The sequence below is a fragment of the Candidatus Seongchinamella marina genome (assembly GCF_026262685.1).
GTDB lineage: Bacteria > Pseudomonadota > Gammaproteobacteria > Pseudomonadales > Halieaceae > Halioglobus > Halioglobus marinus.
In genome coordinates, this window is sequence record NZ_SHNP01000005.1 from 230687 (window position 1) to 284831 (window position 54145).

At 53.9% G+C, this 54145-nt stretch carries 68 protein-coding genes (2 of these 68 cut by a window edge); 55 read left to right on the forward strand and 13 right to left on the reverse strand.

Annotated features, from left to right (window positions below):
• A protein-coding gene (locus EYC87_RS14735; protein WP_279253543.1) for a hypothetical protein crosses the window boundary here: on the forward strand, positions 1-414 show its 3' portion. 264 nt of this gene lie to the left of the window's left edge; only the last 414 of its 678 coding nucleotides appear in the window; its start codon lies beyond the left edge, outside the window; the stop codon is at positions 412-414.
• Here EYC87_RS14735 and EYC87_RS14740 read toward each other — a convergent pair.
• The 7 genes from EYC87_RS14740 to EYC87_RS14770 form a co-directional block, all read right to left on the reverse strand.
• A complete protein-coding gene (locus EYC87_RS14740; protein WP_279253544.1) occupies positions 411-665 on the reverse strand; it encodes a DUF2164 domain-containing protein in 255 nt (84 codons plus the stop codon). The two genes, EYC87_RS14735 and EYC87_RS14740, sit on opposite strands and share 4 nt — an antisense overlap.
• Before the next feature lie 25 nt (positions 666-690).
• Complete coding sequence (locus EYC87_RS14745) at positions 691-1359, reverse strand: VOC family protein (RefSeq protein ID WP_279253545.1); 669 nt, start codon at positions 1357-1359, stop codon at positions 691-693.
• A 162-nt stretch (positions 1360-1521) separates the two neighbouring features.
• Positions 1522-1710: a hypothetical protein gene (locus tag EYC87_RS14750; RefSeq protein ID WP_007230787.1), complete on the reverse strand. Its 189-nt coding sequence runs from the start codon at positions 1708-1710 to the stop codon at positions 1522-1524.
• A gap of 124 nt (positions 1711-1834) precedes the next feature.
• Positions 1835-3112: a ribonucleotide-diphosphate reductase subunit beta gene (locus EYC87_RS14755; RefSeq protein ID WP_279253546.1), complete on the reverse strand. Its 1278-nt coding sequence runs from the start codon at positions 3110-3112 to the stop codon at positions 1835-1837.
• A gap of 59 nt (positions 3113-3171) precedes the next feature.
• A complete protein-coding gene (locus EYC87_RS14760; protein ID WP_279253547.1) occupies positions 3172-6048 on the reverse strand; it encodes a ribonucleoside-diphosphate reductase subunit alpha in 2877 nt (958 codons plus the stop codon).
• 602 nt (positions 6049-6650) lie between these two features.
• Positions 6651-7565, reverse strand: coding sequence for an ornithine carbamoyltransferase (argF, locus tag EYC87_RS14765; RefSeq protein WP_279253548.1), 915 nt, complete (start codon positions 7563-7565; stop codon positions 6651-6653).
• Positions 7566-7599: 34 nt separating this feature from the next.
• Positions 7600-8763, reverse strand: coding sequence for an aspartate aminotransferase family protein (locus EYC87_RS14770; RefSeq protein WP_279253549.1), 1164 nt, complete (start codon positions 8761-8763; stop codon positions 7600-7602).
• A gap of 180 nt (positions 8764-8943) precedes the next feature.
• On the opposite strand from EYC87_RS14770, the gene grxD reads away from it, so the two are divergent.
• Positions 8944-9273 carry a Grx4 family monothiol glutaredoxin gene (gene grxD / locus EYC87_RS14775; protein ID WP_007230768.1) on the forward strand — a complete coding sequence of 110 codons (330 nt, stop codon included), beginning with the start codon at positions 8944-8946 and terminating at the stop codon, positions 9271-9273.
• Positions 9274-9288: 15 nt separating this feature from the next.
• Here grxD and EYC87_RS14780 read toward each other — a convergent pair whose 3' ends face one another.
• Entirely contained in the window at positions 9289-9495 is a 207-nt protein-coding gene (locus tag EYC87_RS14780; protein ID WP_007230757.1) for a bacterioferritin-associated ferredoxin, read from the reverse strand.
• A 239-nt stretch (positions 9496-9734) separates the two neighbouring features.
• Here EYC87_RS14780 and EYC87_RS14785 point away from each other — a divergent pair, with 239 nt between their 5' ends.
• The 13 genes from EYC87_RS14785 (at position 9735) to EYC87_RS14845 (ending at position 21977) form a co-directional block, all read left to right on the forward strand.
• Positions 9735-10337 (forward strand): peroxiredoxin, encoded by a 603-nt coding sequence (locus EYC87_RS14785; protein ID WP_007230769.1) that lies wholly within the window; start codon positions 9735-9737, stop codon positions 10335-10337.
• Positions 10338-10432: 95 nt separating this feature from the next.
• Positions 10433-11689, forward strand: coding sequence for a glutamate-5-semialdehyde dehydrogenase (locus EYC87_RS14790; RefSeq protein WP_279253550.1), 1257 nt, complete (start codon positions 10433-10435; stop codon positions 11687-11689).
• On the forward strand, positions 11686-12333 hold the full coding sequence (nadD, locus tag EYC87_RS14795; protein ID WP_279253551.1) for a nicotinate-nucleotide adenylyltransferase: 648 nt from the start codon (positions 11686-11688) through the stop codon (positions 12331-12333). Before EYC87_RS14790 ends, nadD begins: the two co-directional genes overlap by 4 nt.
• A 33-nt stretch (positions 12334-12366) precedes the next feature.
• Positions 12367-12708, forward strand: a complete 342-nt coding sequence (rsfS, locus tag EYC87_RS14800) for a ribosome silencing factor (RefSeq protein ID WP_279253552.1) — start codon at positions 12367-12369, stop codon at positions 12706-12708.
• Positions 12708-13178: a 23S rRNA (pseudouridine(1915)-N(3))-methyltransferase RlmH gene (rlmH, locus tag EYC87_RS14805; RefSeq protein WP_279253553.1), complete on the forward strand. Its 471-nt coding sequence runs from the start codon at positions 12708-12710 to the stop codon at positions 13176-13178. The genes rsfS and rlmH overlap by 1 nt, the downstream gene beginning before the upstream one ends.
• Positions 13179-13213: 35 nt before the next feature.
• A complete protein-coding gene (mrdA, locus tag EYC87_RS14810) occupies positions 13214-15070 on the forward strand; it encodes a penicillin-binding protein 2 (protein ID WP_279253554.1) in 1857 nt (618 codons plus the stop codon).
• Entirely contained in the window at positions 15070-16212 is a 1143-nt protein-coding gene (rodA, locus tag EYC87_RS14815) for a rod shape-determining protein RodA (protein WP_007230767.1), read from the forward strand. Before mrdA ends, rodA begins: the two co-directional genes overlap by 1 nt.
• A 33-nt stretch (positions 16213-16245) precedes the next feature.
• The gene (gene mltB, locus EYC87_RS14820; protein ID WP_279253555.1) at positions 16246-17244 is read left to right on the forward strand and encodes a lytic murein transglycosylase B; all 999 of its coding nucleotides are present in this window, start codon (positions 16246-16248) and stop codon (positions 17242-17244) included.
• Complete coding sequence (locus tag EYC87_RS14825; RefSeq protein ID WP_279253556.1) at positions 17244-18080, forward strand: septal ring lytic transglycosylase RlpA family protein; 837 nt, start codon at positions 17244-17246, stop codon at positions 18078-18080. The genes mltB and EYC87_RS14825 overlap by 1 nt, the downstream gene beginning before the upstream one ends.
• A 109-nt stretch (positions 18081-18189) precedes the next feature.
• A complete protein-coding gene (locus tag EYC87_RS14830; RefSeq protein WP_279253557.1) occupies positions 18190-19353 on the forward strand; it encodes a D-alanyl-D-alanine carboxypeptidase family protein in 1164 nt (387 codons plus the stop codon).
• A 14-nt stretch (positions 19354-19367) separates the two neighbouring features.
• The gene (locus EYC87_RS14835) at positions 19368-19637 is read left to right on the forward strand and encodes an HP0495 family protein (RefSeq protein WP_007230785.1); all 270 of its coding nucleotides are present in this window, start codon (positions 19368-19370) and stop codon (positions 19635-19637) included.
• On the forward strand, positions 19637-20248 hold the full coding sequence (gene lipB / locus EYC87_RS14840; protein ID WP_279253558.1) for a lipoyl(octanoyl) transferase LipB: 612 nt from the start codon (positions 19637-19639) through the stop codon (positions 20246-20248). Before EYC87_RS14835 ends, lipB begins: the two co-directional genes overlap by 1 nt.
• Before the next feature lie 151 nt (positions 20249-20399).
• Positions 20400-21977 (forward strand): peptide chain release factor 3, encoded by a 1578-nt coding sequence (locus EYC87_RS14845; RefSeq protein WP_279253559.1) that lies wholly within the window; start codon positions 20400-20402, stop codon positions 21975-21977.
• Positions 21978-21984: 7 nt separating this feature from the next.
• Here the strand turns inward: EYC87_RS14845 and EYC87_RS14850 are convergent, their stop codons facing one another.
• Positions 21985-22350, reverse strand: coding sequence for an NINE protein (locus EYC87_RS14850; protein WP_007230765.1), 366 nt, complete (start codon positions 22348-22350; stop codon positions 21985-21987).
• Positions 22351-22550: 200 nt separating this feature from the next.
• Here EYC87_RS14850 and EYC87_RS14855 point away from each other — a divergent pair, with 200 nt between their 5' ends.
• The 31 genes from EYC87_RS14855 (at position 22551) to EYC87_RS15005 (ending at position 38270) form a co-directional block, all read left to right on the forward strand.
• Positions 22551-22790 carry an HP1242/YdcH family protein gene (locus EYC87_RS14855; protein WP_007230766.1) on the forward strand — a complete coding sequence of 80 codons (240 nt, stop codon included), beginning with the start codon at positions 22551-22553 and terminating at the stop codon, positions 22788-22790.
• Between the two features lie 8 nt (positions 22791-22798).
• On the forward strand, positions 22799-23113 hold the full coding sequence (locus EYC87_RS14860; RefSeq protein WP_279253560.1) for a TraR/DksA family transcriptional regulator: 315 nt from the start codon (positions 22799-22801) through the stop codon (positions 23111-23113).
• A 439-nt stretch (positions 23114-23552) separates the two neighbouring features.
• Positions 23553-23864, forward strand: a complete 312-nt coding sequence (rpsJ, locus tag EYC87_RS14865) for a 30S ribosomal protein S10 (protein ID WP_117955610.1) — start codon at positions 23553-23555, stop codon at positions 23862-23864.
• 119 nt (positions 23865-23983) lie between these two features.
• Complete coding sequence (gene rplC, locus EYC87_RS14870) at positions 23984-24619, forward strand: 50S ribosomal protein L3 (protein ID WP_007230683.1); 636 nt, start codon at positions 23984-23986, stop codon at positions 24617-24619.
• An 18-nt stretch (positions 24620-24637) separates the two neighbouring features.
• Positions 24638-25255: a 50S ribosomal protein L4 gene (gene rplD / locus EYC87_RS14875; RefSeq protein WP_007230687.1), complete on the forward strand. Its 618-nt coding sequence runs from the start codon at positions 24638-24640 to the stop codon at positions 25253-25255.
• The gene (gene rplW, locus EYC87_RS14880; RefSeq protein WP_007230688.1) at positions 25252-25548 is read left to right on the forward strand and encodes a 50S ribosomal protein L23; all 297 of its coding nucleotides are present in this window, start codon (positions 25252-25254) and stop codon (positions 25546-25548) included. Before rplD ends, rplW begins: the two co-directional genes overlap by 4 nt.
• 14 nt (positions 25549-25562) lie before the next feature.
• Complete coding sequence (gene rplB / locus EYC87_RS14885; protein WP_007230696.1) at positions 25563-26390, forward strand: 50S ribosomal protein L2; 828 nt, start codon at positions 25563-25565, stop codon at positions 26388-26390.
• A gap of 33 nt (positions 26391-26423) precedes the next feature.
• Positions 26424-26699 carry a 30S ribosomal protein S19 gene (rpsS, locus tag EYC87_RS14890; RefSeq protein WP_007230719.1) on the forward strand — a complete coding sequence of 92 codons (276 nt, stop codon included), beginning with the start codon at positions 26424-26426 and terminating at the stop codon, positions 26697-26699.
• Between the two features lie 24 nt (positions 26700-26723).
• Positions 26724-27062: a 50S ribosomal protein L22 gene (gene rplV, locus EYC87_RS14895; protein ID WP_007230677.1), complete on the forward strand. Its 339-nt coding sequence runs from the start codon at positions 26724-26726 to the stop codon at positions 27060-27062.
• A gap of 12 nt (positions 27063-27074) precedes the next feature.
• On the forward strand, positions 27075-27746 hold the full coding sequence (gene rpsC / locus EYC87_RS14900; protein ID WP_007230679.1) for a 30S ribosomal protein S3: 672 nt from the start codon (positions 27075-27077) through the stop codon (positions 27744-27746).
• Positions 27747-27757: 11 nt separating this feature from the next.
• Complete coding sequence (gene rplP, locus EYC87_RS14905) at positions 27758-28171, forward strand: 50S ribosomal protein L16 (RefSeq protein ID WP_007230671.1); 414 nt, start codon at positions 27758-27760, stop codon at positions 28169-28171.
• Positions 28171-28362, forward strand: coding sequence for a 50S ribosomal protein L29 (rpmC, locus tag EYC87_RS14910; protein WP_007230718.1), 192 nt, complete (start codon positions 28171-28173; stop codon positions 28360-28362). Before rplP ends, rpmC begins: the two co-directional genes overlap by 1 nt.
• A gap of 2 nt (positions 28363-28364) precedes the next feature.
• Positions 28365-28631, forward strand: coding sequence for a 30S ribosomal protein S17 (gene rpsQ, locus EYC87_RS14915; RefSeq protein ID WP_279253561.1), 267 nt, complete (start codon positions 28365-28367; stop codon positions 28629-28631).
• A gap of 58 nt (positions 28632-28689) precedes the next feature.
• Positions 28690-29058 (forward strand): 50S ribosomal protein L14, encoded by a 369-nt coding sequence (gene rplN, locus EYC87_RS14920; RefSeq protein ID WP_040542677.1) that lies wholly within the window; start codon positions 28690-28692, stop codon positions 29056-29058.
• Between the two features lie 20 nt (positions 29059-29078).
• The gene (gene rplX, locus EYC87_RS14925; protein WP_007230675.1) at positions 29079-29390 is read left to right on the forward strand and encodes a 50S ribosomal protein L24; all 312 of its coding nucleotides are present in this window, start codon (positions 29079-29081) and stop codon (positions 29388-29390) included.
• 26 nt (positions 29391-29416) lie between these two features.
• Positions 29417-29956 carry a 50S ribosomal protein L5 gene (rplE, locus tag EYC87_RS14930; protein WP_279253562.1) on the forward strand — a complete coding sequence of 180 codons (540 nt, stop codon included), beginning with the start codon at positions 29417-29419 and terminating at the stop codon, positions 29954-29956.
• A gap of 12 nt (positions 29957-29968) precedes the next feature.
• Entirely contained in the window at positions 29969-30274 is a 306-nt protein-coding gene (gene rpsN / locus EYC87_RS14935; RefSeq protein ID WP_279253563.1) for a 30S ribosomal protein S14, read from the forward strand.
• A gap of 15 nt (positions 30275-30289) precedes the next feature.
• The gene (rpsH, locus tag EYC87_RS14940; RefSeq protein WP_279253564.1) at positions 30290-30685 is read left to right on the forward strand and encodes a 30S ribosomal protein S8; all 396 of its coding nucleotides are present in this window, start codon (positions 30290-30292) and stop codon (positions 30683-30685) included.
• 26 nt (positions 30686-30711) lie between these two features.
• Positions 30712-31239 (forward strand): 50S ribosomal protein L6, encoded by a 528-nt coding sequence (rplF, locus tag EYC87_RS14945; protein ID WP_279253565.1) that lies wholly within the window; start codon positions 30712-30714, stop codon positions 31237-31239.
• A gap of 10 nt (positions 31240-31249) precedes the next feature.
• Positions 31250-31600 (forward strand): 50S ribosomal protein L18, encoded by a 351-nt coding sequence (gene rplR, locus EYC87_RS14950; protein WP_279253566.1) that lies wholly within the window; start codon positions 31250-31252, stop codon positions 31598-31600.
• A gap of 11 nt (positions 31601-31611) precedes the next feature.
• Positions 31612-32127 carry a 30S ribosomal protein S5 gene (rpsE, locus tag EYC87_RS14955; RefSeq protein ID WP_007230692.1) on the forward strand — a complete coding sequence of 172 codons (516 nt, stop codon included), beginning with the start codon at positions 31612-31614 and terminating at the stop codon, positions 32125-32127.
• Positions 32128-32144: 17 nt separating this feature from the next.
• On the forward strand, positions 32145-32327 hold the full coding sequence (gene rpmD / locus EYC87_RS14960; protein WP_007230699.1) for a 50S ribosomal protein L30: 183 nt from the start codon (positions 32145-32147) through the stop codon (positions 32325-32327).
• A gap of 15 nt (positions 32328-32342) precedes the next feature.
• The gene (gene rplO, locus EYC87_RS14965) at positions 32343-32777 is read left to right on the forward strand and encodes a 50S ribosomal protein L15 (RefSeq protein WP_040542703.1); all 435 of its coding nucleotides are present in this window, start codon (positions 32343-32345) and stop codon (positions 32775-32777) included.
• Positions 32778-34106 (forward strand): preprotein translocase subunit SecY, encoded by a 1329-nt coding sequence (gene secY, locus EYC87_RS14970; protein ID WP_007230678.1) that lies wholly within the window; start codon positions 32778-32780, stop codon positions 34104-34106.
• Between the two features lie 30 nt (positions 34107-34136).
• Positions 34137-34253 carry a 50S ribosomal protein L36 gene (rpmJ, locus tag EYC87_RS14975; RefSeq protein ID WP_066055334.1) on the forward strand — a complete coding sequence of 39 codons (117 nt, stop codon included), beginning with the start codon at positions 34137-34139 and terminating at the stop codon, positions 34251-34253.
• A gap of 149 nt (positions 34254-34402) precedes the next feature.
• The gene (rpsM, locus tag EYC87_RS14980; RefSeq protein ID WP_007230682.1) at positions 34403-34759 is read left to right on the forward strand and encodes a 30S ribosomal protein S13; all 357 of its coding nucleotides are present in this window, start codon (positions 34403-34405) and stop codon (positions 34757-34759) included.
• An 86-nt stretch (positions 34760-34845) separates the two neighbouring features.
• Positions 34846-35238, forward strand: coding sequence for a 30S ribosomal protein S11 (gene rpsK, locus EYC87_RS14985; protein ID WP_040542686.1), 393 nt, complete (start codon positions 34846-34848; stop codon positions 35236-35238).
• A 21-nt stretch (positions 35239-35259) separates the two neighbouring features.
• Positions 35260-35880 carry a 30S ribosomal protein S4 gene (gene rpsD, locus EYC87_RS14990; protein ID WP_007230670.1) on the forward strand — a complete coding sequence of 207 codons (621 nt, stop codon included), beginning with the start codon at positions 35260-35262 and terminating at the stop codon, positions 35878-35880.
• 36 nt (positions 35881-35916) lie between these two features.
• Positions 35917-36921, forward strand: coding sequence for a DNA-directed RNA polymerase subunit alpha (locus EYC87_RS14995; protein ID WP_007230702.1), 1005 nt, complete (start codon positions 35917-35919; stop codon positions 36919-36921).
• A 59-nt stretch (positions 36922-36980) separates the two neighbouring features.
• Complete coding sequence (gene rplQ, locus EYC87_RS15000; RefSeq protein WP_040542688.1) at positions 36981-37367, forward strand: 50S ribosomal protein L17; 387 nt, start codon at positions 36981-36983, stop codon at positions 37365-37367.
• Positions 37368-37604: 237 nt separating this feature from the next.
• Entirely contained in the window at positions 37605-38270 is a 666-nt protein-coding gene (locus EYC87_RS15005; RefSeq protein WP_279253567.1) for a DUF3313 family protein, read from the forward strand.
• A 44-nt stretch (positions 38271-38314) separates the two neighbouring features.
• On the opposite strand, the gene uvrA is transcribed toward EYC87_RS15005, so the two are convergent.
• On the reverse strand, positions 38315-41161 hold the full coding sequence (gene uvrA / locus EYC87_RS15010) for an excinuclease ABC subunit UvrA (RefSeq protein WP_279253568.1): 2847 nt from the start codon (positions 41159-41161) through the stop codon (positions 38315-38317).
• A 189-nt stretch (positions 41162-41350) separates the two neighbouring features.
• Here uvrA and EYC87_RS15015 point away from each other — a divergent pair, with 189 nt between their 5' ends.
• The 6 genes from EYC87_RS15015 (at position 41351) to EYC87_RS15040 (ending at position 47385) form a co-directional block, all read left to right on the forward strand.
• A complete protein-coding gene (locus EYC87_RS15015) occupies positions 41351-42559 on the forward strand; it encodes an MFS transporter (protein ID WP_279253569.1) in 1209 nt (402 codons plus the stop codon).
• A gap of 2 nt (positions 42560-42561) precedes the next feature.
• Complete coding sequence (locus tag EYC87_RS15020) at positions 42562-43962, forward strand: NAD(P)/FAD-dependent oxidoreductase (protein ID WP_279253570.1); 1401 nt, start codon at positions 42562-42564, stop codon at positions 43960-43962.
• A 120-nt stretch (positions 43963-44082) separates the two neighbouring features.
• Positions 44083-44604, forward strand: a complete 522-nt coding sequence (ssb, locus tag EYC87_RS15025) for a single-stranded DNA-binding protein (RefSeq protein WP_279253571.1) — start codon at positions 44083-44085, stop codon at positions 44602-44604.
• 175 nt (positions 44605-44779) lie between these two features.
• A complete protein-coding gene (locus EYC87_RS15030) occupies positions 44780-45643 on the forward strand; it encodes an SDR family oxidoreductase (protein WP_279253572.1) in 864 nt (287 codons plus the stop codon).
• 9 nt (positions 45644-45652) lie between these two features.
• Positions 45653-46183, forward strand: a complete 531-nt coding sequence (gene moaB, locus EYC87_RS15035; RefSeq protein ID WP_279253573.1) for a molybdenum cofactor biosynthesis protein B — start codon at positions 45653-45655, stop codon at positions 46181-46183.
• Positions 46180-47385: a molybdopterin molybdotransferase MoeA gene (locus EYC87_RS15040; protein ID WP_279253574.1), complete on the forward strand. Its 1206-nt coding sequence runs from the start codon at positions 46180-46182 to the stop codon at positions 47383-47385. The genes moaB and EYC87_RS15040 overlap by 4 nt, the downstream gene beginning before the upstream one ends.
• Before the next feature lie 44 nt (positions 47386-47429).
• On the opposite strand, the gene fabB is transcribed toward EYC87_RS15040, so the two are convergent.
• The gene (fabB, locus tag EYC87_RS15045; RefSeq protein ID WP_279253575.1) at positions 47430-48656 is read right to left on the reverse strand and encodes a beta-ketoacyl-ACP synthase I; all 1227 of its coding nucleotides are present in this window, start codon (positions 48654-48656) and stop codon (positions 47430-47432) included.
• Positions 48657-48660: 4 nt separating this feature from the next.
• The gene (gene fabA / locus EYC87_RS15050; protein ID WP_040542712.1) at positions 48661-49176 is read right to left on the reverse strand and encodes a 3-hydroxyacyl-[acyl-carrier-protein] dehydratase FabA; all 516 of its coding nucleotides are present in this window, start codon (positions 49174-49176) and stop codon (positions 48661-48663) included.
• Between the two features lie 224 nt (positions 49177-49400).
• Here fabA and EYC87_RS15055 point away from each other — a divergent pair, with 224 nt between their 5' ends.
• The 3 genes from EYC87_RS15055 to EYC87_RS15065 are packed head-to-tail and all read left to right on the forward strand — an operon-like array spanning position 49401 to position 53020.
• The gene (locus EYC87_RS15055) at positions 49401-50810 is read left to right on the forward strand and encodes a mannose-1-phosphate guanylyltransferase/mannose-6-phosphate isomerase (RefSeq protein ID WP_279253576.1); all 1410 of its coding nucleotides are present in this window, start codon (positions 49401-49403) and stop codon (positions 50808-50810) included.
• 23 nt (positions 50811-50833) lie between these two features.
• Positions 50834-51664, forward strand: a complete 831-nt coding sequence (gene galU, locus EYC87_RS15060) for a UTP--glucose-1-phosphate uridylyltransferase GalU (protein WP_279253577.1) — start codon at positions 50834-50836, stop codon at positions 51662-51664.
• 9 nt (positions 51665-51673) lie between these two features.
• The gene (locus EYC87_RS15065) at positions 51674-53020 is read left to right on the forward strand and encodes a phosphohexomutase domain-containing protein (RefSeq protein WP_279253578.1); all 1347 of its coding nucleotides are present in this window, start codon (positions 51674-51676) and stop codon (positions 53018-53020) included.
• Positions 53021-53136: 116 nt separating this feature from the next.
• Here EYC87_RS15065 and pgi read toward each other — a convergent pair whose 3' ends face one another.
• Positions 53137-54145 carry the 3' portion of a glucose-6-phosphate isomerase gene (gene pgi, locus EYC87_RS15070; RefSeq protein WP_279253579.1) on the reverse strand. Its footprint extends 626 nt past the window's final position, so the window shows 1009 of its 1635 coding nt (coding positions 627-1635); its start codon lies off the right edge, out of view; it ends in the stop codon at positions 53137-53139.

The following is a 54145-nucleotide window of genomic DNA, read 5'->3' on the forward strand; positions in this document are numbered from 1 at the left end:
TATCTATTAATGTTTTATGCGCTGCGTGAGGCCGACTATCATTACAAGGTGTCTGAGCATGCCAAGGCAACTCAGTTTAAGCGTTTCTTTTTACACGACCAGATTCCTTCCGCGACCAAGTTGTTTTTGGCTACAATTGTCATTCTGTTTCTGGTCGTGATGTACCGCTATTTAAAGACTCAAAAGCCGGTGTTTATTGCAGCTCTCAGGGATAGATTGCCCTGGGCCTTGTGCGCATTCGCTTGGGCTGGTGTGTTTTTCCTGTCGCAGGCGGTTGACCAGATTCCTCTTTTTCACAATGTTATCGGCCAGGTGTTCGAGGAAATATTCGAATCCAGCGCTGAGGTATTAGCGCTTACCGCCATGATTCTGTTCCGGGTGCAGTTGCGTGCGCCAGGCACTAGGACGCCTTAGCGCGAATGTTCTACGGGAGCCTCTATTTCGTAGAGGGCATCGTTGATATCTTCGAACTTGGCGGCGATGACGCTACCTGCATCTGAAAGGCCTTGGTTATAGAAGTGAGGGCCGATATGCTCGGAAATGAAGTCTAGCAGGAACTCGCTCTCAAACTGGCCAATCTCATGATCCAACTCCTTGGCGACATAGTCCTTGAGTTTGTGGCTCAGGACTTCTTTTTCTTCATGACTGAATTCAATAGTGCTCATGGGGTATCCCAGTTGGTTAAAGTCGTTACTGTCCAATCAGCAGAGTAGGGAGGCCTAGGCAGTGGCTTTTGATCGTACTGACGCGGGTGCCTGGCTTGCGGCCTTTTCTAATGGGGGAGTGCACAACGCCGAGCGCGTCAAGGCTGGCAACCGTTTGGTCGATATTCTTACACAGAAACGTAATGCCCCAAAAAAAATCAGTCGGCGGTGGTTTATCGAGGTTCTGGATCACTTCCAGCGTCATTTTTCCGAGGCGAAAAAATAACATGCGACCACCCCATTCAGGCACTTCCTGATCCAGGGCGAGGCGCAGTCCAAGCTGATCGCGAAACAGGTCAATGCAGGCCTGGGCATCGGCAGTCTGCAAAACCAGATGGTCCACTGCATAGATACCGGTGTCGCTGGGCGTATCATCGTGATAAGCACAGTCCCGGGAATTAGCGTGCAGTAGCGGAATTCCCCTCGGACCGCCATTCAGGGCGCGCGGTTCGTTTGGGGCAAGATCTTTGTCTTGCAGCGCCAGTGCAGCCAGGCGTGGTTGAGTGGTTTGACTTACCTCCTGTAGCCTGATGTCGACGTTGCCGAGCCGGACCATATTCGCGGTAATGGGTTGGCCCAGCAGCACGCTGTACTCCGCGTTGGCGGTTGCTATATTTGGGACGTTAATAAGTAGGTGGTCAAAGGCTGAAAACATGATCATCTCCGGGCGATGGGCCAGGTAGCTTAACTCCAGTGGCCGCTGTTGCTAATGCCTTTTTTGGCGGGTGACAGTAACGATGACGTTGATGGTGGGAAGGTTTTAAGCGGGGGAGCAAGTCTCTCAGGCAGTTGCCTGATGTGAGGCATTGCCAACCTATCAATGAATGATGCGATCGGCCTGCAGTTCAGTGTTAGCTTCTGAGCTGCTGTCGCTGGCAGCCACATCGTGCTCTTGCACGTAGTTGCGCAAGCGATTGACCACGCTGGTCATGACATCGATGGTCTGGCTAATCTGATCCAGGGCCATCAATATGGTCTCAGTTTCCGTGGGCTTGTTGTCAGACATTCGTGGTTCCTCAAAAGTAACCGCTGTTGTTTCTACCCAGCTGATAATGGTGCCATCTGGCCACCCCTGATGCTACAGAGGTAGCCAGCTGGTCTTGGTCCTGCCTGAACCGCGACTCCGGTTCTTAATCCCAACTGAGCGCGCCGCCCGTCTGGTATTCAATGACCCGCGTTTCAAAGAAGTTCTTCTCCTTGCGCAAATCCATAATTTCGCTCATCCACGGGAATGGGTTCTGTGCGCCCGCAAATTGCTCAGGCAGCCCAAGCTGAGACAGCCGTCGATTAGCGATAAAGTGCAAGTACTCTTCCATAATTGCCGCATTCATTCCCAGCACGCCGCGAGGCATGGTGTCCCTGGCATATTGAATTTCGATCTCGGTTCCCTCGAGAATCATCTGGATGACTTCCTGTTGAAACGTTTCGGTCCAGAGGTTCGGATTTTCCAGTTTGATCTGGTTGATTACATCAATGCCGAAATTCAGGTGCATGGACTCGTCACGCAGGATGTACTGGAACTGTTCCGCTACGCCGGTCATCTTGTTACGGCGACCCATTGACAGAATTTGGGTAAAGCCGCAGTAGAAGAAAATACCCTCGGTAACCGCGTAGAAGCCAATCAAGTTGCGCAACAATTCCTGATCGGTTTCCTGAGTCCCCGTATTGAAAGTGGGATCAGACAGGCTGTGAGTATGGCTTAGGCTCCAGGAAGCTTTGGCTGCCACGGAAGGTACTTCCCGGTACATGTTGAAAACTTCGCCTTCATCCATGCCCAGGGACTCAATGCAATACTGATAGGCGTGGGTATGAATGGCTTCTTCGAAGGCCTGGCGCAACAAGTATTGGCGGCATTCAGGATTGGTGATCAAACGGTAGAGCGCCAACACCAGGTTATTCGCTACCAGGGAATCCGCTGTGGAGAAGTAGCCCAGTGAGCGCATGACAATGCGACGCTCGTCGTCAGTAAGGCCGTCGGCACTTTTCCAGGTGGCGACGTCCGCCGTCATATTAATTTCCTGGGGCATCCAGTGATTGGCACAACCGTCCAGGTACTTCTGCCAGGCCCAGTCATACTTGAGCGGCACCAGCTGATTGAGATCTGCGCGGCAATTGATCATGGCCTTTTCGTCGACCGAAACGCGACTCGCCCCCATCTCCAGCTCTTCCAGTCCGGCTGCGACATCCATGTTTTGAACTGCCTGGGCTGCCGCGGCAACAGGGTCCGTATTTGCCGCAGGATCGGCGGTCGGAGCGGGTGCTGGCTCTGCCACTGGTTCTACTTTCGCGGCTGCTGCGGCCTCCGACGGGGTTTCCATTTCTGCAATCAGCGATTGATGTACCGGCTGTTGCGCCGCCGCAGAAGCTGCTGCCCCTTCTTCTTTGTGGTAATCATCCCAATTTAACATCTATTGTTGTCCCCTGGGTTTGGTCTCTGTTGTTGTCCAGTTATTCATATTTTTCCCGCCTACTGGCAAGCCTCGCAATCCGGGTCGTCCAAAGAGCAGGCTTGCGGCACTGGAGCCGGTCCGGCGGCTTCATTGGACACGGCGTTAAGTGTGCCAGTGTCAATGGTCGATTTCTCAGTGCCGGTAGCTGCCAATGAGCGCAGGTAATAAGTGGTTTTCAGGCCGCTGTACCAGGCCATGCGATAGGTGATATCCAGCTTCTTGCCATTGGCGTTGTTGATATAGAGATTCAGCGATTGAGCCTGGTCAATCCACTTTTGACGGCGGCTGGCAGCGTCCACCAGCCAGCGTGGTTCAACTTCGAAGGCAGTGGAGTAAATCCCTTTGATATCGGCAGGAATGCGATCGATGGCCTGCACCGATCCGTCGTAGTACTTGAGGTCGTTGACCATTACGCCATCCCAAAGGCCACGTTCTTTCAGGTCTCTCACTAAGTAAGGGTTGACTACAGTGAACTCACCAGAGAGGTTGGATTTCACGTACAGGTTTTGATAAGTCGGCTCGATCGACTGGGAGACCCCGGTGATGTTGGCTATGGTCGCCGTCGGTGCAATCGCCATCACGTTGGAGTTGCGCATGCCATTTTGCAGCACTTGCGAGCGCAGGGCCTGCCAATCCATAGACTCTGTCTGATCTACCTGAATATAGTCTGCACCGCGCTCATCAATCAGTCTTTGCAGGGAGTCGATGGGGAAGACTCCCTGGCTCCAGAGAGAACCTTCATAGGAAGAGTAAGCGCCGCGCTCTGCAGCCAGCTCGCTGGACGCTTCAATTGCGTAGTAGCTGATAGCTTCCATGGAGTGATCAGCGAAAGATACAGCCTGTTCAGAACCATAGGCCAGGTGTTGCTTGTAGAGCGCGTCCTGGAATCCCATGAGCCCAAGACCGACCGGACGATGCATCAGATTGGAGTTTTTGGCCTGGGGCACCGAGTAGTAATTGATGTCGATGACATTATCGAGCATGCGAACGGCGGTGCGAACCGTGTTGCGCAGCTTCTCCAAATTAAGGCCATTTTCGTCGATGTGCTGGGGCAGGTTTACGCTGCCCAGGTTACAAACCGCGATCTCGTCCTTGTTGGTATTCAGGGTGATCTCGGTGCACAGGTTGGACGAGTGAACCACGCCCACGTGTTGCTGGGGCGAGCGCAGGTTGCAGGGGTCCTTAAAGGTCATCCAGGGGTGCCCCGTCTCGAACAGCATACCCAGCATTTTGCGCCACAGATTCTCTGCTTTAACGGTCTTGAATAGTTTTATCTCACCTGCCGCAGTCATGGCTTCGTAGTGAGCATAGCGTTGCTCGAAGGCTACCCCGTATAAGTCGTGTAGGTCAGGTACATCGCTGGGAGAGAACAGGGTCCAGTCCTCGCCATTGAAAACCCGCTTCATGAAAAGATCGGGAATCCAGTTGGCGGTGTTCATGTCGTGGGTGCGGCGGCGATCATCGCCGGTGTTCTTGCGCAACTCGACAAACTCTTCGACGTCCATGTGCCAGGTTTCCAGGTAGGCACACACTGCGCCTTTACGCTTGCCGCCCTGATTGACCGCAACTGCGGTGTCATTAACCACTTTGAGAAATGGCACAATGCCCTGACTCTTGCCGTTAGTGCCTTTGATATAGGCGCCCAGGGCTCGAACGGGTGTCCAGTCGTTGCCCAGTCCGCCGGCAAACTTGGACAGCATTGCGTTATCCTGAATGGCGCCGTAAATACCGTGTAAGTCATCCGGGACGGTGGTCAGGTAACAAGAGGACAACTGCGGGCGGAGTGTGCCAGCGTTGAACAGGGTAGGCGTTGAACTCATGTAGTCGAACGAGGACAGCAGTTCGTAGAACTCGATAGCTCTATCGTTGCGATTGGCTTCTTCGGCAGCGAGTCCCATTGCCACGCGCATGAAAAATACCTGCGGCAGTTCGAAACGGGTCTCGTCAGAGTGGATGAAGTAGCGGTCGTAAAGTGTTTGCAGTCCCAGGTAGGTGAACTGCAGGTCTCGCTCAGGCAGCAGTGCCTCGCCAAGCCTTTGTAGATCGTAGCCTGCCAGGTTTGGTGACAGTAGTTCCAGTTCTATGCCGCGGGCGATATAAGCGGGTAGCGCTTTGGCGTAAAGCTGCCCCATGTCGGCCTGGGTAGCATTGGTTGCCACCCCCAGGAAGGCCAGTGCCTCCGCACGAAGGTTGTCACAGAGCAAGCGCGCCGCGACATAGGAATAGTTGGGGTCCTGTTCGATCATGGTGCGTGCGGTAATCACCAGCGAAGTGGCGAGCTCTTCCGCGGTAACACCGTCGTAAAGGTTCTTCAGAGCCTCATCAAGAATGGCAGACTCGACAACATCCTCAAGCTCGAAACAGGCTTCGCTTACCACCGTGTGGAGACGGTCCAGGTCGAGCGCAACACGACTGCCATCAGGCTGGATCACGTTGATGCCGTTTGCGGCATCCTGAGTTTCCTGAGACAGTGAGGCCTTGGCTGCTCGCTTGCGAGATTGCTCCTCGCGATAGATCACGTAGTCACGAGCGATTTTATGTTCGCCCGCGCGCATCAGGGAAAGTTCGACCTGGTCCTGTACATCCTCGATGTGGATGGTGCCGCCAGAAGGCATGCGGCGTTGAAAAGTAGCGGCAACCTGGTCCGTCAGTTTGGCAACGGTTTCATGAATGCGGCTGGATGCTGCGGCAGTGCCACCTTCTACCGCCAGGAAAGCCTTGGTGATGGCGACGGAAATTTTGCTTTCCTCGAAAGGGACCACGGTGCCATTGCGCTTGATAACGCGCAATTGTCCGGGAGCAGTGGCCGCTATGCCACCAGCGGCTGGCGCCGTTTCTCGGTCAACGGGAGATGTTCCGACAATGACGCCGCTGGGATTGGTTTCTGTTTGCATACTTACTCCGAAATGTTCTGGCTTCTAGCCTTATTGTTTTGGGTACCACTTACTTCGTAACAGCACTGCGTTTAGGTCGAGCTGGCGCCCGGACTTGGGGGCTCAATCAGTGCGTTACTGTCGGGAGGACGGCGTGTTCCCCTATGTTTCTGGCATCTAACCCCTGGTCGAGGGCGATCAGCGATGCAGTCTCCTAATTTTCTCCAGCAGCGTGTGCCCGTGACGCCACTTATGGGCAACTAGGTAACAACGACGTTACAACCTGTGCAGATCTGGTTATTTTTTCGCCGCTCAATACCCTATATGTTGGGGTCGCCTGCTAGACCAGATACAAGATAATGCGGAGAAGGGGGCTTTGCAAGGTATCAGGCTGGGTTTATTCTGTGGATAACGTGTTGATAGGTGTATAGGTCTGCACTCACTTACGTTATAGCCCTAGTACGGAGGCATTCGACACTTTTTAGAGCGCTCGTGTGACTAAATTGTTATATGAAAAATTTCTTCTATCTGATTTGGTTATTAGGCGGTGGGAGGCGAGCTCCCTGAGTTTCGAGCGCTAGCGCAACACCGGACTGAAGTGACGGCCGATGCGGTTCAGAGGGCTATTGATTGGCCAGGAGCAGGGTTTCCATGAGCGCTTTTTGAGCGTGTAAACGATTTTCCGCTTCGTTCCAGATGACCGTATCTGCAGTATCCATTAATCCGCTGCTGATCTCCTCGCCGCGATGAGCTGGTAGGCAATGCATGTAAAGGGCATCAGACGCAGCGCGGCTCAAGAGCTCCTCGTTTAGCTGGTAGCCATCGAAAGCCGCCTCTCTAACCTGTTGCTCCTGTTCCTGGCCCATGGAGGCCCAGACATCAGTGACCAGCAAATCTGCACCTTCGGCTGCGATGACTGGGTCTCGCACAATGCTCACCCGATCCCGGTTGGCTTCTACCAGGGCAGGTGAAGGTTCGTAGCCTTCGGGGCAGGCGATGCGCAATTCGAAGTCAAATTGGCGGGCCGCGTTAATGTAACTTTGGGCCATATTGTTGCCGTCTCCAACCCAGGTAACTACTTTGCCGGCGATGCTGCCGCGATGTTCAACATAGGTTTGCATATCGGCTAACAATTGGCACGGGTGGTAGTCGTCAGTGAGTGCATTGATCACGGGCACCGACGAGTTGGCCGCGAAGGTTTCCACAATGTCATGACCGAAGGTTCGAATCATAATGATATCCACCATGGACGAAATGACCCGCGCGCTATCCTCTATGGGCTCACCTCTGCCCAACTGGGTATCGGTGGGGGACAAGAACATGGCGTGTCCTCCCAGCTGTGCCATGCCTGCTTCGAAGGAAACTCGGGTTCTGGTGGAGGACTTGGCAAAGATCATGCCCAGAACCTTACCGGGAAAATGGCGTTGATCAGCGCCCGACTTGTGCGCTTGCTTCATTGCGATGGCCCGCTCGATCATGTCGTTGAGTTCGGCGGGACTAAAGTCCAACAGGGTCAGAAAATGCCTGGTATCAGCCATATCAATCTGCCTCTAAAAAGTAGTCAATGAGGGCCTAAAGGCCCAGAATAAGATGAGCGACGCCCTCGGCAAGCTCAGTGGCCTGGGCCTCGGTGATATTGAGCGGCGGTAGTAAGCGCACGGTGTTGCCGGCGGTGACATTGATTAGCAGGCCATCGTCCAGTGCGAGCTTAACCAGCTCCGGGCAGTCGCGATCCAATTGGAAGCCGAGCATCAGGCCCCTCCCACGGATTTCCGTCAGGCGGCCTGAAGCCGCAAGTTCTCGTTCCATTACCTCTCTAATGAGCGCACCCATGCGGGTCACGTGCGCATACATTTCTTTTCTGTCGATTGCATCCATGACGGCCAGGGCGGCGGAGCTAACCAGTGGATTGCCGCCATAGGTAGAACCATGGTGTCCTGGATGAAATAATTGTGCTGCTTGACCGCGAGCGAGGCAGGCGCCGATAGGAACGCCGTTGCCAAGGCCCTTGGCAGTAGTGACTACATCGGGCTCAAAGCCCATATTCTGGTAGGCGAACCAACTGCCGGTGCGGCCATTGCCTGTTTGCACTTCATCCAACATAAAAAGCCAGTCATGCTGGTTACAAATCTCCCGAACCTCCTGTAGGTACAGCGAATCCAGTTCGTGAATGCCGCCCTCACCCTGAATTGGTTCGGCAAAGAATGCGACCACGTCCGAGTTGTTGCTGGCGATCTGGCGAACGGCCTCGATGTCGTTGCGTGGCGCCCTGATAAAACCGCTCACCAGGGGCTCAAAGCCCGCCTGGATCTTTTGGTTACCGGTAGCACTTAGGGTGGCGAGCGTGCGGCCGTGAAAAGCGCTTTCCAAAACGACAATGGACGGGTTCTTTATGCCACTATTGTGGCCGTGCAGGCGAGCGAGTTTTATTGCCGCTTCGTTGGCTTCAGCGCCGGAGTTACCGAAGAAGCATTTCTCCATGCCAGACGCCGCGCTCAGTCGCTCGGCGAGCTGTTCCTGAGGACCAATGCCATAAAGATTCGAGGTATGTACCAGTTTGTCGGCCTGCTCGCGAATCGCAGCGGTCACGCCGGGGTGAGCGTGACCTAAACCGGTGACTGCAATGCCTGACAGACCATCAAGGTAGCGCCGACCTTCAGTGTCGAAAAGGTATACGCCCTCTCCATGGCTGAAGGTGACGGGTAACCTGGCGTAGGTGGGCATCAGGGCCGACATTTTTGACTCTCCGTATAAACGCAAAAAGGCAGCGGGAGCTGCCTCGGAATCGAGCACTATAGACCGCTGTCTGTGGCTTGTAAATCACCTGTAAATCTCGTGGATATATTGTGCGCATAATAGGGTAGAATGCGCGGCCGCTAGACAGGGCGGTGGCCCTCACGTGAAACAGGATTAGGCATGGATATTATCGACACCATTAAAGAGCAAATTGAGAGCAACGCAATTCTTCTGTACATGAAGGGCTCTCCTAACCAACCCCAATGCGGATTTTCAGCTCGAACCGTGCAAGCCTTGATGCAGTGTGGTGAGCGCTTTGCCTATGTGGATATTCTTTCTAATCCGGATGTTCGCGCCAATTTGCCCAAGTATGCTAACTGGCCTACCTTTCCGCAGTTATGGATTGGCGGCGAATTGATCGGTGGCTGTGACATTGTCACTGAGATGGCCGAGTCAGGTGAACTGCAGACCTTGATTAAAGAAACGGTAGCGGCGCAGCCAGCGGAGTAGGTCGCTGGCGGTTGGTCAGGAGACGGCGTAGAACAGCTGCTCGTCTGCTTCGGCGATATCACTGAGGGATTCACGAACAATTTCTCGGGCCATGATGCCACACTTACCGCATTGGCTGGCCACACCCAAAGTGGCGTGGACTTCACGCAGGGAACTGGCACCCTCTTGCACCGCGGCGCGTATCTGGGTGTCGGTAATACCTTTGCAGAGGCAGACGTACATGGCTGGCAAATTTTGGCTGAATGAGGCTCAACGTTAATGTTAACGAGAATGATTGTCAACTACATTCTTGTTTGGGCTGGCTCGTGGCCCCGGCATGACGGCTGTGCGATAGGCAAAAGCTATATCCTCGATGGCCACAATCAAATTGGCGCGACCATCCAGCCTGTGTATTATGCTCGTCCGAACTGTGAGGCATACGCCTCGCGATATCCGTGACTTTTTAGATGGAGTAAGACCAAATGGGCGTATTAGTTGGCAAACCTGCACCAGATTTTGACGTGGCAGCGGTACTGGGTACCGGTGAAATTGTTGATTCCTACAAGCGATCTGAAGCGATGGCTGGAAAGTACGGCCTGATTTTCTTTTACCCCCTGGATTTTACGTTTGTGTGTCCTTCAGAGCTGATTGCGCTGGATCACCGCATGGATAAGTTTCGCGAGTTGGGTGTAGAAGTGGTTGCGGTATCCATTGATTCGCAATTTACGCACAATGCGTGGCGCAATACCGATATCAATGATGGCGGTATTGGCGCCGTGACTTACACCATGGCGGCCGACGTGGCCCATGATATCTGTCGCTCCTATGATGTGGAGTCCGACGGTGGGGTCGCCTTCCGCGGCGCATTCCTGATCGACAAGGAAGGCATGGTTCGTTCCCAGTTAGTTAACGACTTGCCTCTGGGGCGTAATATCGACGAACTGGTTCGCCTGGTAGAGGCTCTGCAGTTCCATGAAGAGCACGGTGAGGTCTGTCCCGCAGGTTGGAACAAGGGTGATAAAGGCATGAACGCCTCTCCCGATGGCGTTGCCGCCTACCTGGCGGAGAATGCTGAAGGCTTGTAACCGCCAGCTGACAAGAACGACGAAACGCGGGCTTCGGCCCGCGTTTTTTTTATCGGGTATAATCGCGCCCTCTGACAGTAAAGAGAATCGGGGTAATGGAAGTAGAGCAGTACATGGTGGAACTGGGTCGCAAGGCGCGAGCCGCCTCAAGAGAGGTTGCGGCCTCGGCGACCAGTGCCCGTAATGCGGCCCTGCTGGCTGCCCGCGATGCGCTCGACAGTGCCCGTGCAGAGCTGGCGGCTGCCAATACGACTGATCTGGAGCGGGGCGCGGCTAACGGTCTGGATGCGCCGCTAATGGATCGGCTGGAGCTTACCCCAGCGCGTATCGATACGATGCTCGAAGGTCTTACCCAGGTCGCCACCTTACCAGACCCTGTGGGCAGTATTACTGATATGAACACTATGCCCAGCGGCATTCAGGTAGGGCGAATGCGCGTGCCCCTGGGTGTCATTGGAATCATCTATGAGTCACGTCCAAACGTGACAGTAGAAGCAGCCAGCCTTTGTTTGAAGTCAGGCAACGCCACCATTCTCAGAGGCGGCAGTGAGGCATTGGAATCTAATATGGCAATTGCGCGATGCCTCACTATGGGTCTGGAGCATGCGGGTTTGCCCGCAGCGGCGGTTCAGGTGGTTGCCACCCGTGATCGCGCAGCAGTGGGCCAGTTGATCACAATGCCTCAGTATGTTGACGTTATTGTGCCTCGCGGTGGCAAAGGCCTTATTGAGCGTATTAGTAACGACGCCAAGGTTCCGGTGATCAAACACCTGGACGGAACCTGCCATGTCTATATTGACGACGGCGCCGATGAGAATATGGCTGAAGCCATTGCGGTCAATGCCAAGACCCAGCGCTACGGGACTTGCAACACCATGGAGACTCTGCTGGTTCACGCTGACATGGCATCAGTGATGCTACCCCGACTGGGTGAGGCCTATGGCGCTGCCGGGGTCGAGCTCCGGGGTTGTAAGCGCACAATGGCGATTTTGCCCGGTGTTACCGCCGCTAGCGAGGATGATTGGTACCAAGAGTATCTAGGGCCAATTCTGGCGGTGCGCGTAGTCGAGGACCTGGAACAGGCAATGGATCACATTAATACCTATAGCTCCCAGCATACCGAGAGTATTGTTACGCGCGATCACGGGCGTGCCATGCGTTTCTTGCGGGAGGTCGACTCCAGTTCGGTGATGGTCAATGCTTCTACTCGCTTCGCGGATGGCTTTGAATATGGCCTGGGAGCGGAAATTGGTATTTCCACAGATAAGCTTCACGCCCGAGGCCCTGTCGGCCTGGAAGGACTCACCTCTGTGAAATACATAGTCTTGGGTGAGGGGCAGGTTCGCAATTGAGCGAGGCACTTACTCCCGTTGGGGTTTTCGGTGGCACCTTCAATCCAGTGCACTATGGCCATTTGCGCTCGGCCCTCGAATTAACTGAGCGCCTGGAACTGGATCATTTACGCCTGATGCCCTGTGCTACGCCGCCGCATCGCGAGGTTCCATTATGCGACGCCAGGCAGCGAGCGGAGATGGTAGAACTGGCGGTCCGCGACGAGCCCCAACTGCGTTGTGATACCCGCGAACTGGATCGAGAGGGCGTTTCTTACACCATTTTGAGCCTTGAAGAGCTGCGCCTTGAGTTGGGTGCAGGGCACAGTCTGTGTCTGGTGATGGGTTGCGACGCGCTGCTTAAACTAGACAGCTGGCATCGCTGGGAGGAACTGCTTACCGTGGCACACATTGTGGTGATTGCGCGGCCAGGGTGGCATTTTCCGGACACAGGGCAGGTCGCTGATTGGTTGGCCAGCCACCATACATCAGACCGGCAAATACTGAACACGCGCGCCTTTGGCAGTGTGTTAATCGAGGAGCTTCGCCCACTGGCGATCTCATCTACCGAAATACGTGAACTGCTGCAATCTGGCAGATCTGTCCGCTACCTGCTGCCCGAGCCGGTATTGGACTATATTGAATCGAGGCAACTTTACCAATGAGGAATGGCACATCTATGAATAGCCATCAGTGCGATGCAAGCTGAACCGTTGAAGAAACTGGTCGTCGATGCTTTGGACGACTTGAAAGCGATAAACACAGTCACCCTGGACGTGACCGGTCTCACCGATGTCATGGATTACCTGGTGGTCTCCAGTGGCACCTCCAATCGTCATGTGAAGTCACTCGCTAGCAATGTCTGCATGGAGGCGAAGAAGCAGGGCCAGCGTGCGCTGGGGGTTGAGGGTGAGGATGCCGGCGAGTGGGTGTTGGTGGACTTTGGTGATGTGGTTGTCCATGTCATGTTGCCGGCCACCCGGGACTTTTATGACTTAGAACGCCTGTGGGCAGAACATCCCAAGCCTGACGCTGACTGATGCGCATCAGCATCATTACGATAGGCACTAAAATGCCCCCCTGGGTGAGCCAGGGGGTGAAAGAATATAGCAAGCGCATGCCCCGAGAGTTAAAAGTTGAGTGGAAAGAACTCCCGCTGGCGCCTCGCGGCAAGACTAGTAACTCCAGTCAGCTCAAAATCAAAGAGGGGGAGCAGATACTGCGCTCTATACCGGCAGGCGACCGGTTGATTGCCCTGGATGTGCGCGGTAAATCACTGTCCACCGGCGAGCTGGCGGAGCAGCTTTCCAGTTGGCAAATGTCCGGGGAGAATTATAGCCTGCTGATCGGAGGGCCCGACGGTTTATCCGATGCCTGCCTTGAAAGAGCGGAACGACGCTGGTCGTTATCTGATCTGACGCTTCCACATCCGCTGGTCAGGGTGCTACTTGCTGAACAGTTGTATCGGGCTTGGACAATCACTGTCAATCACCCGTATCATCGCGAATAGTCTTTTCTCAAATCACATCCAGGCCAAGCGGTTACATGCCACAATACATCGCCCTGAAGGATCCTAACCGGGAGTCCCGGATATACAGTGCGCGAACAGTGGCCGCTATTACGGTCGTTCTGGCGTTGTTGGGGATTATCCTGACCCGCTATTACAGCCTGCAGGTCACCGAGTTTGAGTCTTACCGCACCCAGTCCGACAGCAATCGAGTCAAGCTGCAGCCACTGCCGCCCAAGCGCGGCCTGATTTACGATCGTAATGGTGTTCTCCTGGCAGATAACCGGCCCAGTTTTAGTCTGTCAGTGATCAAGGAGCGAGTGCCTGACTTTGACGCCACCCTGACAGAGCTGCAACAACTGGTACCTATTACCGAATCTCATCTGGAAAAATTCCAGCAGCGACTTAAACGCCGCCGCCCTTATGAGGCTGTGCCGCTGCGGTTTCGCCTTACTGAGGAAGAGCGGGCTATCCTGGCGGTGAATCGATTTCGCTTGCCTGGTGTCGTGGTGGATGCCCAACTGTTGCGCCACTACCCCCAGGGTGAACTGTTTTCTCATGCCCTGGGCTATGTGGGCCGGATTAATGAGCGGGAGGCATTTGAACTGGATGAGACTGAGTACCGGGGCACCTTTCACGTGGGCAAAATAGGCGTCGAAAAGTTCTATGAACAGATGCTGCACGGTGCGGTGGGCTACCAGAATGTTGAGACGAACGCTCATGGACGTGTGCTGCGCGTGTTGGAGCGTTATTCGCCCAAACCGGGGGTAGACCTGACCCTGCATCTGGATATTGAAGTACAGAAGGCGGCTTTTGACGCGCTGGGTGATCGCCGGGGCGCGGTTGTTGCCATTGATCCTCTCACCGGTGGGATACTGGCCCTGGTTTCAACCCCGGGCTTTGATACTAATTTGTTCGTCAATGGCATTAGCTCAAAAGACTACAGCGCGTTGCGCGATTCCCTCGACGTACCCTTGTTTAACCGGGCCGTGCAAGGCCAATACCCACCCGGATCCACCATTAAACCGATGATGGCGATGGCTGGACTGGAGTCTGGTCTGGTCACCCCCGAATCTACCGTGCCTGACCCCGGCTGGTATCGCCTGCCAGGAGATTCACATCGCTACCGTGACTGGATACTGCGAATTCGCGGTACTGGCCATGCGCCGGAAGTGGATATGAAGATGGCGATTGCTGAATCCTGTGATACTTATTTTTACGACTTGGGTCGGCGATTGACTATTGACCGTATGGCCGAGTACCTGTCGCCGTATGGTCTGGGTGACCGCACGGGTATTGATACCACCAATGAGCGGCAGGGCGTATTACCATCCAAAGTTTGGAAGCGCGATACGCTTGGCCAAACCTGGTACCCGGGTGAAACCATCAGTGCGAGCATCGGCCAGGGCTATATGTTGGCCACCCCGATGCAGCTTGCAGTGGCCACCAGCGTACTCGCTAGCAAAGGCAAAAGACGCGTACCCCGGTTATTGCGGGAAGTGAACGGCGAGCCGGTGGTAGTGCCAGAGCTGGAACCATTGCAAGCTGAGCAACAAAACTGGGACTCTATTTATGAGGGTATGTTGGAGGTTGTGCACGGCGAGCGCGGCACCGCCAATTACCTGGCCAAGGGAATCGAGTATCGGATGGCGGGAAAGACCGGTACCGCGCAGGTCATCGGCATAGCGCAGAACGCGGTTTATAACGAAGAAGAAGTGAACGAGCGTCATCGCCATCACGGGCTTTTCATCGCGTTCGCACCCGCTGAGGCGCCCACTATCGCGGTGGCCATCATCGTAGAGAATGGGGGCGGAAGCTCTGCGGCCACGCCCATTGCTCGCAAAGTGATCGACACCTGGCTTTTCGGTAGTAGTCAATATAAGGACCCAGCCTGATGGGTGATTATGTTCGTCAGATGCCGCATCAGGGCAGTGCGGACCTGGCTCGTCCGCCCAGTACAGCCTCGCGGCTGCATATTGATATACCTTTACTTCTGCTGTTGATGGCGCTGACCACGTATGGATTGTTTGTCCTTTACAGTGCCTCTGGTCAAAATATGGGTGCGGTCGTTCGCCAAGGCCGCTACTTCGCGGTTGGCTATGTCATCCTGATTTTGGGTGCACAAGTCAGTCTGCAGCGCTATACCCGCTGGGCGCCGTGGCTTTATCTCGCCGGCGTGGCAACACTCGTTGCGGTGATGTTCTTTGGCGTTGGCGCTAAGGGCGCTCAGCGGTGGTTGCAAATAGGAGGCTTCCGGTTTCAGCCCTCCGAGATAATGAAGTTGGTGGTGCCGATAGCGGTCGCCTGGTACTTGTCCGATCGTATTCTTCCGCCCAGGTTTAAGTACGTACTGGTATCACTGGCGCTGGTGGTGGTGCCCGCGGGATTGATTTTACAACAACCAGACCTGGGTACATCTCTGTTGATCGCTGCCAGTGGTCTGTTTGTGTTGTTTATGGCTGGAATTGGTTGGCGCTATATTTTTGGCGCGATGGTTCTCGCCGTGGCCTCGGCCTGGCCTGCCTGGATGTTTGTGTTTAAGGATTACCAGAAGCAGCGGATTCTCACCATGCTAAATCCGGAGAGCGACAAGCTTGGAGCTGGCTGGAATATCATTCAGTCCAAAACGGCGATAGGTTCGGGTGGCTGGGAGGGCAAGGGCTGGATGACTGGGACCCAGTCACAGTTGGATTTTTTGCCCGAAAGCCATACCGATTTTATTATCGCGGTGTTGGCAGAAGAGTTTGGTTTGCGCGGAGTCTTGTTCCTGCTTTCATTGTATTTGCTCATATTGTTACGCGGCTTCTGGATTGGTCTGCACGCGCAAACCAGCTTTGGCAGGATGATGGCCGGCAGTCTGACGCTGACATTTTTCGTGTACATCTTTGTTAACATGGGAATGGTAGCAGGGCTGTTGCCGGTGGTAGGGGTACCTTTGCCGCTGGTGAGCGCCGGCGGCACCTCGGTGGTTACCCTGATGGCCGGATTTGGCATACTGATGGCGGTGAGCACCGAAAAGCGTATGGTGGTTCACTGAACACATTTTTTATAGATATGACGAGTTTCCTTTATGCATAAGTTTCTCAGGGTTTTGCTGGTGGCCTCTTGCCTCCTATGGTCAACACTTTCCTGCGCACAGGAAGTGAACTACGGAGCCAATCCGGCCGCGATGGAAGTCATCGATGAATTGGTCAGCCAGGAGGGCTTTGACCGTGAGGAATTGATCGAGATCTTCAGTGATGCGGGGCGTCAGCAATCGATTCTGGACGCCATGTCTCGCCCCGCGGAAAAGACCAAGGCCTGGTATGAGTATCGCGAAATATTTCTTAACGATAAGCGCGAGAAGCAGGGGCTGGAATTTTATCAGCAGCACCGTGAAACCCTCCAGAGGGCTGAACAGGAAACCGGGGTACCGGCTGCAATGATTGTCTCTATCATTGGAGTGGAGACCTACTATGGGCGCATCGCTGGTTCCTACCGGGTCATTGATGCGCTATCTACGCTGGCTTTTGATTACCCCCGGCGTTCGGAGTTTTTTAACAAGGAGCTCAAACACTTCCTTATTCTCACCCGCGACCAGGGTATGGACCCATTGTTACTAAAAGGCTCTTACGCCGGCGCAATGGGCTATGGTCAGTTTATGCCTAGCAGTTATCGAAGTTATGCCATCGATTTTGATGGCGATGAAAAGGCGGATATCTGGAACAACCCGGTGGACGCTATTGGCAGTGTGGCGAATTACTTCAAGGCGCATGGCTGGACCGAAGGTGACCCGGTGATAGTGGCGGCCAATGCAACGGCGGCAATTCCCGAGGAGATGATGAGCCGTGGTCGTAATTTGAAGCCGCGATTTAGCGTCGCTGAATTCACTGCGGCAGGCCTCGAGCCAACGATGCAAACAGACCCTGAAGCTGAAGCAATCGGAATCGAGTTTGAACTGGCCGATGGCATGGAGTACTGGCTGGGGCTGCACAACTTCTACGTAATCACACGCTACAATCATAGCGCCATGTATGCGATGAGTGTGTATCAATTGAGCCAGCGTATCGCCGCGGGAGTCAGTCCTTAATGCTGCGAGCCCTGCTTGTCGGGCTCGGGGCAGCGCTGTTACTTCTGGCGTGCTCCTCTCGAGGAGTGAAAGACCTCGAGAGCCCAGCGGGAAAAAGTGGCGACGAATACCAGGCGACTCGCTACAGCCAGTCTCGCGATGCAGCGCCGTTAAAGCATTTAGGCCCGGACGATGTGATCGATGCTGTGCCCAGGGCTGACCCTATCCTGGTGGCGGGCAATCAAAGCCCCTATTCGGTCAATGGTGTGAATTACGAGGTCCTGAAGGACTACCGGAACTATCGAGAGCAGGGCACTGCTTCCTGGTACGGCAGTAAATTTCATGGGCATGAAACTTCAAATGGTGAGATTTTCGACACTTATGGCGCTTCGGCGGCGCATAAAACTCTGCCTATACCCAGTTATGCCCGGGTCACCAATCTCGACAATGGCCGCAGTGTGGTGGTGCGTGTTAACGACCGCGGGCCTTTTCATGGCAATCGACTGATCGATTTGTCCTATGGTGCCGCCGTGAAGTTGGGATACATGGAGAAGGGTACTGCATCGGTAGAAGTGGAGGCGCTCAACATAGCAGGTGTTGACGATCGTCGTGATGCACCCGGGACTCACTATCGTTTTTTGCAACTCGGGGCGTTTGGCGCAGAGACCTCAGCGCAGCGCTTACAGGCTGAACTGCAGGGCTTCCTGCAGACTCCAGTATTCATTAGTGAGGTCGATGCTGGCGGTAAATTACTCTATAGGGTGCGGGTAGGACCCGTCGCCGATAGTGATGAACTGGCGCTAGTGCAACAGCAGTTGCTTGATGAAGGTTATTCTCAGGGTCAGCCGCTGCCCTGACGGCACTGGCACAGGCCGCCAGAAAAGCGGGGGCCACCAGCTTCCTGTTAGCTGACGCATGCGTTACCATTCTCTGCGAATTTGGCAACCCTCCTACGGTCTCACTTTTATGATTCGATTTTCCCTGGCTCTGTTCCTGGCACTCTCCATTTTCGGTGCCCAGGCCGCTACTATTGTGCCGTCGCCGCCGCAAATTGCCGCTAAAGCTTATCTCTTGGTAGATGCAAATAGCGGAGAGATATTGGCTGAGAAAAATGCGGATATGCCTTTGCCGCCGGCTAGTCTCACTAAAATGATGACCAGCTATGTGCTGGCAACCGAAATCGATGAGGGTCGCATAGCGCTGTCAGATATGGTGACCGTCAGCGAAAACGCGTGGTCCCAAAACCCCTTGTTTGCCGGCTCTTCATTGATGTGGATTGAACCGGGCAAGGAGGTCTCTATTGATGATTTGCAGCGTGGGATCGTGATTTCCTCCGGTAATGACGCCACCGTTGCCGTAGCGGAGCATCTGGCCGGTAGCGAGGCAGTATTCGCGGAGATGATGAATTCCCATGCTGAGAAGCTGGGGATGATTGACACCTATTACGTCAACTCCCACGGTTTACCTGATCCGGATCATGTGACGACGGCCCGTGACCTGGCGACACTGTCCAAAGCGATGATTATCGAACATCCGGAACACTACGCTGTTTATAAAGAGCGGGAATTTACCTATAACAATATCAAACAATACAACCGCAATAGTTTGCTGGCTGAGGACCCAACCGTTGACGGATTGAAAACAGGTTACACTCAGGAGGCTGGGTACTGCCTGGTGGCTTCTGCAGAGCGGCGCGGCATGCGCTTGATTTCAGTCGTGTTAGGTTCCAGTTCGACTCGCGCGCGTAAAAACGAAACTCGTAGCCTGCTGAATTATGGGTTCAGGTTTTTTGAAACCAGCGAGCTTTTCGAGGCTAACCAGGAGTTGGACAAGCCGCGTATCTGGAAAGGTCAGGTGGATTATGTTGCTGTAGGGATTCTCGAGGAAACGGTAGTCACCTTGCCTCGCGGTAAGAAAAAGCACCTGGCGACGAACATAGAGTTGAACCAAGATATCGAAGCGCCGGTTGCGGTAGGAGATCAATTGGGTACGGTTACTATGAGTTTGGATGGCGAAACGGTTTTTCGTGGTCCGGTTGTAGCCTTGCAAGCGGTTGAGCCCGGCGGCTTTTTTGCCAGATTGTGGGACATGGTTTTGATGTGGGTGGCCAGCTTGTTCAGTGTCAGCTGAGGAGAAATATCGTCATGTCCCAAGCGGAACCACCTAAAATAGAATTTCCCTGCGATTATCCAATCAAGGTGCTGGGTCGTAGTAGCGAGGAATATCGAGGCATTATTCTGGAAGTCTTCGAGCGCCATGCCCCGGGCTTCGATCAGCAGACTATTCAGGTCAAGGATAGCGCTAAGGGTACGTTTACTTCCCTTACTATTACCATCACCGCAACCGGCGAGGAGCAATTGGATGCCCTTCACCAGGACTTACTGGCCACGGGCCACGTTAAAATGGTTATTTAGTGGCGCTGCTTATTCGTAAGCTGGGTCTTGCTGAATATCAGCCAGTCCTGGATTCCATGCGCGAACTCACTGACCAGCGAGATTCCAATACCCCCGATCAACTCTGGCTGCTGCAGCATCCACGGGTATTTACCCAGGGCCAGGCCGGCAAGGCAGAGCATGTGCTGGCGCCCGGGGATATTCCGGTTATACAAGTGGACAGAGGCGGGCAGGTGACATACCACGGGCCTGGACAATGGGTCATATACCTTCTCATTGACCTGAAGCGCAGTGGCCGCGGCGTGCGCGCTCTGGTGACCTTGATTGAGGAGAGTATCGTCCGGCTGTTGGCTGAGTACGATATTGCTGCGGCCCCTCAGCCCAAGGCGCCTGGAGTCTATGTCGACGGCAGCAAGATAGCCTCGCTGGGCCTGCGCGTGCGACGTGGTTGTTCCTACCATGGCCTGGCATTGAATGTGGACATGGATCTTGAGCCGTTCCAGAGAATAAATCCCTGTGGTTACCAGGGCCTTGAGGTGACCTCAATGGCGAGGAAGTTGCCTGCTGCTGAACTGCAAATGGATGCAGTTGGAGACCGGCTTCTCGAAATCCTGAGAGAAGCCCTCAGTTAGCGCTGTTTGCTGCGGTTGCGTTAATTTTCGTTGCAGGGTTCTGTAATCCACTGCTGAATCGAACGTCTATTGCAGCGATCAGATAGCAGCTCATCGTTTCGGGATCTTGTCGATAGGCGTATACTCCGCGCTTTTTCATCGGTAGCTCCCAATGTCAGATCTAGGCAACTCAATTGCCTCGCGGCGTACTTTCGCGATTATTTCGCACCCCGACGCGGGCAAGACCACTATCACCGAAAAACTGTTGTTACTCGGTCAGGCTATTCAGGTAGCTGGGACGGTGAAGGGTAAGAAGGGACCACATGCGACTTCAGACTGGATGAGCATGGAGCAGGAAAGGGGCATATCGGTCACTTCATCGGTAATGCAGTTTCCCTATCACGAACGCACGGTAAATTTGCTGGATACTCCCGGGCACGAAGATTTTTCCGAAGATACGTACCGTACCCTGACAGCGGTGGACTCTGCGTTGATGGTTATCGATGGTGCCAAGGGCGTGGAAGACCGGACCATCAAATTAATGAATGTTTGCCGCTTGCGGGACACCCCTATTTTCAGCTTTGTGAACAAGATGGACCGGGACATTCGTGACCCGATCGAGTTGCTGGATGAAATTGAGGAGGTGCTGGCTATTCAGGGCGCTCCAATCAACTGGCCTATCGGTATGGGCACTTTCTTCAAGGGTGTTTACAACCTTTATAGCGACACGATTCATTGTTATACCCCCGGTCGGGGTTCGGTATTGTCTGATGACGAACTTATTCAGGGCCTGGACAGCGATGAGGCGCGAAATTTGCTGGGTGAAGACTATGCCGATTTTGTGGAAGAGGTGGAGTTGGTTCGTGGCGCCAGCCATGAATTCGACCTCGAACTCTTCCTCGCTGGGAAACTGAGTCCCGTGTTTTTCGGCACGGCACTGGGTAACTTTGGCGTGCGTGAAATGTTGAATGATTTTGTAGAGTGGGCGCCAGCTCCACTCGATAGAGAAACGACTACTCGAAATGTGCCTGCCGGCGAGACCGGACTTTCCGGCTTTGTGTTCAAAATTCAGGCCAATATGGATCCTCGTCATCGGGATCGTATTGCTTTCATGCGGGTCTGCTCAGGCCGTTACACCAAGGGCATGAAGATGCGTCACGTGCGCATTGGCAAGGATGTAAAGATCGCTGACGCAGTCACCTTCAAGGCTGGCGAGCGGGTGCTGGTAGAAGAAGCCGTATCTGGGGATATTATCGGTTTGCATAACCACGGTACTATTCAGATTGGCGATACCTTCAGTGAAGGCGAGGAGCTGCAGTTCACTGGCATTCCTCACTTTGCACCAGAGCTTTTTCGGCGGATTCGCTTGGCGGACCCAATGAAATCCAAGCAATTGCAGAAAGGGTTGCAGCAGCTTTCAGAAGAGGGGTCGACGCAGGTTTTTGCACCCATTAGTTCTTCTGACCTCATTGTGGGCGCTGTTGGCCAGCTGCAGTTTGATGTGGTCGCCTATCGGTTGAAGGATGAATATAAAGTAGAGGCGCTGTATGAGCCTATCAATGTGTACACCGCTCGATGGGTAATCTGCGACGATCCCCGCAAGTTGGAAGAGTTTCGCAAGAAAGCCGCAGAGCACCTGTCAGTGGATGGGGGAGGGCATCTCACCTACCTGGCCCCAACCCGTGTCAACCTCGCATTAATGGAAGAACGCTGGCCCGAGCTTGAGTTCCGCGCGACCCGAGAGCACTAGCGACCGTTTAATAGTCGTTGTTGACGTCGGACAGCTGCTCATTAAGGGTCAGGAAATCCCACAGAATGCCCAAGCCGAACAAGCCAGCAGTAAACATATAGACGATACCGGTAAACCATTTGCCCATGTAAAGGCGATGAATGCCCAGCCAGCCCAGAAATGTCAGCAGGATCCAGGTGAGGTCATAATCCACCGGGCCAGGAATGAAACGTCGATCGGCCTCTCGGGACATTGCTGGTATCAGCAGCAGGTCGATTATCCAGCCAACGAAGAACAGGCCCAGGGTAAAAAACCATATCACCCCAGATATTTGCTTGCCGTAGTAGAAGCGGTGGGCGCCAATAAAACCAAATATCCACAACAGGTAGCCCATGAATACGGAGTGAGTGCTCTGTTGTCTGTCCACAATGTTCTCCCGGGGTGGTTTGTTCTATAGTTGAGCTTCTGGTTGCTTTTTTCAAGTCTGGCCCGCCGTTATTTGAGCTCGCTATACTGATCTGGATCATTGTTGTCGCCAGCCAACTTGATAGTCTGTATTTGCGACATAAAGCGAATTTATATTGAGGAAAACCAATGTCCGTACCGCATCACGACCTCCACAACGAGTTTCCTGAATTGAATGAACGTATTCATGAATTAAAAGTGGGTGACGCGCACTTTCGCCGCCTGTTTGACGAGTATCACGATCTGACTCGCAGCATAGAGAAGATGGAAGATGAGGTAACTCCTGTAGCGACTCGCACCGAGGAAGAAGCCAAAATTCGCAGAGTGCATCTCAAAGATGAACTCTATCGTATGCTGACTGCGGCCTGATGACTCCAATGGCTATTGAAGAGCTGCGAGCAGAGTTGGAACAGCGCCGCGCGTCGATGCAAACGCGGCTCTCCAGTATCAAGAAGGACGTGACCCAGGAGCACTCCGGGGATTCCGCCGAGCAAGCTCAGGAACGAGAAAATGATGAGGTCATTGATGCCATTGGCAACGAGACACGTCAATCACTGCATGCGATTCAGGTTGCCTTGGATAAAATTGCTGATGGCACCTACGGCGACTGCGAAAAGTGTGGCGCGAATATCGAGGCCGGTCGCCTGCAGGCGATCCCGGAGTCAAACTGTTGCATGAGCTGTGCCGACTGATTACTCGCAACTACCAGCCCGGCTTCGGGTTGGGGCTTTCTTTGGCGTGACTCTGTTATAACCATACTGCATAAATATCGGTCCGAGTATTCCTCTCCCGCGTGATGTTCCCTGCTAGTTGAGCGCTGGCCTTTTTTTTTGCTGGAAGCAGCATCCGGTTCGTTCCTGCAGCGCAAGGTCATTTTATGAGTGTCGGATTAGCTTTTCACCGCATCGATTACAACTGAACCAGAATGGCCAGTTATTTGAGTGGCAATGTGCTTCAGCGGGGCGTATAGTCGCCGCCCTTCGCGAGGGCTTTCGGGCATAGTCATATTCCCTAAAAATAATCCCCAATCCGGGTTGACAGGGTAGGGGGGCATCATTAGAATTCGCGTTCCTTTTTTCGGGGGGTTCCACTGCGGACCTCTGGTTTTTTATTCAATTGGAGTTAGGTCAGGTGCAGAATCAACGTATTCGTATACGCCTTAAGGCTTTTGACCACAAGCTGATCGATATGTCGACTCAGGAGATTGTGGAAACTGCGCGCCGCACAGGTGCACAGGTTAAAGGTCCTATCCCCCTTCCCACGCGGAAGGAAAAGTACACCGTGTTGGTATCGCCGCACGTAAACAAGGATGCACGTGACCAGTACGAAATTCGTACTCACAAGCGTCTGTTAGACATCGTGGAGCCTACAGAGAAGACTGTAGACGCCCTGATGAAACTAGACCTGGCAGCAGGTGTAGAAGTTCAGATCAGTCTTGGTTAACTACAATATGTAGCAAGACCTGCTCGGGATAATCCCCGGGTGTGTAATGCCCAGTTACTCGTTGAGCGATTGGGCAGCCATAGAGGGTATATAGCCCCGTACACTGAGAGGTTAGCAAAATGGCTATTGGATTAGTCGGCCGCAAGTCCGGTATGACTCGTGTTTTTACCGAAGACGGCGCATCAATACCCGTAACCGTAGTGGAGGTCTCTCCAAACCGCGTTACTCAGATCAAAGAGCTCGAAACCGACGGTTATAGAGCAATTCAGGTCACAACGGGAAACCGTAAGGCCTCTAAAGTGAGTAAATCTGAAGCAGGACATTTCGCCAAGGCGGGTGTCGAGGCAGGCACCAAGCTGTCTGAGTTTCGTCTGGAAGCCTCTGATGAAGCTCCTGAAGTTGGCGTTGAGCTAACGGTTGAGCGCTTCGAGGTTGGTCAGATTGTAGATGTGACTGGCAAGTCCAAGGGTAAAGGCTTTCAGGGCGGTATCAAGCGCTGGAACTTCACCATGCAGGATGCCACACACGGCAACTCTATCTCTCACCGTGCCAATGGATCTATCGGTCAGTGTCAAACACCCGGCCGTGTATTTAAAGGCAAGAAGATGTCAGGCCACATGGGTTCCGAGCAAGTGACTACCCAGGGTTTGGAAGTTATTCGTGTTGATGCCGAGCGCAATTTGCTGCTCATCAAGGGTGCCGTGCCAGGTGCTCCGGGTGGTGACGTCGTCGTACGTCCCACTGTCAAGGCATAAGGTTAGGGGGTCTCTAACGTGGAACTGAATGTAGTTAAAGCGGGTAATGCAGATGCGGGCAAGGTTTCCGTCTCTGATGTTGCTTTCGCTAAAGAATACAACGAGGACCTGGTTCACCAGGTCGTGACTGCTTATATGGCAGGCTCCCGACAGGGCACTCGTGCCCAAAAGAACCGCGCAGCGGTTTCTGGCGGTGGTAAGAAGCCATGGCGTCAAAAAGGTACCGGTCGAGCTCGTGCGGGAACGATTCGTTCTCCCATCTGGCGTTCCGGTGGTGTGACCTTCGCGGCCCAGCCGCAGGATCACTCGCAAAAAGTGAATCGCAAAATGTATCGCGCTGCTCTGCGCACCATCATGTCTGAGCTGGCCCGCCAGGAACGTCTGGTCGTGGTAGAAAGTCTGGACCTGGAACAGCCCAAAACCAAGCTGCTTTTAGAGCAATTGGGTGGCTACGGTGTTGATAACGCGCTGATCGTTTCTGCAGAAGTAAACGAAAACCTCTACCTGGCGTCACGCAACCTGCACAAGGTTGATGTTCGCGATGTAGACGGTGTTGACCCTGTTAGCCTCATCGCCCACGACAAAGTGATCGTGACTGTTGACGCGGTTAAAAAGCTTGAGGAGATGTTGGGATGAACCAAGAGCGCGTATTTCAAGTGCTGGTAGGCCCGCACGTTTCCGAAAAAGCGGCCATTGTTGCTGACGAAAATAACCAGTTTGTTTTCAAGGTTGCAGTAGATGCAACTAAAGCGGAGATCAAAAAGTCCGTTGAGCAACTGTTCAAGGTCAAGGTCGACAATGTCTGCACTCTGAAGGTGAAAGGCAAGGTGAAGCGCAACCGTTTTGGTTACAGCACTAAGCCGACCTGGAAAAAAGCATATGTACGACTGGAGCAGGGTCAAGACATCGACTTTGCTTCTGTTGAGTAAGGAGTCGGATCGCAATGGCAATTTTGAAGAGCAAGCCCACTTCACCCGGTCGTCGTCACGTCGTCCGCGTTGTCAGTGAGGATTTGCACAAAGGCGCACCACACAAGCCTTTATTGGAAAAGCAGAGCCGCAACGGTGGTCGTAACAACAATGGTCGTATAACTACACGACATATTGGTGGTGGCCACAAGCAGCACTATCGTTTGATCGACTTTAAGCGCACCAAGGACGGAATCCCCGCCAAGGTAGAACGCATTGAGTACGATCCAAATCGCACCGCGCACATTGCGCTGCTGTTGTTTGCCGATGGCGAGCGCCGCTACATCATCGCACCCAAGGGCGTGAAAGCGGGTGACGTACTGCAGTCCGGTTCTGGTGCACCAATCAAGACAGGCAACTGCCTGCCTTTACGCAACATCCCAGTGGGTTCTGTTGTGCATGGGATCGAGTTAAAGCCTGGCAAAGGTGCACAGGTTGCGCGTTCTGCTGGTGCTTCGGTTCAGTTGGTCGCTCGCGAAGGTCAATATGCAACCCTGCGTCTTCGCTCCGGCGAGATGCGTAAGGTGCTGGCTGACTGCCGTGCAACCCTGGGTGAAGTATCGAACTCAGAACATAGCCTGCGTAAATTGGGTAAAGCCGGTGCAGCCCGCTGGCGTGGTGTTCGCCCGACCGTTCGTGGTGTTGCCATGAACCCGGTTGATCACCCTCATGGTGGTGGTGAAGGTAAGACCTCTGGTGGCCGTCATCCGGTGAGCCCCTGGGGTACCCCAACCAAGGGTTACAAGACACGTAAGAACAAGCGTACTGATAAGTTGATCGTACGCCGTCGTGGTAAGAAATAACGGTCGTTTGACTAGAGATTAGAGGAAGAGATTGTGCCGCGTTCACTGAAGAAAGGTCCTTTTATTGACCTTCACCTGATGAAGAAAGTTGAAGTCGCGATTGAAAGCAACGATCGTCGCCCCATCAAGACCTGGTCACGCCGCTCCATGGTGTCTCCGGATATGGTTGGACTGACAATCGCTGTTCACAATGGCCGTCAGCACGTACCTGTGCTGGTCAACGAAGATATGGTTGGCCACAAATTGGGCGAATTTGCGGTAACCCGCACGTTCAAGGGTCATATCGTAGACAAAAAGGCGAAGCGCTAAGCGCTCCGTAAAGAGGTTTAGGAAATGGAAGTTGCAGCAAGACTGAAAGGCGCGCAGATTTCTGCGCAGAAAGCCCGCCTGGTCGCTGACCAGGTCCGCGGCAAGCCTGTAGAAGAGGCGCTGATCCTGTTGGAATTCAGCAATAAAAAGGCTGCTCACTTGGTCAAGAAGGTTCTTGACTCAGCGATTGCCAATGCAGAGAACAATGAAGGCGCTGACGTGGATGAGCTCAAGGTATCCACTGTCTTTGTTGATGAAGGCATGACCATGAAGCGCCTGCGTCCCCGTGCCAAGGGTCGCGCAGATCGAATTTTAAAGCGTAGCTGTCACATTACCGTGAAAGTTGCAGACGGCGAAGGCTAAGGAGACCACCACATGGGTCAGAAAGTACATCCTATCGGCATCCGCTTGGGTATTGTTAAAGAACATAACTCTATCTGGTACGCCGACAGTAAAAACTATGCCAAGCAGTTAATTAATGATCTGCAAGTGCGTGAGTACATCGAGAAGGCTCTGGAGCATGCTTCGGTAAGCCGTATTGTGATCGAGCGTCCGGCGCAAACTGCTCGCATCACTATTCACACTGCCCGTCCCGGTATCGTGATTGGTAAGAAAGGTGAAGATGTAGACGCACTGCGTAAGATTCTTACCGAGAAGATGGGTGTGCCAGTTCACATTAACATCGAAGAGATTCGCAAGCCCGATCTGGACGCCAAGTTGGTCGCCCAGAACGTAGCGCAGCAGTTGGAGCGTCGTGTGATGTTCCGTCGCGCGATGAAGCGTGTGGTTCAGAACGCGATGCGCCAGGGTGCGCAAGGTATCAAGATCCAGGTTGGCGGTCGTTTGGGGGGTGCTGAAATTGCACGTTCCGAGTGGTACCGCGAAGGTCGAGTGCCTCTTCACACGCTGCGAGCGGATATTGATTACGCCACGTATGAGGCCGCTACTACCTACGGCATCATTGGTGTGAAGGTTTGGATTTTCAAAGGTGAGGTTATCGGCGCTGACGAGGCTGCCGAAGCTCCCAAGAAGACAGCAACTAATTAAGGGTTACGCAGATGCTCCAACCAAAGCGTACAAAATTTCGCAAGACTCATAAGGGCCGCAACCGCGGTCTTGCCCATCGCGGCAGCAAGGTGAGCTTTGGCGAATACGGTTTGAAAGCGACAGGTCGCGGCCGCATTACAGCGCGCCAGATTGAAGCGGCTCGTCGTGCTATGACACGTCACATTAAGCGTGGCGGAAAAATCTGGATTCGAGTTTTCCCGGACAAGCCGATTACAGGCAAGCCGCTGGAAGTCCGCCAGGGTAAAGGTAAAGGTAATGTTGAATACTGGGTAGCCCAGATTCAGCCCGGTAAAGTGCTTTACGAAGTGCAGGGCGTATCTGAAGAACTGGCGCGTGAGGCGTTTGATCTGGCGGCAGCCAAAATTCCCGTTGCTACAACATTTGTTAAACGGTCGGTGATGTGATGAAAGCAAGCGATTTGCATGATAAGTCCGCTGAGGACCTGAATAAGCAGCTGCTCACGCTGCGTGAAGATCAGTTCAAGCTGCGCATGCAGAAGTCCACTGGTCAGCTGGGGCAGTCTCATTTGCTCAAGCAGAACCAGCGTGACATCGCTCGCGTGAAGACTGTACTTACACAAAAGGCGGGTAACTAAGTATGTCAGCTGCAGAGAAGCGTACACGTACGGCAACTGGTCGGGTTGTCAGTAACAAGATGGACAAGACCATTACTGTGCTGGTCGAGCGTCGGGTTAAGCACCCGGTGTATGGCAAGTACATTACACGTTCATCGAAGATCCATGCACACGATGAGAGCAACCAGTGTGACATAGGCGACACAGTCACTGTTGCCGAAACTCGTCCGATTTCCAAGAGTAAGACCTGGAACTTGGTTGAAGTAGTAGAGAGCGCCGCTCAGGTATAAGGCCCTCACGGGTAGTGGTTAGTTTTGCGGCCCGGACGGTCGCAGTTTGGAGTAAGAGATGATTCAGACACAGTCGTATTTGGAAGTCGCAGATAACAGCGGCGCCCGTCGTGTGATGTGCATCAAGGTCCTTGGCGGTTCCAAGCGTCGCTATGCGCGCGTTGGAGACCTGATCAAGGTTACCGTTAAAGAAGCCATCCCTCGCGGCAAGGTCAAAAAAGGCCAGGTGATGACTGCTGTTGTAGTTCGAACAAAGAAGGGAGTTCGCCGAGGCGACGGTTCCCTGATCAAGTTTGACGACAACGCTGCAGTGCTGCTGAACGCACAGGACGCACCTATTGGGACTCGTATTTTTGGCCCAGTAACTCGCGAACTTCGCGGCGAAAAATTTATGAAGATTATTTCTCTGGCCCCTGAAGTTATTTAAGGCCGAGGAGAGGAACGAAAATGTTGAAGATCAAGCGCGATGACGAAGTGATTATCCTGGCCGGTAAGGACAAGGGTAAGCGCGGTAAGGTTCGCAAAGTATTGGATAACGATAAACTCATCGTTTCTGGTATCAACATGATTAAGAAGCACACCAAGCCCAACCCCCAAGCGGGTGTTGCTGGCGGTATCGTGGAGAAAGAAGCTCCCATTCAGGTTTCGAATGTGGCGATTTTCAATTCCGATACTGGCAAGGCTGATCGTGTGGGCTTCAAGGTCGAAGGCGACGATAAAGTTCGTATCTTTAAATCCAGTGGCGAGGCTGTCGGCTAAGCCGGTCGGATTAACAGGTAATAGACATGGCAACTTTGAAAGAAAAATACACGAGCGAAATCGCTCTCCAGCTGAAAGAAGAGCTGGGTTTAGATAATGTGATGGAGGTTCCTCGCATTACCAAGATCACCCTGAACATGGGTGTTGGTGAAGCATTAGGCGACAAGAAGGTCCTCGAGGCCGCCGTTGCCGACATGGAGAAAATTTCCGGTCAGAAAGTCGTCGTAACCAAGGCGCGTAGATCGATCGCCGGCTTTAAGGTTCGCGAAGCATGGCCCATCGGTTGCAAGGTTACTCTGCGCTCTGAGCGTATGTATGAGTTCCTGGAGCGTTTGATCAGTATCGCTATTCCCCGAATTCGTGACTTCCGCGGCATTAGCCCCAAGTCATTTGACGGTCGCGGTAACTTCGCGATGGGCGTAACTGAGCAGATCATCTTCCCAGAAATTGATTACGACAAGGTGGATGCCCTTCGCGGCATGGATATTGCTATCACCACCACTGCTCGTACGGATGATGAAGGCCGCGCTCTGTTGCGTGCTTTCAACTTCCCCCTGAAAGGTTAAGAGGCTTTATACATGGCTAAGAAATCTATGATTGCACGTGAGAACAAGCGTGCACGTATGGTAGCTAAGTACGCACAGAAGCGTGCTGCGTTGAAGGCGATACTCGCTGACGTAAATGCTTCTGATGAAGAGAAGTGGGACGCGCAAATTGCTATGCAAAAGTTGCCACGTGATGCCAGCCCGGTTCGCCAGCAGCGTCGCTGCGCGGTAACTGGCCGTCCACACGCGGTGTATCGTAAGTTTGGCCTTTGTCGTAACAAGTTGCGTGAAGCAGCTATGCGCGGTGATGTGCCTGGCCTGGTTAAAGCTAGCTGGTAACGGAGAGATATTGAAATGAGTATGCAAGATCCGCTGTCAGATATGCTGACCCGTATTCGCAACGCACAAATGGCTGGTAAGACTGGCGTAGAAATGCCCGGTTCCAAGCTGAAAGCTGCTGTTGCCAATGTGCTGAAGGAAGAAGGCTATATCGCTGACTTCAATGCATCTAACGAAGAAGGCAAGCCCAGGCTGGCCATCGAACTGAAATACTACCAGGGTAAGCCGGTCATCGCTGAGATCGACCGCATCAGCCGTCCCGGTCTGCGTAATTACGCAGGCAAAGGCGAGCTGCCAGCCGTTCGCGGTGGTCTGGGTGTAGCGATTGTTTCCACCTCTCAAGGTGTGATGACTGATCGCGCTGCACGCGCTGCCGGTGTCGGTGGTGAAGTGCTTTGCACAGTATTCTAAATTAATTGATTTGAAGAGCATTCAGAATGTCTAGAGTCGCAAATAATCCGGTACAACTGCCTAGCGGTGTAGAGATCAAGCTTAACGGCTCCGATCTTACCGTTAAAGGCAGCAAAGGTACGCTGGAACTGTCAGTAGTTGACGGCGTACAGATAAGCCAGGATGACAACGTCTTGACCTTCGTTTATGAGTCCGACAAGTCCAAGGCAATGGCCGGGACGACTCGCGCGCTGGTGAACAATATGGTGAAGGGCGTCAGCGAAGGCTGGGAGAAGAAGTTGGTGTTAAACGGTGTTGGTTACCGTGCCAAGGCTTCCGGCAAAAGTGTCAACCTGACCGTAGGTCTTTCCCACCCTGTCGATTACCAGCTGCCTGAAGGTGTTTCTGCTGAAACCCCCAGCCAGACTGAGATCGTTGTGAAGGGTGTCGACAAGCAGGCCGTAGGCCAGGCAGCTGCTGAGATTCGCAGCTACCGTCCGCCAGAGCCATACAAGGGTAAGGGTATTCGTTACGCTGACGAGTATGTTCGTCGTAAAGAAGCCAAGAAGAAGTAGGTAAGTTGACATGAGTACAAAGAATGATTCAAGGCTGCGTCGCGCACGTCGTGCTCGCGCTCGCATGCGTACACTGGGCGTTAACCGCTTGAGCGTGCACCGTACTCCCCGGCACATCTACGCCCAGGTGATTGCGCCTGAAGGTGACAAGGTGTTGGCGAGTGCTTCTACCCTGGACACGGACCTGCGTAAAAGCGCAACCGGTAACATCGACGCGGCTGCGGCTGTTGGCAAGTTGGTCGCTGAGCGCGCCAAGGCAGCAGGCATCGAGAAGGTCGCTTTCGACCGCGGTGGTTATAAGTACCACGGACGCGTTAAGGCCCTGGCCGACGCTGCCCGTGAAAGTGGACTGGAATTCTAAGGTAAGTAGATATGGCTTTTAACGATCAGAAAAAGCAGCAGCAGACCGAAGGTGATCTCCAGGAGAAGCTGGTACAGGTCAACCGCGTCGCCAAAGTAGTTAAAGGTGGCCGGATTTTCGGTTTCACCGCGCTGACTGTAGTGGGCGATGGTAATGGCAAAGTAGGCTTTGGCCGCGGTAAGGCGCGTGAGGTGCCTGTTGCCATCCAGAAGGCTATGGAAGCTGCCCGTCGCAACATGATTCAGGTAGACCTGAACAACGGCACTATTCAATACCCTGTGAAGGCTGCCCACGGTGCTTCCAAGGTATACATGCAGCCTGCGTCTGAAGGTACTGGTGTTATTGCCGGTGGCGCGATGCGAGCTGTTCTTGAAATCGCTGGTGTGCACAACGTATTGGCCAAGTGTTACGGGTCCACCAATCCGGTGAACGTAGTACGTGCGACTTTCAACGGTCTGCGTGACATGTGCGCACCCGAGGACGTTGCAGCCAAGCGTGGCAAGTCTGTTGAAGAAATTTTGAATTAAGTATTGGGCGAATAATCATGGCAAAAGCAATGATCAAAGTTACCCAGGTTAAGAGTGTTAATGGCCGCTTGCCTAACCACAAGGCATGCGTTGCCGGCCTCGGCCTGCGTCGAATTGGTCATACCGTTGAAGTGGAAGATACACCCTCCACTCGCGGCATGATCAACAAAGTACACTACCTGGTACGGGTTGAGGACTAAAACATGTCAGATGTAATGAGACTGAACACCTTGAGCCCAGCACCGGGTTCTCGGAAAGACAGTAAGCGTGTTGGTCGCGGGATTGGCTCCGGCGACGGTAAAACTGCCGGCCGTGGACACAAAGGCCAGAAATCTCGTTCCGGCGGATCTGTGCGTCCCGGCTTTGAGGGCGGTCAGATGCCTCTGCAAAAGCGACTGCCAAAGTATGGCTTTAGCTCTCGCATGGCTCGCACCACCGCACAGGTTCGTTTGTCAGAACTGAATGCAGTGGAAGGCGATGTCGTTGACCTGGACGCGCTGAAAGCGGCCGACCTGGTCAAGGATAGCGTTCTTCGCGCTCGCGTATTCCTGTCTGGAGACCTCGGTAAGGCTGTGACTGTTAAAGGCCTCGCGGTAACCAAAGGTGCCCGTGAAGCAATAGAAAAAGCTGGCGGGAAGATCGAGGAATAAATGGCTCAAGGACAGCTGCCCTCAGTAAACAAGGCAGGCATGGGCGAGCTTTTTGCTCGCCTTCGTTTTGTTTTACTGGCAATTATTGTTTACCGGATAGGAACGCATATTCCTGTTCCGGGAATAGATCCTAATCAACTGGCGGCATTGTTTAACCAGAACCAGGGAACGATCCTGGGCCTGGCGAACATGTTTTCCGGTGGCGCTCTGGAGCGGATGAGCATCCTGGCGTTGGGTATCATGCCTTACATCTCTGCATCGATCATCATGCAGTTGATGTCGGCCGTAACCCCACAGCTGGAGCAGTTGAAAAAAGAAGGTGAGTCTGGTCGTCGCAAGATAAGCCAGTACACGCGCTACCTCACAGTCGTGCTGGCGGTCATACAGGCCACAGGTATGACCGTGGGTATGGCTAATCAGGGCATGAGTTATGACACATCACTGCTGTTTTATGTGATTGCCATTACTTCTCTGGTGACTGGTGCAGTCTTTATGATGTGGCTGGGTGAGCAAATTACGGAAAAAGGTGTGGGTAACGGCATCTCGCTGTTGATCTTCGCCGGTATTGTGGCGGGACTGCCCGCGGCTATAGGCCAGTCTCTTGAGCAGGCGCGGCAGGGTGAACTGAATATCCTGGTGCTGTTGTTTATTCTGGCACTGGCGATCGCGGTTATTTATTTAATCGTATTCATCGAGCGCGGCCAACGCCGCATCACGGTGAATTACGCCAAGCGACAGCAAGGTCGCAAGATGTACCAGGCGCAGAGTTCGCATCTGCCTCTTAAAGTGAACATGGCGGGCGTCATCCCAGCCATTTTTGCGAGCAGTATATTGTTGTTTCCTGCGTCTATCGCGCAGTGGTTTGGCTCTTCCGGGGGTGCAGACTGGTTGCAGGACCTGGCCGTTGCCATTGGCCCTGGCCAGCCGTTGAACATATTGTTGTTCACAGTGTTTGTAGTGTTTTTCTGCTTCTTCTACACGGCGTTGATGTTCAACCCGGTTGAAGTGGCTGACAACCTGAAGCGTTCCGGAGCATTTGTGCCCGGCATACGTCCGGGACAACAGACCGCCAACTATATCGATGGCGTGCTGACTCGGCTGACGGTATTCGGATCTGCTTATATTGCGCTGGTCTGCTTGATGCCACAGTTCCTGGTGGTGATGTGGAACGTGCCCTTTTATCTGGGTGGTACCTCACTGCTGATCGTGGTTGTTGTGGTAATGGATTTTATGGCCCAGGTGCAGAGCCACCTTATGTCACACCAGTACGATTCGGTGATGAAGAAGGCCAACTTGAAGAACTATGGTGGTGCTGGGCGCGTTCGCTAAGCGCCCATTAGCCTAAACGGAGAAGTAACGATGAAAGTACGTGCATCAGTCAAGAAAATCTGCCGCAACTGTAAAGTTGTACGTCGTAATGGCGTTGTGCGGGTGATCTGCAACACAGATCCGCGTCATAAGCAGCGTCAGGGTTAAACCCGGACACGGTTGATTTTTTGTAACGATATCGCTAGAATGCTGCGCCTTTCGCGCCTACCCCGCTGAGAAATCAGCAAAACTGAGTTAAATCAGGGGTTTGCGTAAATCGCGTAGTAAAGCGAAAGATTATTTTTGGAGAAAGTTGGATGGCTCGTATTGCCGGCGTCAACATACCAGATAACAAGCATGCTGTTATCTCACTGACATACATCTACGGTGTAGGGCGCACAACCGCTAAAGAGTTGTGTGCCGCTACCGGTGTCACAGAAAGCACCAGGATTGGTGAACTGTCAGAAACAGAGATGGATGCCCTACGTGGCAAAGTCGCTGAGATGATGGTGGAAGGTGACCTTCGTCGTGAAGTGTCAATGAACATCAAGCGCTTGATGGACTTGGGCTGCAACCGCGGCCTGCGTCACCGGCGTGGCTTACCGCTTCGCGGTCAGCGCACCAAGACAAACGCGCGTACCCGCAAGGGACCGCGTAAGCCGATTCGCAAGTAAGGGCAGACCTAGCGTCACCCCACAGCGAATCCTTTTAGTGTAGCTGCACCAAAGTGCAGTGTTGATATTAAAGCAGGAACTACGATATGGCTAAGCCAGGTGCCAAAAGCACTCGTAAGAAAATCACGAAGACTGTAGTGGACGGGATCGCCCACGTGCATGCGTCTTTTAACAACACCATTGTTACGATTACTGACCGTCAGGGTAACACCCTGAGCTGGGCCACTGCAGGTGGTTCTGGTTTCCGCGGTTCTCGTAAGAGCACCCCGTTTGCTGCCCAGGTTGCAGCCGAACGTGCCGGTGAAGCCGCCAAGGAATATGGTCTTAAAAATCTCGACGTGCAGGTAAAGGGCCCAGGACCGGGTCGTGAGTCTGCCGTACGAGCACTGAATGCTTGTGGCTACAAGATCGCTAACATTACTGACGTGACGCCGATTCCCCATAACGGCTGTCGTCCTCCCAAGAAACGTCGCGTGTAACGCACAAAGGAAGAACTAGACATGGCTCGATATATTGGACCCAAGTGCAAGCTCTCCCGTCGTGAAGGAACTGATCTGTTCCTGAAGAGCGGTGTGCGCGCACTCGAAAGTAAGTGTAAAGCAGAAGCAATACCAGGCCAGCACGGCGCCCGCCGCGGTCGTCTGTCCGATTACGGTGTGCAGCTGCGCGAGAAGCAGAAAGTTCGTCGTATATACGGCGTACTGGAGAAGCAGTTCCGCAATTATTACAAGGAAGCTGCCCGTCTGAAGGGTGCTACCGGTGAGAACCTGCTGCAGCTGTTGGAATCTCGACTGGATAACGTTGTTTATCGTATGGGCTTTGGCTCAACGCGCTCTGAATCGCGTCAGCTGGTTGCTCACAAATCTATCATGGTGAACGGGCAGGTGGTCAACATCGCCTCTTACCAGGTAAAAGCAGGTGACGTTGTCGCCTTGCGTGAAAAGGCCAAGAAGCAACTGCGTGTGCAGTCAGCATTGGCATTGGCTGCCCAGCGTGGCGAGCCTGAGTGGATCGAAGTAAATGCGGACAAGCTGGAAGGTACTTTCAAGTCTGTCCCTGACCGTCAGGATCTCTCTTCAGAGATCAACGAAAACCTGATCGTCGAACTTTACTCCAAGTAATCCACTGAAGGACTAACCTAAATAAAGGTGCCCCGTATGCAGAGTGCAGTGAACGAATTTTTGACCCCGCGTGTAATCAATGTTGATGAAAAGAACAGCACGCGCGCCCAGGTTACCCTGGAACCCCTTGAACGTGGTTTTGGCCACACTCTGGGTAATGCCTTGCGCCGTATCCTGCTGTCCTCCATGCCTGGTTGTGCGATCACCGAGGTAGAGATTGACGGCGTATTGCACGAGTACAGTGCAATTGAAGGCGTACAGGAAGACGTGATTGAAATCCTGCTTAACCTCAAGGGCGTTGCCCTGGTGATGAACGGCAAGGAAGAGGCTGAACTGACTCTGAGCAAAAAGGGTTCAGGTGCGGTAACGGCAGCCGATATCCAGGTAGACCACGATATCGAGATCCGTAATCCGGATCACGTGATCTGTCACCTCAACGGCGCTTCTGAAATTAACATGAAGCTGACCGTGGCCAGAGGTCGAGGCTACTCTCCCGCGGATTCTCGCGAGAATCCTGAAGAAGAGACCCGCTCAATTGGTCGTCTGCAGTTGGACGCAACTTTTGCTCCCGTGCACCGTGTATCTTACGTGGTTGAGTCTGCGCGCGTTGAGCAGCGTACCGACCTGGACAAGTTGGTACTTGACCTTGAAACCAACGGCACGATCGATCCGGAAGAAGCAATCCGTCGCGCCGCGACCATTCTGCAGCAGCAGTTGGCCGTGTTTGTTGACCTGGAAAGCGAGTCTGAGTCTGAGTCTGTTGAGGAAGAGGACGAGGTTGATCCAATTCTGTTGCGTCCAGTTGATGATCTGGAATTGACTGTTCGCTCTGCCAACTGCCTGAAAGCTGAAAATATTTACTACATCGGAGACCTGGTGCAGCGCACTGAGGTTGAGCTGCTGAAGACCCCTAATTTGGGTAAGAAGTCTCTCACCGAGATCAAGGATGTATTGGCATCACGCGGCTTGTCACTGGGCATGCGCCTGGACAACTGGCCGCCTGCCAGCCTGAAAAACGACGACCGGGTACTGAGCGCTTAGGCTCCCCGGTCAACCTGATAGCAGTGCTGAGATAGCACCCTGAAGATAGGATTGGAAAAATGCGTCATCGTCATAGCGGACGTCAGTTAAACCGCAACAGTTCTCACCGTAAGGCCATGTTCCGTAACATGACCAACTCTCTGGTGGAGCACGAGTTGATTAAAACTACCCTGCCCAAGGCGAAGGAGCTGCGTGGTTACGCGGAGCCTCTGATTACCCTGGCAAAGAACGACAGTGTTGCAAATCGTCGCCTGGCGTTTGATCGTACTCGCAGCAAAGAAGCGGTTGGCAAACTGTTCAACGAGTTAGGTCCTCGTTACCAGGAGCGTCCCGGGGGTTATATTCGTATCATGAAGTGTGGCTTCCGCACCGGTGACAAGGCTCCTATGGCCTACGTTGAATTAGTTGATCGTCCACAGGTCGAAGATTACGCTGACGAGGATTGATTCTTGATCGCCGAGAGTGATTAAAAAAGCCGGGCTGATGCCCGGCTTTTTTGTGGCCCTTGTATCGTGGGGTGTGTCCCATACTGGAAGGACGCAGATGTGTCCCTGTATAAAATGCCAGAAGGGTCATGCCGTTTATTTGGTCAGTCTTCGAAGGGGATAAAACTACGCAAGCCGTCATAATCTAGTCTAATATTCTCAATTCGCAGCCAACGTCAGTAAACAGGTAGGTAAATGATGAACAGATTTATAGTTTTGCTACTCAGCGGTTTGTTTCTTACGGCTTGTGCTTCAAACCAGCCCGAGCCGGTTTCTCAGGATGGACTGGTTCTGCAGCAGGGTACCAAGTTTCAGGAGGTGTACCTTTTGCCGGCGGCCGAACTGGGCTCATACAAGAGCATTGGTGTAGAGGCATGCTCCGTCTCTTTCCGTAAAAATTGGCTTCGCGACCAGAATAACAATCGCCTGGATCTGTCCAGTCGAGTAACTCAGCAGGATGTGAGCAGTATGAAAAGTGCGCTGGGCGATGCCTGTAGCGATCATTTTTCGCAAGCACTACTGGCCGATCCAGCGTATGACATCGTTGACCAATTTGATAAGGGCGAGGCGGTGCTCATCGTTCGGCCGTCAATCATCAATCTTGACGTCAATGCCCCGGACACCATGAGTCCTGGAATGAATCGATCCTATACGACTTCGGCTGGCGAAATGACGCTGGCTTTGGAGTTGGTTGATGGCACTACTGGCCAGGTCTTGGCCAGAGCCCGTGATCGACGTCGAGGTACCGACTACGGCACTTTCCAGTGGACCAATGGAGTGACTAACAAGGCAGAAGCAGACCGTACCTTGACCCGATGGGCGGGCTTGCTTCGAAAGGGCCTCGACGAGGCCACGGGCCGATAAGAAGCGCCTTTAATAATTTTCGTGCGCGTCGCTTCGGCGGCGGCTTATGCGGCCTTGCTGCGCGTGCGTTTACTCAGCATCGGCGCCAGGAACTGGCCGGTATAGGAGCCCTTGGTCTTTGCCACGTCTTCCGGCGTTCCGGTGGCGATGACTTGACCGCCGCCAGAACCCCCCTCTGGGCCTAAATCGACAACCCAATCTGCCGTCTTGATGACATCCAGGTTGTGCTCGATTATCACCATTGTATTGCCGTGATCTCGCAGTCGGTGCAGTACTTCCAGCAGTTGCTTGATGTCCTCAAAATGCAGGCCAGTGGTCGGTTCATCAAGGATGTAGAGGGTTTTTCCGGTATCTCGCTTCGACAGTTCCCGGGACAGTTTTACCCGCTGCGCTTCGCCACCGGACAAAGTGGTGGCCGCCTGTCCCAGTCGGATGTAGGACAGTCCGACATCCATCAGCGTTTGCAATTTACGGGCAATCGCAGGGACCGGTTCGAAAAACTCCAGTGCGTCTTCAACCGTCATGTCGAGGACTTCATGGATGCTCTTGCCCTTATAACGAATCTCCAACGTCTCTCGGTTGTATCTCTTGCCTTTACAGACATCGCAGGGCACGTAAATGTCGGGGAGAAAATGCATCTCTACCTTGGTGACACCATCGCCCTGACAGGCTTCACAGCGCCCCCCTTTGACATTGAAGCTGAAGCGCCCAGGTTTGTAGCCGCGAGAGCGAGACTCCTGAGTGCCTGCGAACAGTTCCCGTACCGGGGTGAAGATACCGGTATAGGTGGCCGGGTTCGAGCGGGGGGTGCGGCCGATAGGGCTTTGGTCGATATCGATACATTTGTCTATTTGATCCATGCCGCTTATTGCATCGTGCGGCGCTGCTGTCAGCGTGGTGGCACCATTGAGTTCGGTGGCCGCCAGCGGGTAAAGCGTGCCGTTAATAAGCGTGGACTTGCCTGAGCCGGATACGCCGGTAACGCAGGTCAGAAGCCCCAGCGGTATTTCCAGGGTGACCTGTTGCAGGTTGTTGCCGGTAGCCCCTGTCAACACCAGCTGTTTCTTTTTATTCAGCGGTGTGCGCTTCTTGGGTATTTCGATTTTCTTGCGACCAGAAAGATAATCTCCAGTGAGAGACTGCTTGTTGGCTGTTATCTGTTTCATGGTGCCTTCGGCGACGACCTGCCCGCCGTGTACGCCGGCCCCGGGGCCGATGTCGATAACGTGATCAGCGGCACGAATGGCATCTTCGTCGTGCTCGACAACGAGCACTGTGTTACCCAGGTCACGCAGGTGGGTAAGAGTGTTCAACAGTCGCTCATTGTCTCGCTGGTGCAGACCAATAGAAGGTTCATCGAGAATGTACATAACGCCAACCAGCCCCGCTCCTATTTGCGAGGCGAGGCGAATGCGCTGGGCCTCTCCTCCCGACAGCGTTTCGGCACTGCGATTCAGCGTCAGATAGTTCAGGCCCACGTCCACCAGGAAGCGGTAGCGCGCGCGCAACTCCTTGAGGATCTTGTCTGCGATTTCGCCCTTGCGGCCCTCTAGCATCAGCTCATTAAAGTACACCTCTGCTTCTCCAACGGGCATGTCGGTAATGGTCGGCAGATTGCGCTCATCGACAAACACGTGACGAGCATCCCGGCGTAGCCGCGTGCCGCCGCAATCCGGACAGGGCTGGGTAGCAAGAAATTTTGCCAGGTCTTCGCGCACTGACTGTGAGTCCGTATCACGGTAGCGCCTGTCCATGTTGGGGATGATCCCTTCGAAGGGATGAGTGCGCTTGAACACGTCACCGCGGTCGTTGATATAGGAAAAAGCGATTTCCTGTTTACCACTTCCGTGCAATATGACTTTCTGGTGCTTTGCGCTCAGTGCGTCGTAGGGCGCATTAATATCAAAGCCATAGTGTTCAGCCAGCGAAGTGAGCATATGGAAATAATAAACATTGCGGCGATCCCAGCCGCGAATGGCACCTTCGGCAAGACTGGATTCCGGATGCAGCACGATACGCTCGGCATCAAAGTACTGCTTCACTCCCAATCCGTCACAACCGCCGCAGGCGCCTGCAGGGTTGTTGAACGAAAACAGGCGGGGTTCCAGCTCGTCGATACTGTGTCCGCATTCAGGGCAAGCGAATCTGGCGGAGAAAGCAATATCGGATCCATCTCCGTCCATCCAGGAAATGGAGGCCAGGCCATCGGTGAGTCCAAGAGCGGTTTCGAACGATTCTGCCAGACGGAGTCCGAGATCGTCTCTCACTTTAAACCGGTCGACCACGACTTCAATTCGGTGTTTCTTCTTTTTGTCTAAGGTCGGGAGGTCGTCCAGGTCGGTCACAATGCCGTCTATGCGAGCGCGCACAAATCCCGCCGCGCGAAGCTCTTCAAAAATGTGTAGATGCTCACCTTTTCGATCGCGTATTACCGGCGCCAGCAGCATGAGTTTGCTGCCCTCTGGCAGCGCCAGCACGGTGTCCACCATCTGGCTCACCGTTTGCGCCTTCAGGTTGAGGCCGTGATCGGGGCAGCGTGGGTCGCCGACTCTGGCAAACAACAGTCTCAGGTAGTCATAAATCTCAGTGATGGTACCCACGGTAGAGCGAGGATTATGCGATGTCGATTTCTGCTCAATAGAAATAGCCGGCGACAAGCCTTCAATATGGTCCATGTCCGGCTTTTCCATCATCGACAGGAACTGCCTAGCGTAGGTGGACAAGGACTCCACATAACGCCGCTGACCTTCGGCGTAGAGTGTGTCAAAAGCGAGCGATGATTTACCTGAACCGGACAACCCAGTGATCACCACCAGCTTGTCGCGGGGGATATCAAGGTCGATGTTCTTCAGATTGTGAGTGCGCGCGCCGCGAACTTGAATTGTGTCCATTAGCAGGGAGTACCGCAGAAAAATTGGAACAGAAAAGTATATGCCTTGAGTGTTACGCCATGCAAAGGGAAACGGACTTTAATGCTGTGCGAAAAGTATCATTTGACCATGGGCTGAGGTTTGACACAGTGTGTGACCTCGCCTTGAAGCTGTTATGCTGCTGCTCAAATTCCAAGATTCAGTTCCCCTGTGATTACCGAACATCCCATGACACCACTGGAGCGGCGCACCGTCAGCTCCCTTGCCTTGTTGTACAGCTTCCGGATGCTCGGCCTGTTTATGGTTTTGCCGCTGCTGGCCTTGTATGCCGCAGACCTCCCTGGTGCCGATCCTTTGACGATCGGTCTGGCTTTGGGAGTTTATGGGCTCTCGCAAGCCTTGCTGCAGATTCCCCTGGGCTGGCTCTCCGACAAGTTGGGTCGCAAGCCGGTCATTGTCGGCGGTCTGCTGGTATTTGCTCTGGGCAGCGTAGTCGCGGGTATGGCGGAGACCATTGAGGGGGTGGTTGTAGGGCGAGCCTTGCAAGGCGCTGGAGCGATAGCCAGCACGGTGATGGCGTTGGTAGCTGATTTGACCCGTGAAGAGCAGCGAACTAAAGCGATGGCAATAGTCGGAATGAGTATTGGCCTTTCTTTTGCCATGGCACTGGTGTTGGGCCCATTGGTGGCAGCGGCAGGCGGCTTGAGCGCGGTGTTTTGGTTCACAACAGTGCTGGCGATTGTGGGGGTCGCGATTGTCCTGCTGCTGGTTCCAACGCCGCCTGTGGGGCAAATGTATGATGAGGTGGGCGCTCGTCGGGGCTTGTTCGCACGCAGCCTCCAGGATGCAGGTCTGCTGCGCCTGAACTTCGCCGTGTTCAGCCTGCATTTTGTGCTTATGGCCTTGTTTCTGGTGGTACCCGGGCTGCTCCTTGAGGTAGCAGGCCTGGACCGCAACAGCCATTGGATGGTTTATCTTCCTGCCCTGTTGTTGTCCATAGTGGGAATGGTGCCCATGATGATCATGGCTGAACGCAAAGGTCGTTTACACGCTATGTTTTTGTTGGCGATCGTGCTGTTGATATTGGCTATGACCGTTATTTCAGCTCCCGCATCTCCGCTGTTGTTGTATTTAGGCATGTGGTTATTTTTTGTCGGGTTTAATTATTTGGAGGCGACCTTGCCGTCCCTGGTGAGCAAAATGGTATTCGCCGGCGGCAAAGGTACGGCCCTGGGTGTCTACTCCACCTGCCAGTTCCTGGGCGCGTTTGCCGGCGGCGCATTGGGCGGATGGTTGCTCAAGAGCGGCGGCGCCTCGTTGTTACTTGGATGCTGTCTGGGACTGTCGGCTCTTTGGCTGGTAGTGTTCTTGCCCACAAATTCCTTGCTGGGCGCGCCTGCTGCAGCCAGGGGAGAATAATTGTGGGGTCTGCAGCTGATATCAGCCTGTGGATGGAGCAAGCGGCTCACGAGCCCGTAGGGCAAGCACTGGATATGGACATCAAGGTGGACGTGGCCATCGCCGGTGGCGGCTTCTCCGGTCTGTGGGCCGCTTACTACCTGAAAACGCTCGCACCGGACCTACAGATTTGCGTGCTGGAAGCCCAACGCTGCGGTTTTGGCGCATCGGGGCGCAATGGCGGGTGGATGATGTCTGCTATTGAAGGTGAGACCCGATTGCTGTCAGTTCTGGACGGTGATCGACGAGAGTCAGCGAGGGCCCAGATTCATAGTATTCTGCCAGAGGTGGAGGGCGTGCTGGAGCGGCATGGCATAGACTGCAATTACCAGCGCAGTGGTGGTATCTTTGCAGCGGCACGTTACCCCGAGCAGGCGCGAATTCTGCGGGACAGTCTTGCCGATTACAGAGCTGCGGGTTTTGGTGAACAAGATTATCAGTGGCTGGAAGCCCATGAGCTTGAGTCTCGTCTGCGCATTCATCAGCCTGCTGGCGCTATCTACACGCCCCATATTGCTCGTATTCAACCGGCTCGCCTGGTGTTGGGTCTTGCGCAGACTCTGCGTGATATGGGTGTGCGTATCTATGAACAAACGCCGGTGACTGCTCTGACACCGGGAGCAATGATGACTTCCTGTGGGCGAGTGCATGCCACCCATCGCCTGCTGGCACTGGAGGGCTATGGTGCCGGAGTGGCCAACACAGAGCGCAGGGTGCTGGCCTTGCAAAGCAGGATCATTGCCACTGAGCCGCTGGATGAGCAAACATGGCAAACACTGGGTCTGGCTGATTCAGAGGTGTTTTGCGATGTTAGTCCACTCACCACCTACGGTCAGCGCAGTGCAGACAATCGAATGGTATTTGGTGCACGGGGTAGCTATTGCTTTGGTGGTAAGCCGCGCAGTCAATTTAGCCCTGCGGATCCGAGTTTTGAGGCAATACACCGTTTGCTTTTAGCGTGTTTTCCGCAATTGCGGAAAGCTGCCATAACGCATCGCTGGGGCGGCACACTGGGTGCTCCTCGCAATGGACTGCCGCATGCAGTTTACGACCGGGCAACAGGTATTGGTACCGTCGGCGGCTACGTTGGTGAAGGTGTTGGAGCGTCAAACCTGATGGCCCGTACCCTGGCCGACCTGGTGTTATCGCGAGAGACTGAACTGTCGTCTGCCCCCTGGGCCTATAATGGCAGCCCGGAGTCCGTACTGCGGCGCTGGGAGCCTGAACCTTTGCGTTGGCTGGGTTACAAGGCGACCGACCTGGCACGCACGTGGGAGGAGAGCATTTATTGCCGGCGGGGAGCCGCCTGGCAGCGACGTCCTATTCAAACTGTCAGTCACTGGTTGGATAAGTTGATGACCTGAGGGTTGTAGCGGACCCATTGGATTGATTTTGGTGCCTGGTGCTGTCGCAATTAAACAGTGGGATTGTTATAGTCACGCGTGCATTAAAATAAGCATTTATCGCGAGAACAAGGAGCTTTCATGGCTACACGTGGCGTCAATAAGGTCATTCTGATCGGTAACCTGGGTAACGACCCTGAAACCCGCTTTTTTCCTGATGGTGGTGCCGTCACCAATGCCAGTATTGCGACCTCCGAAAGCTGGCGCGACAAGCAAACAGGCGAACAAAAAGAGCGCACTGAGTGGCACCGCGTGGTGTTCCGTGACCGGGGTAATTATCGGCTTGGACAGATTGCCGGGGAGTATCTCAAGAAGGGCTCTAAAGTATTTGTCGAAGGTGCCCTGCAAACGCGTAAGTGGACTGATCAGTCGGGTCAGGATCGCTACACCACTGAAGTGGTCGCCAACGAAATGCAGATGCTGGATAGTCGGGGCTCAGGTCAGGGCGACAGCAATATGGGCGGCGGCGGTGCTTATGGCGGTCAGTCGCCCCAGTCTTCTGCCCCTGCCCCTGCCCAGGGAGGTTCTGCCCCTGCTCAGAATGCTCCACAGACAGCTCCTGCGCAGGACTTCAACGACTTCGACGACGATATTCCGTTTTAGACAGGCGTTCTTGCTGATCGAGGCAACTCACGAGGCTGCTATCGAGCGGCTTCCTCTGCCGATTAAATTGGCATAGCAGACGCTACAGTAGTCGTGCATGTCGCCGACAATTGCGCCGCGCCCCGCGCAAATATGATACGGTTCCCATTTCTTTGACGACTAAAGAGCCATTCGCTTGCGCGTACTCGTAATCGGTTCAGACAGTCCGCTTGGGCGGGTGCTGGTAGAACTCCTGGAGGACCTGAGCCGCCATGACGTGGTGTGCCTGACCCGTTCTGCGTCGCGCTGGAAGAGTGAGCGACAAGCCAAGAAGGCCGTGCGCAGGGCCGAGGCCAATGTCGTTGTGGATATTCGGGTGGAAGCGGTGGCCGATGGGGGCCAGGACGTTGTTGATCTGGATCTGAAGCGGTGTCAGTGGGTGGCTAAAGCCTGTCAGCGTGACGGTGCTTGTTATATGTTTATTTCCAGCTCCAGAGTTTTTTCCGGTGACCTTGACCGAATGTACAACGAAGGAGATCTGCCTGACAATAATAGTGATACCGGCTTACTCTTGGCTGATGCTGAACAGGTAGTGAGGAAGTACTGCGATAGGTACCTGATTTTGCGTTTGGGCCCGGTATTTGCCAGTGACGGAGCCAATTTAGTGACGCGTGTACTGGGTGAATTAGTGAGTGGTGAAAACCTGGTTCTGGACAATAATTTACGGGGTTGTCCAGTGGCTTCCGGTGACGGTGCAAGAGTGATTTCAGCGCTACTTGATCAGCAGAGTGTGGGAGCCGAGCTGTGGGGCACCTATCACTATTGCAGCACGGAGACAGCGACCCATTACGAGTTTGCCGAAGCGGTGCTGGCCGCTGCTTCGCAGTTTTCTGATGTCAGCACCGGCGCTGTGGAATTAATGCCGCTCGATCCTGATGCCCCCAGTCTTAATCGATCGCTTGAATGCAGCAAAATTCGCAATACATTCGCAATTAAACAGCAGCCCTGGCGCAATGCCATTGCCGACCAGGTGAAACAATACTTTCAGCAACAAACCTGAGGAACATCCATGGTCAAGGCCACCGACGACACCCCCCAATCTCTGGCAGTGGCGGTGCTCACCGTGTCAGACACTCGCACCAAAGCGGACGATACGTCCGGAAAATATCTGGTGGAGGCGCTCGAATCGGCGGGTCACCGTCAAGGTAGCAAGGCGATAGTAATCGATGATGTTTACCGAATTCGCGCGGTGCTCTCTGCCTGGATCGCAGACCCGGACATCGATGCGGTGTTGGTGACAGGGGGAACCGGCTTTTCGGGAAGAGATTCAACGCCAGAGGCTGTTCGGCCTCTGTTCGATAAGGACATAGACGGCTTTGGTGAGCTTTTCAGGGCTATTTCATACCAGGAGATAGGCTCTTCAACCATCCAGTCGCGGGCATTGGCCGGCTTTGCCAACAACACCGTCATTTTTTGTGTCCCCGGTTCTACCGGCGCCTGCAAGACAGCCTGGACAGGGGTTATTCGCGAGCAGTTAGACAGCACTCACAGGCCTTGCAACTTTGTGGGCGTATTGAGAGTCAGGGAACAGCACAGTTGAGTGCCTTGATGCCCCTGGAAGAGGCTCTGGAACGAATTTTAGGGGGCGCCAGACCGACAGGGGCAACCGAAGAACTCTCCTTGATAGACGCACTTGGAGCGGTTTTGGCAGAGGATGTTATCTCTGGTATCGATGTTCCCGGGGACGATAACAGTGCAATGGATGGTTATGCCGTGCGTGGCGAAGACCTGCCGGGACCACTGCCGATAAGCCAACGTATTGCCGCTGGAGCAGTAGGGGAGCCTTTGCAGCCGGGAACGGCAGCGAGAATATTTACTGGAGCGCCGATACCCGCGGGAGCCGATGCCGTGGTGATGCAGGAAAATTGCAGCGTCGACCAGGGTGGTTTGCTCTCGGTCGAGGGGACTGTGACTACGGCGCAGAATATTCGACCGCGGGGGCAAGATATTGCTGCAGGAGCGGTGGCATTGAGCAAAGGTCGCCGCTTAAGGCCCCAAGACCTGGGACTGCTGGCCTCGGTCGGTATTGCCCGGGTAACAGTGTTTCGCCGGCTTAAGGTGGCGGTGCTTTCAACCGGGGACGAATTGGTTGAACCCGGCACCGCTGATTTGGCGGGCGGTCAGCTTTACAACTCTAACCGTTTTACTATCGCTGGCCTGCTCGCCAGGCTGGGCCTGGAATTTGTTGACGTGGGCATTATCCCCGATGACGCACAGGCAACGGCGAAGGCATTGCTGCGCGCCTCGGAGTTGGCTGACTGTGTGATCACTTCTGGTGGCGTGTCTGTTGGCGAGGAAGACCACGTGAAAGCCCAGGTGGAGCAAATTGGGCACATTGATTTGTGGAAGCTGGCGATAAAGCCGGGTAAACCATTGGCTTTCGGGGCTATTGGCGATACGCCTTTTATTGGGTTGCCGGGTAATCCTACCTCGGTTTTTGCAACATTTTGTCTTGTGGCAAGGCCGTTTTTGTTAAAGCTACAGGGCGCGACCGATTGCCGTATTCCCGAGCTGACGGTGACAGCTGGTTTCGCAACTGCAAAATCAAGTCCCAGGCAGGACCATGTTCGAGTAAGGCTGGAATCCGGTGATGAGGGTCTTGTGGCCCGCCGTTTTGCTAACCAGAGCTCTGGTGTACTCAGCTCAGTGAGCCAAAGTGATGCACTGGCAGTGGTGCCGCCGGGCGTTGTTGTCAGTGAAGGAGATAAGGTGCAGGTATTGTTACTGGATCTTCTGGCGTGAATTGTGAGCAGAAGTAGCCGCCAGCGGCTACTTCTGCAAGGCAATCAATCGGTGAGTTTCTGGAATACCAGTGACGCGTTGGTGCCACCAAAACCAAAACTGTTAGACATCACTGTCTGTAAATCCACGTTGTCTAATCTTTCCCGGGCAATGGGAAGGCCTTCAGCTTCCGGATCCAGGTTATCAATGTTGGCAGAAGCGGCGATAAAGCCCTTCTGCTGCATTAGCAGCGAGTAAATGGCTTCCTGAACCCCGGCAGCCCCCAGTGAGTGACCGGACAGGGATTTGGTTGAGCCAACTACCGGAATACGATCACTATCAGCGTAGGCGTCTTTGACCGCTTTCAGCTCTTGTATGTCACCTGCAGGCGTTGAGGTGCCATGCGCGTTGATGTAGTCCACAGCCCCATCAACTGTAGCGAGCGCCTGTTGCATACAGCGCACTGCACCCTCGCCTGAAGGCGAGACCATGTCGTAGCCATCGGAGGTAGCGCCATAGCCCACCAGTTCTGCGTAAATTTTTGCGCCTCGTGCTTTAGCATGTTCCAGTTCTTCCAGTACCAGCATGCCGCCGCCACCGGCGATTACAAAACCATCACGGTCAGCGTCGTAGGCGCGAGAGGCGCGTTGGGGCGTGTCATTGTACTTGGTTGATAGCGCGCCCATGGCGTCGAACAGGCTGGATAAAGTCCAGTGCAGCTCTTCACCACCCCCGGCAAATACGATGTCCTGCTTGTTTAACTGAATCTGCTCCATGGCATTGCCAATGCAATGGGCACTGGTAGAGCAGGCTGACGAAATAGAATAATTCACACCCTTGATCTTGAAAGGTGTGGCCAGGCAGGCGGAGACTGTGCTGCCCATTGTCTGGGTGACCCGGTAGGGGCCAACCCGGCGCAGGCCGCGATCTCGCAAAATGTCTGCCGCTTGTGTTTGGCTGGCTGATGAGGCGCCACCGGAGCCGGCAATAATACCGGTACGTATATTGGAGACATCACTTTCCTCCAGGCCTGAGTCTTCAATCGCTTGCTGCATGGAGATGTACGCGTAGGCGGCGGCGTCACCCATAAAGCGCAACTGCTTTCGGTCGATCAATGAAGCAGTATCAATATCCGGGCTGCCAGCGACGTGTGAACGCATGCCCATGTCGATATGTTCCTGGCGCGCACTGAGTCCTGACTTGCCGTCGTAAAGTGACTGGGTGACCGTTTCAGCATCGTTACCCAGGCAAGAAACAATGCCCAGGCCGGTGACAACTACTCGTCTATTCATCGCTCTAGAAGGACTCCGTGGATTGAAACAGGCCGACGCGCAGGTCGTTGGCGGTGTATATCTCTCGGCCATCAACCGACACGCTGCCGTCGGCTATGCCCATGACCAGTTTGCGTTCGATGATACGCTTCATATTAATGTTGTAGGTGACTTTGCTGGCGGTGGGTAGTATCTGTCCGGTAAATTTCACCTCGCCGCAGCCCAGGGCGCGACCACGTCCCGGGTTGCCTCGCCAACCTAAAAAGAAGCCGACCAGTTGCCACATCGCGTCCAGTCCGAGGCAGCCAGGCATGACCGGATCGGAGGGAAAGTGGCAGTCAAAAAACCAGAGATCCGGATGAATATCCAGTTCGGCAATAATCTCGCCCTTACCATTTGCACCGCCCTCTGAACTGATGTGATTGATGCGATCGAGCATGAGCATATTGTCTACGGGGAGTCTGGCGTTGCCTTCGCCAAATAGCTCGCCGTGACCGCATGCGACCAGCTCTTCTTTGGTGAACGCGCTTTGTCCTGTCATGATTTTTCCAAGGTGTCGGTCATTGCCGGAAGCGGCTTTATTTTGCGTGCTCAGTTTAATGGCTGAGGCGCACAAGTCCAGCGCTATCAGTTGATTCGGCAGCTTGGCTGACTGTTCAACCGAATCCTTGTCAGTTAAGATAGCTGAGTCCATTTCGTTGCGTTTATAATTGCGCGATGCGGCCCCTTGTCCAGGGCCTCTCTCCACTCATATCAAGGATGAAAATGTTAACTCCCGTACTTCTTTCTGGTGGCGTTGGCAGCCGGTTATGGCCTGTCTCACGCGAGTCCCATCCCAAGCAATTCCAGCCACTTGCAGGGGAGTTGTCCATGCTTCAGGAAACGCTGAAACGCACCACCGGGTTGGATGAATTCTCACCGGTTGTGGTTTGTAACGAGGAGCACCGTTTCATGGTGGCGGAGCAGCTGCGGCAAGTCGACCTGAAAGCCAGCGCTCTGATTCTGGAACCCGTCGGTCGCAATACGGCGCCGGCTGTTGCCCTGGCAGCGCTCTACGCTGTCGAACATGATCCTGAAGCCTTACTATTGGTGCTGCCCGCTGATCACGTCATTCAGGATGTAGAGGCCTTCGTCGCGGCGGTAGGAAAAGCTGTCCCCATGGCGCAGCAGGGTCATTTGATGACTTTTGGTGTAGTGCCCAGCAGTGCGGAAACAGGTTACGGCTATATTAAGTGTGGTGATTCGCTGGGCGAGGGCTTGTTCGGACTGGAGCGGTTTGAGGAAAAGCCAGATGCCGCCACTGCAGCAGCCTATCTGGACAGTGGCAGCTATCTTTGGAATAGCGGTATGTTTTTGCTCGGTGCGGCGGCTTACCTTGAAGAACTGGGGGCGCACGCACCAGAAATTCTCAGCTGCTGTCAGGACGCGATGAAAGGCGCAAACCGGGATATGGATTTTGTGCGCCCTGAGCCTGCAATTTTTGATGGTTGTCCCTCGGACAGCATTGATTATGCAGTGATGGAAAATACCGATCGAGGTGGAGTAGTGTCACTCGATTGTGGTTGGAGTGATGTGGGCGCCTGGTCCGCCCTTTGGGATGTCGCCGACAGAGATGATGAGGGCAACGCCAGTCGAGGTGATGTCATACTCGATAACTGTAAGGACAGCTATTTTTACAGCGATTCACGCTTGGTGGCGGCCACCGGTGTTGATGGTCTGGTGGTGGTGGAAACCGCCGATGCTGTTCTGGTTGCCGACCGTGACAAGGTGCAAGACGTTAAACGCATTGTTAATACGCTGAAAGCGCAAGAGCGTCCTGAGGTGTCTTTGCACCGCAGGGTTTACCGGCCCTGGGGGTCTTATGAGTCTCTGGTGACTGCAGATCGCTTCCAGGTGAAGCGAATTATTGTTGACCCGGGTGAACGTTTGTCACTGCAAATGCATCATCATAGAGCGGAGCACTGGATAGTCGTGAGTGGTACCGCCGAAGTTACCTGTGAAGATCGAATATTTATGTTGGGCGAAGATGAGTCAACTTATATCCCCCTTGGAAACAAACACCGCCTGGCTAACCCGGGACGCATACCTCTGGAGCTCATAGAAGTGCAGTCAGGTACCTATCTGGGCGAAGACGATATTGTACGATTTGACGACCAGTATGGTCGCAATAGCTGAATAAAAGTCTCAGGAGTTATCCGATGATAAAAAAATGCCTGTTCCCGGTTGCGGGTTACGGTACCCGCTTCCTGCCAGCGACCAAAAGCATGCCCAAGGAAATGTTGCCTGTTGTTAATAAGCCGCTGGTGCAATACGGAGTCGAAGAAGCAATTGAAGCAGGAATGACCACCTGCGCCTTCGTAACGGGGCGCGGCAAACGCTCGATTGCTGACCACTTTGATATCAGTTATGAACTCGAACATCAGATTGCTGGCACGGGTAAGGAAACGTACCTGCAAAGTATTCGAGAGGTCCTGGACAAGGGCGTGTTCACCATGGTCCGCCAGAGAGAGATGAAAGGTCTGGGCCACGCCATTTTAACCGGCCGTACCCTGATTGGTGATGAACCCTTCGGCGTACTGCTGTCAGATGACCTTTGCCTGCATGCTGAGGGGGTGGGTGTACTCGCGCAAATGGTCGAGCTGTACAATGAATATCGCTGTTCCATTGTTGCCATCCAGGAAGTTCCCATGGATGAAGTGCATAAATATGGTGTGATCTCCGGAGAAAGCCTGGGCGATGGCATTTATCGCGTTGACGATATGGTGGAAAAGCCTGCGCAGGAAGATGCTCCGTCCAATTTGGCGATTATCGGGCGTTACATTCTCACTCCTGATATTTTTGAACACATTGAGCGCACCGAGCCTGGCGCCAACGGCGAAATTCAGATCACTGATGCGCTTCAAGCCCAGGCCAGACAGGGCTGTGTCATGGCCTATAAATTCAAGGGTACGCGCTTCGACTGTGGCAGTGTTCCCGGCTTCGTCGAAGCCACTAATCACGTTTACGAAAACTACTACAAAAACGATTAAGGGCATACATTGAAGGAAATTACGTGTTTCAAGGCCTATGACGTTCGCGGCCGGGTGCCTGATGAATTGAACGAAGATATCGCACGTCGTATCGGCAGAGCTTATGCTGAAGTCATCAAGCCGGAAAAGGTCGTCGTCGGGCATGACATCCGTCTGTCCAGCGAAGCGATTAAAGCTGCGGTCAGTGAGGGCTTGATGGAGCAGGGGGTAGATGTGTATGACATCGGCCTATGCGGTACGGAAGAGATATATTTCGCCACCTCTCACGCGACGATGGACGGCGGCATTGCTGTTACCGCCAGTCATAATCCCAAGGACTATAACGGGATGAAGTTTGTTCGCGAAGAGTCGAGGCCTATTTCCGCTGATACAGGGCTCAAGGAAATCCGGGCCCTGGCAGAGCGTGATGAATTTACCGCAGCGCAAGTTTCGGGCACATTGCGCAAGTTAGACACAGACCGCGCCTACGTAGAGCACTTGCTGTCCTATGTCGACGTGGCGGCTCTGAAACCGCTGAAAATTGTGGTGGATGGGGGTAACGGTGGTGCTGGCCGAGTCATCGATTTACTGGAGTCTCACCTGCCGTTCGAATTTATCAAACTGCACCATGAACCGGACGGCAACTTTCCCAACGGTGTCCCCAACCCGCTATTGCCCGAGAATCGTGCGGCTGCGATTGCGGCCGTTCGTGAGCATGGCGCAGATCTTGGTATTGGCTGGGACGGCGATTTTGACCGATGTTTCTTTTTTGACGAGAGCGGAGAATTTATCGAGGGGTACTACGTTGTAGGCCTGCTCGCAGACGCCTTTCTTAAACTTGAGCCCGGTGCCCGTATCGTCCACGACCCCAGGCTGACCTGGAATACCGTTGAAATGGTGAAGGATGCCGGCGGTGTGCCGGTATTGACCAAGTGTGGCCATGCCTTCATCAAGGAGCGAATGCGCACTGAGAATGCAGCCTACGGCGGCGAGATGAGTGCACACCATTACTTCCGCGACTTCGCCTATTGCGACAGTGGCATGATTCCCTGGCTGCTGGTGGCAGGGTTGATCAGCAGCACAGGCAAGCCCTTGTCTACCATGGTGGCCGAGCGCATGGCAGCCTACCCCTGTTCGGGTGAAATCAATCGCAGTGTAGAAGATGCTGCTGCCGTGTTGGCCCGCGCTGAGGCCACCTATGGCGACAAAGGCGAACTTGATCACACTGACGGCGTCAGTGTCGACTGCGGAGACTGGCGCTTCAATCTGCGCATGTCCAACACCGAACCTGTAGTCAGGCTTAATGTTGAGAGCAGACGTGATGTTGCATTGATGGAAGCCAAAACAGCAGAGTTACTGGCGCTGATCGAAGCATGATTGACCCGCGCAAATCACAGTTTGGCGCCAGTCGATAGCATCAATGGGAGGGGGCGCGCTAGCGACGGGTCATTTTGCAGTTTCTAGCTGGCGCCGCATCGCCTACGCACTGGTGCTTATTGCTCCGCCAGCCATTCCCCAATCAAGCGTTCAGTCGCCGTATCCATCGATCCAGAAGAAGACTCTCCCGCCATTAGGCCGAGAACCTGCACTCCTATCTCCTTACCCAGTTCCACTCCCCATTGGTCAAATGGGTTAATGCCCCACAGTACAGCACTGCAAAAGGTTCGGTGCTCGTAAAGCGCAAGCAATGCGCCCAGGGTCTGTGGAGCTAATGAAGCCATGGTGATGACACTATTGGGTCTGTTTCCTGGCATGGACAGGTGAGGAGCTAATTCACCTGCGGAGGCCTCATCCATCCCACGTTCCAATAAAGAGGACTTCGCTTCATCAATACTGCGCCCAACCGTCATGGTTCGGCTTTGCGCAATGCAGTTAGCTACCAGGCGCCGGTGTTGTTCAGTCATCCCGGTATGGGTTGTTAACGGAAGGATGAAGTCTGCCGGGCATTGCTGGGTGCCCTGGTGCAGTAGTTGGTGAAAGGAGTGCTGGCCCATAGTTCCGGCAGAGCCCCATAGAACAGGCCCGGTATGATAGTCCAGCAGCACCCCGCTTTTGTTCACGCGCTTGCCGTTGCTCTCCATGGTAAGTTGTTGCAAAAAGTCGGGAAGTTTTTGCAAGCTATGATCGTAGGGCAAGACCACATGGTTGTTCGCACCGAAGAAGTTGACGTACCAGACTTCCAATAGACTCATCATTACCGGCATGTTTTCGGCCAGAGGAGCAGACTGGAAGTGTTCGTCCATTGCGGCGGCACCCGCCAGGAAAAGTTCGAAATTTTCCCAGCCGATAGCGATGGCGCAGGACAGGCCGATCGCCGACCATACTGAATAGCGTCCGCCCACCCAGTCCCACAGAGGTAGGCAGTTTTTCTCGGGAATTCCAAAGTCGGCAGCAGCTTGCAGGTTACTGGTGATGGCAACAAAGTGCTTGTTCAAGTCTGCATCAGTGGCGCCTGACTGCTTCATCCACTCGCGAGCTACCAGGCTATTGGTCAGGGTTTCC

What these genes read in the sequence shown, in the direction of transcription:
- argF (WP_279253548.1), bottom strand. Translation starts at nt 7,565, where the DNA reads ATGGCTGATACCAGGCATTTTCTGACCCTGTTGGACTTTAGTCCCGCC.
- rplP (WP_007230671.1), top strand. Translation starts at nt 27,758, where the DNA reads ATGCTCCAACCAAAGCGTACAAAATTTCGCAAGACTCATAAGGGCCGC.
- rplE (WP_279253562.1), top strand. Translation starts at nt 29,417, where the DNA reads ATGGCAACTTTGAAAGAAAAATACACGAGCGAAATCGCTCTCCAGCTG.
- rpsN (WP_279253563.1), top strand. Translation starts at nt 29,969, where the DNA reads ATGGCTAAGAAATCTATGATTGCACGTGAGAACAAGCGTGCACGTATG.
- rplR (WP_279253566.1), top strand. Translation starts at nt 31,250, where the DNA reads ATGAGTACAAAGAATGATTCAAGGCTGCGTCGCGCACGTCGTGCTCGC.
- secY (WP_007230678.1), top strand. Translation starts at nt 32,778, where the DNA reads ATGGCTCAAGGACAGCTGCCCTCAGTAAACAAGGCAGGCATGGGCGAG.
- rplO (WP_040542703.1), top strand. Translation starts at nt 32,343, where the DNA reads ATGAGACTGAACACCTTGAGCCCAGCACCGGGTTCTCGGAAAGACAGT.
- rplV (WP_007230677.1), top strand. Translation starts at nt 26,724, where the DNA reads ATGGAAGTTGCAGCAAGACTGAAAGGCGCGCAGATTTCTGCGCAGAAA.
- EYC87_RS14995 (WP_007230702.1), top strand. Translation starts at nt 35,917, where the DNA reads ATGCAGAGTGCAGTGAACGAATTTTTGACCCCGCGTGTAATCAATGTT.
- EYC87_RS14830 (WP_279253557.1), top strand. Translation starts at nt 18,190, where the DNA reads ATGATTCGATTTTCCCTGGCTCTGTTCCTGGCACTCTCCATTTTCGGT.
- fabB (WP_279253575.1), bottom strand. Translation starts at nt 48,656, where the DNA reads ATGAATAGACGAGTAGTTGTCACCGGCCTGGGCATTGTTTCTTGCCTG.
- EYC87_RS14770 (WP_279253549.1), bottom strand. Translation starts at nt 8,763, where the DNA reads ATGTCGGCCCTGATGCCCACCTACGCCAGGTTACCCGTCACCTTCAGC.
- rsfS (WP_279253552.1), top strand. Translation starts at nt 12,367, where the DNA reads ATGCAAGCTGAACCGTTGAAGAAACTGGTCGTCGATGCTTTGGACGAC.
- EYC87_RS14755 (WP_279253546.1), bottom strand. Translation starts at nt 3,112, where the DNA reads ATGTTAAATTGGGATGATTACCACAAAGAAGAAGGGGCAGCAGCTTCT.
- rlmH (WP_279253553.1), top strand. Translation starts at nt 12,708, where the DNA reads ATGCGCATCAGCATCATTACGATAGGCACTAAAATGCCCCCCTGGGTG.
- rpsC (WP_007230679.1), top strand. Translation starts at nt 27,075, where the DNA reads ATGGGTCAGAAAGTACATCCTATCGGCATCCGCTTGGGTATTGTTAAA.
- rplW (WP_007230688.1), top strand. Translation starts at nt 25,252, where the DNA reads ATGAACCAAGAGCGCGTATTTCAAGTGCTGGTAGGCCCGCACGTTTCC.
- EYC87_RS14855 (WP_007230766.1), top strand. Translation starts at nt 22,551, where the DNA reads ATGTCCGTACCGCATCACGACCTCCACAACGAGTTTCCTGAATTGAAT.
- rpsK (WP_040542686.1), top strand. Translation starts at nt 34,846, where the DNA reads ATGGCTAAGCCAGGTGCCAAAAGCACTCGTAAGAAAATCACGAAGACT.
- EYC87_RS14835 (WP_007230785.1), top strand. Translation starts at nt 19,368, where the DNA reads ATGTCCCAAGCGGAACCACCTAAAATAGAATTTCCCTGCGATTATCCA.
- mltB (WP_279253555.1), top strand. Translation starts at nt 16,246, where the DNA reads ATGCATAAGTTTCTCAGGGTTTTGCTGGTGGCCTCTTGCCTCCTATGG.
- rpmJ (WP_066055334.1), top strand. Translation starts at nt 34,137, where the DNA reads ATGAAAGTACGTGCATCAGTCAAGAAAATCTGCCGCAACTGTAAAGTT.
- rpsH (WP_279253564.1), top strand. Translation starts at nt 30,290, where the DNA reads ATGAGTATGCAAGATCCGCTGTCAGATATGCTGACCCGTATTCGCAAC.
- EYC87_RS15055 (WP_279253576.1), top strand. Translation starts at nt 49,401, where the DNA reads ATGTTAACTCCCGTACTTCTTTCTGGTGGCGTTGGCAGCCGGTTATGG.
- EYC87_RS14740 (WP_279253544.1), bottom strand. Translation starts at nt 665, where the DNA reads ATGAGCACTATTGAATTCAGTCATGAAGAAAAAGAAGTCCTGAGCCAC.
- EYC87_RS14825 (WP_279253556.1), top strand. Translation starts at nt 17,244, where the DNA reads ATGCTGCGAGCCCTGCTTGTCGGGCTCGGGGCAGCGCTGTTACTTCTG.
- grxD (WP_007230768.1), top strand. Translation starts at nt 8,944, where the DNA reads ATGGATATTATCGACACCATTAAAGAGCAAATTGAGAGCAACGCAATT.
- rpsM (WP_007230682.1), top strand. Translation starts at nt 34,403, where the DNA reads ATGGCTCGTATTGCCGGCGTCAACATACCAGATAACAAGCATGCTGTT.
- rodA (WP_007230767.1), top strand. Translation starts at nt 15,070, where the DNA reads ATGGGTGATTATGTTCGTCAGATGCCGCATCAGGGCAGTGCGGACCTG.
- EYC87_RS14850 (WP_007230765.1), bottom strand. Translation starts at nt 22,350, where the DNA reads ATGGGCTACCTGTTGTGGATATTTGGTTTTATTGGCGCCCACCGCTTC.
- EYC87_RS15005 (WP_279253567.1), top strand. Translation starts at nt 37,605, where the DNA reads ATGAACAGATTTATAGTTTTGCTACTCAGCGGTTTGTTTCTTACGGCT.
- fabA (WP_040542712.1), bottom strand. Translation starts at nt 49,176, where the DNA reads ATGACAGGACAAAGCGCGTTCACCAAAGAAGAGCTGGTCGCATGCGGT.
- rpsE (WP_007230692.1), top strand. Translation starts at nt 31,612, where the DNA reads ATGGCTTTTAACGATCAGAAAAAGCAGCAGCAGACCGAAGGTGATCTC.
- mrdA (WP_279253554.1), top strand. Translation starts at nt 13,214, where the DNA reads ATGCCACAATACATCGCCCTGAAGGATCCTAACCGGGAGTCCCGGATA.
- EYC87_RS14745 (WP_279253545.1), bottom strand. Translation starts at nt 1,359, where the DNA reads ATGTTTTCAGCCTTTGACCACCTACTTATTAACGTCCCAAATATAGCA.
- rplB (WP_007230696.1), top strand. Translation starts at nt 25,563, where the DNA reads ATGGCAATTTTGAAGAGCAAGCCCACTTCACCCGGTCGTCGTCACGTC.
- EYC87_RS14845 (WP_279253559.1), top strand. Translation starts at nt 20,400, where the DNA reads ATGTCAGATCTAGGCAACTCAATTGCCTCGCGGCGTACTTTCGCGATT.
- uvrA (WP_279253568.1), bottom strand. Translation starts at nt 41,161, where the DNA reads ATGGACACAATTCAAGTTCGCGGCGCGCGCACTCACAATCTGAAGAAC.
- rpsQ (WP_279253561.1), top strand. Translation starts at nt 28,365, where the DNA reads ATGTCAGCTGCAGAGAAGCGTACACGTACGGCAACTGGTCGGGTTGTC.
- rplF (WP_279253565.1), top strand. Translation starts at nt 30,712, where the DNA reads ATGTCTAGAGTCGCAAATAATCCGGTACAACTGCCTAGCGGTGTAGAG.
- EYC87_RS14790 (WP_279253550.1), top strand. Translation starts at nt 10,433, where the DNA reads ATGGAAGTAGAGCAGTACATGGTGGAACTGGGTCGCAAGGCGCGAGCC.
- rplQ (WP_040542688.1), top strand. Translation starts at nt 36,981, where the DNA reads ATGCGTCATCGTCATAGCGGACGTCAGTTAAACCGCAACAGTTCTCAC.
- rplX (WP_007230675.1), top strand. Translation starts at nt 29,079, where the DNA reads ATGTTGAAGATCAAGCGCGATGACGAAGTGATTATCCTGGCCGGTAAG.
- rpmC (WP_007230718.1), top strand. Translation starts at nt 28,171, where the DNA reads ATGAAAGCAAGCGATTTGCATGATAAGTCCGCTGAGGACCTGAATAAG.
- EYC87_RS14785 (WP_007230769.1), top strand. Translation starts at nt 9,735, where the DNA reads ATGGGCGTATTAGTTGGCAAACCTGCACCAGATTTTGACGTGGCAGCG.
- ssb (WP_279253571.1), top strand. Translation starts at nt 44,083, where the DNA reads ATGGCTACACGTGGCGTCAATAAGGTCATTCTGATCGGTAACCTGGGT.
- galU (WP_279253577.1), top strand. Translation starts at nt 50,834, where the DNA reads ATGATAAAAAAATGCCTGTTCCCGGTTGCGGGTTACGGTACCCGCTTC.
- EYC87_RS14780 (WP_007230757.1), bottom strand. Translation starts at nt 9,495, where the DNA reads ATGTACGTCTGCCTCTGCAAAGGTATTACCGACACCCAGATACGCGCC.
- rpmD (WP_007230699.1), top strand. Translation starts at nt 32,145, where the DNA reads ATGGCAAAAGCAATGATCAAAGTTACCCAGGTTAAGAGTGTTAATGGC.
- EYC87_RS14860 (WP_279253560.1), top strand. Translation starts at nt 22,799, where the DNA reads ATGGCTATTGAAGAGCTGCGAGCAGAGTTGGAACAGCGCCGCGCGTCG.
- moaB (WP_279253573.1), top strand. Translation starts at nt 45,653, where the DNA reads ATGGTCAAGGCCACCGACGACACCCCCCAATCTCTGGCAGTGGCGGTG.
- rplC (WP_007230683.1), top strand. Translation starts at nt 23,984, where the DNA reads ATGGCTATTGGATTAGTCGGCCGCAAGTCCGGTATGACTCGTGTTTTT.
- rpsD (WP_007230670.1), top strand. Translation starts at nt 35,260, where the DNA reads ATGGCTCGATATATTGGACCCAAGTGCAAGCTCTCCCGTCGTGAAGGA.
- EYC87_RS14760 (WP_279253547.1), bottom strand. Translation starts at nt 6,048, where the DNA reads ATGCAAACAGAAACCAATCCCAGCGGCGTCATTGTCGGAACATCTCCC.
- rplN (WP_040542677.1), top strand. Translation starts at nt 28,690, where the DNA reads ATGATTCAGACACAGTCGTATTTGGAAGTCGCAGATAACAGCGGCGCC.
- EYC87_RS14750 (WP_007230787.1), bottom strand. Translation starts at nt 1,710, where the DNA reads ATGTCTGACAACAAGCCCACGGAAACTGAGACCATATTGATGGCCCTG.